The sequence below is a fragment of the Mycobacterium sp. Soil_C_30 genome (assembly GCF_057656995.1).
Map to the genome: position 1 here is coordinate 57672 of NZ_JBDGJH010000026.1, position 42216 is coordinate 99887.

Annotated in this window: 38 protein-coding genes and 1 pseudogene (1 of these 39 cut by a window edge); 29 read left to right on the forward strand and 10 right to left on the reverse strand. The window is 65.6% G+C overall.

The window, feature by feature from the left end; genetic code table 11:
- Positions 1–130, forward strand: the end of a protein-coding gene (locus AC3A6P_RS31695; protein WP_487696347.1) for a GMC family oxidoreductase. Its footprint begins 1469 nt before the window's first position; 130 of the gene's 1599 nt are visible here — the last part of the coding sequence; the start codon falls outside the window, past its left edge; the stop codon is at positions 128–130.
- Positions 131–158: 28 nt separating this feature from the next.
- Here AC3A6P_RS31695 and AC3A6P_RS31700 read toward each other — a convergent pair whose 3' ends face one another.
- Positions 159–1136 carry a LysR family transcriptional regulator gene (locus AC3A6P_RS31700; protein WP_487696348.1) on the reverse strand — a complete coding sequence of 326 codons (978 nt, stop codon included), beginning with the start codon at positions 1134–1136 and terminating at the stop codon, positions 159–161.
- A gap of 172 nt (positions 1137–1308) precedes the next feature.
- On the opposite strand from AC3A6P_RS31700, the gene AC3A6P_RS31705 reads away from it, so the two are divergent.
- The 10 genes from AC3A6P_RS31705 (at position 1309) to AC3A6P_RS31750 (ending at position 13278) form a co-directional block, all read left to right on the forward strand.
- On the forward strand, positions 1309–1500 hold the full coding sequence (locus AC3A6P_RS31705; protein WP_487696349.1) for a ferredoxin: 192 nt from the start codon (positions 1309–1311) through the stop codon (positions 1498–1500).
- Positions 1497–2738 (forward strand): NAD(P)/FAD-dependent oxidoreductase, encoded by a 1242-nt coding sequence (locus AC3A6P_RS31710; protein ID WP_487696350.1) that lies wholly within the window; start codon positions 1497–1499, stop codon positions 2736–2738. The genes AC3A6P_RS31705 and AC3A6P_RS31710 overlap by 4 nt, the downstream gene beginning before the upstream one ends.
- A complete protein-coding gene (locus AC3A6P_RS31715; protein ID WP_487696351.1) occupies positions 2735–3949 on the forward strand; it encodes a cytochrome P450 in 1215 nt (404 codons plus the stop codon). The genes AC3A6P_RS31710 and AC3A6P_RS31715 overlap by 4 nt, the downstream gene beginning before the upstream one ends.
- Before the next feature lie 108 nt (positions 3950–4057).
- Positions 4058–5473, forward strand: coding sequence for a purine-cytosine permease family protein (locus AC3A6P_RS31720; protein ID WP_487696352.1), 1416 nt, complete (start codon positions 4058–4060; stop codon positions 5471–5473).
- Between the two features lie 90 nt (positions 5474–5563).
- Positions 5564–6475, forward strand: coding sequence for a LysR family transcriptional regulator (locus AC3A6P_RS31725; RefSeq protein WP_487696353.1), 912 nt, complete (start codon positions 5564–5566; stop codon positions 6473–6475).
- A gap of 312 nt (positions 6476–6787) precedes the next feature.
- Positions 6788–8188 (forward strand): NtaA/DmoA family FMN-dependent monooxygenase, encoded by a 1401-nt coding sequence (locus AC3A6P_RS31730; protein ID WP_487696354.1) that lies wholly within the window; start codon positions 6788–6790, stop codon positions 8186–8188.
- Positions 8185–9393: an acyl-CoA dehydrogenase family protein gene (locus AC3A6P_RS31735; protein WP_487696355.1), complete on the forward strand. Its 1209-nt coding sequence runs from the start codon at positions 8185–8187 to the stop codon at positions 9391–9393. The genes AC3A6P_RS31730 and AC3A6P_RS31735 overlap by 4 nt, the downstream gene beginning before the upstream one ends.
- 24 nt (positions 9394–9417) lie before the next feature.
- Positions 9418–10686, forward strand: a complete 1269-nt coding sequence (locus tag AC3A6P_RS31740) for a sugar ABC transporter substrate-binding protein (protein ID WP_487696356.1) — start codon at positions 9418–9420, stop codon at positions 10684–10686.
- On the forward strand, positions 10686–12248 hold the full coding sequence (locus AC3A6P_RS31745; RefSeq protein ID WP_487696357.1) for a sugar ABC transporter ATP-binding protein: 1563 nt from the start codon (positions 10686–10688) through the stop codon (positions 12246–12248). The genes AC3A6P_RS31740 and AC3A6P_RS31745 overlap by 1 nt, the downstream gene beginning before the upstream one ends.
- Positions 12249–12264: 16 nt before the next feature.
- A complete protein-coding gene (locus tag AC3A6P_RS31750) occupies positions 12265–13278 on the forward strand; it encodes an ABC transporter permease (protein WP_487696358.1) in 1014 nt (337 codons plus the stop codon).
- Between the two features lie 1113 nt (positions 13279–14391).
- Here the strand turns inward: AC3A6P_RS31750 and AC3A6P_RS31755 are convergent.
- Complete coding sequence (locus AC3A6P_RS31755; RefSeq protein ID WP_487696359.1) at positions 14392–15831, reverse strand: PucR family transcriptional regulator; 1440 nt, start codon at positions 15829–15831, stop codon at positions 14392–14394.
- Positions 15832–15883: 52 nt separating this feature from the next.
- Here AC3A6P_RS31755 and AC3A6P_RS31760 point away from each other — a divergent pair, with 52 nt between their 5' ends.
- The 11 genes from AC3A6P_RS31760 (at position 15884) to AC3A6P_RS31810 (ending at position 26683) form a co-directional block, all read left to right on the forward strand.
- Positions 15884–16876 (forward strand): isopenicillin N synthase family dioxygenase, encoded by a 993-nt coding sequence (locus AC3A6P_RS31760; RefSeq protein ID WP_487696360.1) that lies wholly within the window; start codon positions 15884–15886, stop codon positions 16874–16876.
- 183 nt (positions 16877–17059) lie between these two features.
- Positions 17060–18055 carry an isopenicillin N synthase family dioxygenase gene (locus tag AC3A6P_RS31765; protein ID WP_487696361.1) on the forward strand — a complete coding sequence of 332 codons (996 nt, stop codon included), beginning with the start codon at positions 17060–17062 and terminating at the stop codon, positions 18053–18055.
- Positions 18055–18327: a 2Fe-2S iron-sulfur cluster-binding protein gene (locus AC3A6P_RS31770; RefSeq protein ID WP_487696362.1), complete on the forward strand. Its 273-nt coding sequence runs from the start codon at positions 18055–18057 to the stop codon at positions 18325–18327. Before AC3A6P_RS31765 ends, AC3A6P_RS31770 begins: the two co-directional genes overlap by 1 nt.
- A gap of 22 nt (positions 18328–18349) precedes the next feature.
- Positions 18350–18748, forward strand: a complete 399-nt coding sequence (locus tag AC3A6P_RS31775) for a VOC family protein (protein ID WP_487696363.1) — start codon at positions 18350–18352, stop codon at positions 18746–18748.
- Positions 18749–18803: 55 nt separating this feature from the next.
- The gene (locus AC3A6P_RS31780; RefSeq protein WP_487696364.1) at positions 18804–20102 is read left to right on the forward strand and encodes a uracil-xanthine permease family protein; all 1299 of its coding nucleotides are present in this window, start codon (positions 18804–18806) and stop codon (positions 20100–20102) included.
- Between the two features lie 34 nt (positions 20103–20136).
- Positions 20137–21558, forward strand: a complete 1422-nt coding sequence (gene hydA, locus AC3A6P_RS31785) for a dihydropyrimidinase (protein WP_487696365.1) — start codon at positions 20137–20139, stop codon at positions 21556–21558.
- 11 nt (positions 21559–21569) lie between these two features.
- Positions 21570–22589: a TIGR03842 family LLM class F420-dependent oxidoreductase gene (locus AC3A6P_RS31790; protein WP_487696366.1), complete on the forward strand. Its 1020-nt coding sequence runs from the start codon at positions 21570–21572 to the stop codon at positions 22587–22589.
- 23 nt (positions 22590–22612) lie between these two features.
- Positions 22613–23905 carry a M20 family metallo-hydrolase gene (locus tag AC3A6P_RS31795; protein WP_487696367.1) on the forward strand — a complete coding sequence of 431 codons (1293 nt, stop codon included), beginning with the start codon at positions 22613–22615 and terminating at the stop codon, positions 23903–23905.
- Positions 23902–24048 (forward strand): SDR family oxidoreductase, encoded by a 147-nt coding sequence (locus tag AC3A6P_RS31800; protein ID WP_487696368.1) that lies wholly within the window; start codon positions 23902–23904, stop codon positions 24046–24048. The genes AC3A6P_RS31795 and AC3A6P_RS31800 overlap by 4 nt, the downstream gene beginning before the upstream one ends.
- A 307-nt stretch (positions 24049–24355) precedes the next feature.
- Positions 24356–25384, forward strand: coding sequence for an oxygenase MpaB family protein (locus AC3A6P_RS31805; protein ID WP_487696369.1), 1029 nt, complete (start codon positions 24356–24358; stop codon positions 25382–25384).
- 42 nt (positions 25385–25426) lie between these two features.
- Positions 25427–26683, forward strand: a complete 1257-nt coding sequence (locus tag AC3A6P_RS31810; RefSeq protein WP_487696370.1) for an acyl-CoA dehydrogenase family protein — start codon at positions 25427–25429, stop codon at positions 26681–26683.
- 7 nt (positions 26684–26690) lie between these two features.
- Here the strand turns inward: AC3A6P_RS31810 and AC3A6P_RS31815 are convergent, their stop codons facing one another.
- The 5 genes from AC3A6P_RS31815 to infC form a co-directional block, all read right to left on the reverse strand.
- A complete protein-coding gene (locus AC3A6P_RS31815; RefSeq protein ID WP_487696371.1) occupies positions 26691–27467 on the reverse strand; it encodes an SDR family NAD(P)-dependent oxidoreductase in 777 nt (258 codons plus the stop codon).
- Between the two features lie 108 nt (positions 27468–27575).
- Positions 27576–28343: a TrmH family RNA methyltransferase gene (locus AC3A6P_RS31820; protein WP_487696387.1), complete on the reverse strand. Its 768-nt coding sequence runs from the start codon at positions 28341–28343 to the stop codon at positions 27576–27578.
- Positions 28340–28729, reverse strand: coding sequence for a 50S ribosomal protein L20 (rplT, locus tag AC3A6P_RS31825; RefSeq protein WP_487696372.1), 390 nt, complete (start codon positions 28727–28729; stop codon positions 28340–28342). The genes AC3A6P_RS31820 and rplT overlap by 4 nt, the downstream gene beginning before the upstream one ends.
- Positions 28730–28782: 53 nt before the next feature.
- Positions 28783–28977: a 50S ribosomal protein L35 gene (gene rpmI / locus AC3A6P_RS31830; protein ID WP_487696373.1), complete on the reverse strand. Its 195-nt coding sequence runs from the start codon at positions 28975–28977 to the stop codon at positions 28783–28785.
- A gap of 13 nt (positions 28978–28990) precedes the next feature.
- Positions 28991–29602 (reverse strand): translation initiation factor IF-3, encoded by a 612-nt coding sequence (gene infC / locus AC3A6P_RS31835; RefSeq protein WP_487696388.1) that lies wholly within the window; start codon positions 29600–29602, stop codon positions 28991–28993.
- 257 nt (positions 29603–29859) lie between these two features.
- Between infC and AC3A6P_RS31840 the strand changes: the two genes are divergently transcribed.
- The 5 genes from AC3A6P_RS31840 to AC3A6P_RS31860 all read left to right on the forward strand — a co-directional run bounded on the left by AC3A6P_RS31840 (position 29860) and on the right by AC3A6P_RS31860 (position 36522).
- Positions 29860–30210 carry a DUF1844 domain-containing protein gene (locus AC3A6P_RS31840; protein WP_487696374.1) on the forward strand — a complete coding sequence of 117 codons (351 nt, stop codon included), beginning with the start codon at positions 29860–29862 and terminating at the stop codon, positions 30208–30210.
- A gap of 70 nt (positions 30211–30280) precedes the next feature.
- Positions 30281–33589 (forward strand): bifunctional lysylphosphatidylglycerol synthetase/lysine--tRNA ligase LysX, encoded by a 3309-nt coding sequence (lysX, locus tag AC3A6P_RS31845; protein WP_487696375.1) that lies wholly within the window; start codon positions 30281–30283, stop codon positions 33587–33589.
- A gap of 52 nt (positions 33590–33641) precedes the next feature.
- Positions 33642–34982 carry an alpha/beta hydrolase gene (locus tag AC3A6P_RS31850; RefSeq protein WP_487696376.1) on the forward strand — a complete coding sequence of 447 codons (1341 nt, stop codon included), beginning with the start codon at positions 33642–33644 and terminating at the stop codon, positions 34980–34982.
- A gap of 50 nt (positions 34983–35032) precedes the next feature.
- Positions 35033–35335 (forward strand): PspA/IM30 family protein, encoded by a 303-nt coding sequence (locus tag AC3A6P_RS31855; protein ID WP_487696377.1) that lies wholly within the window; start codon positions 35033–35035, stop codon positions 35333–35335.
- Positions 35332–36522, forward strand: coding sequence for a winged helix DNA-binding domain-containing protein (locus tag AC3A6P_RS31860; RefSeq protein ID WP_487696389.1), 1191 nt, complete (start codon positions 35332–35334; stop codon positions 36520–36522). Before AC3A6P_RS31855 ends, AC3A6P_RS31860 begins: the two co-directional genes overlap by 4 nt.
- Here AC3A6P_RS31860 and uvrA read toward each other — a convergent pair.
- Entirely contained in the window at positions 36512–39424 is a 2913-nt protein-coding gene (gene uvrA, locus AC3A6P_RS31865; RefSeq protein ID WP_487696378.1) for an excinuclease ABC subunit UvrA, read from the reverse strand. The two genes, AC3A6P_RS31860 and uvrA, sit on opposite strands and share 11 nt — an antisense overlap.
- A 143-nt stretch (positions 39425–39567) precedes the next feature.
- On the opposite strand from uvrA, the gene AC3A6P_RS31870 reads away from it, so the two are divergent.
- Complete coding sequence (locus AC3A6P_RS31870) at positions 39568–40245, forward strand: MBL fold metallo-hydrolase (RefSeq protein ID WP_487696379.1); 678 nt, start codon at positions 39568–39570, stop codon at positions 40243–40245.
- Between the two features lie 6 nt (positions 40246–40251).
- Here the strand turns inward: AC3A6P_RS31870 and AC3A6P_RS31875 are convergent, their stop codons facing one another.
- Positions 40252–40698 (reverse strand): universal stress protein, encoded by a 447-nt coding sequence (locus AC3A6P_RS31875; RefSeq protein WP_487696380.1) that lies wholly within the window; start codon positions 40696–40698, stop codon positions 40252–40254.
- A 406-nt stretch (positions 40699–41104) separates the two neighbouring features.
- Here AC3A6P_RS31875 and AC3A6P_RS31880 point away from each other — a divergent pair, with 406 nt between their 5' ends.
- Positions 41105–41497, forward strand: coding sequence for a phage holin family protein (locus tag AC3A6P_RS31880; protein WP_487696381.1), 393 nt, complete (start codon positions 41105–41107; stop codon positions 41495–41497).
- A gap of 26 nt (positions 41498–41523) precedes the next feature.
- On the opposite strand, the pseudogene AC3A6P_RS31885 reads toward AC3A6P_RS31880, so the two are convergent.
- Positions 41524–42216 (reverse strand): annotated as a pseudogene (locus tag AC3A6P_RS31885) (hypothetical protein); the annotation flags it as partial.

A 42216-nucleotide genomic window follows, 5' to 3' on the forward strand; every position in this document is an offset into this window, starting at 1 on the left:
CGACCTACGGGTGGTCGACGCGTCGGTGTTTCCCACGCTGACGGCCAACAATCCGATGGTGACGGTGATGGTGGTCGCCGAGCACGCGGTGGCACTCATCGCCGCAGACCACGGTCGACCGTTGGCCTGACCAGCCACCCAAAGGTGACATCTCCGGGTCATCGCCATGTCTGAACCACAGCGCGGGCGGTCTCGGCGAACGCACTGACCTTGCGGTGAGAACGCGTCTCCGGGTGCGTCGCCAGCACGACATCCAGGCTCGGTGGATCACCGGAAAGCGGCCGCACGCAAAGCTTTCCGCCGTCATAGGTGACATCGAACACCGGCCGTTGGTTGAGCAGTGCATAACCGTGTCCGCGCGCCACCATTGCTCGTACCGCCTCGAAGCTGTCCAGTTCGTAGGTGATGCGCGGGCGCAGCCCGCGAGAGGCGAAGGCATCCAGGAAGTACTCACGGCTCAGTGGCATGTCGAGCAGCACCATGGGCTCGTCGGCAAGGTCCTCCAAGTGCACCGTGTCGGCCCGTGCCAGGCGGTGGTGCTCCGGCAGAGCCACGTGCAGGGGAGCAACCAGCAGGACTTCCTGCCGCAGTGACGGGTCGAGGCCGAGATCGTAGGTCAGCGCGACGTCGACCCGCCGCGTCATCAACGCATCGCTGACCTCCCCGCCGGTCATCTCGCTGATCTTGGGCCGCAGTCCGGGGTGGTTAGCGTGCAGGCGGGCAATGAGTTCGGGAAGCAGGAACGGGGCCAGCGTGCGGAAACAGGCCGCGTGCAGTTCGCCCCGAATCTTCTCCGGACTCGCCGCATCGATGGCGTCGCCGACCATCGCAAGTATTGCCCGGGCCCGCACCAGGAAGTCGGCGCCGGCTCGGGTCGGCCGCAGCGGTTTGGATCGCTGGCGCACGAAGAGCTCCACGCCCAGCGCTCGTTCGAGCGATCGAATGGACATCGACACCGCCGATTGCGCAACAAAGGCTTCCCGCGCCGCCACCGTCATACTTCCCGTGTCCGCCACCAGGACGACGTAGCGCAGTTGGGTCAGGGTGACATTCGCGGCATCCTGCAATCCCGCGTCCAAGATGGGCGAATCCCCCGATGTGACGTGCGCTGCAGTGGAGTCTGGGTTTGTTGACATGTCGTTTACTTCCGATCCTTCGCCGCGGCAGCGCATTACGCGCGGATTTCGTCGCAATGAGCATTACGTTGCATCAGTTTTGTTGATTCACCCGTGCAGTTTCCGATGGTTGCACAGCTCATCCTCAACAAAAAAGATCATTCTCAGTTCAGTCGAGGCACAGAGGAGTCACATGCACGTCGTAGTCGACCGGGTCACATGCAGGGGCTACGGCAATTGCCTGATGAACGCCGAGGACTACTTCGATCTCGATGACGACGACGTGGTCGTCGCGCTCAAGGACTCGGTCGCCGCACAGGACGTCACCCGGGTCACCGCTGCCGTCGAGAGCTGCCCGGTGGCCGCACTCAAGGTGATGCCGTGACGCAACGGGTGGTCGTGGTCGGTGCATCGGTTGCCGGTGTGGCATTCGTGCGCAGTATGCGCCACTTCGGCTGGTCCGGTGACATCGTGATGATCAGCGATGAGGGTGAGCTGCCCTACGATCGTCCGCCGCTGTCCAAAGCGATCTTGGCCGGTACCCAGGACGGGGCCGATATCCGTCTCCTCACCGACACCGACGTGGCCGATCTCGGGATCGACCTCCGGCTCGGTGTTTCGGCAGCAGGGCTTGACCTTTCCGGCCACGAGGTGCTCACCACCGCCGGGCCGGTCTCCTACCAACACCTGGTGATCGCGACCGGAGTGCGCGCACGACCGGCCCCCGGCCCGTCCGTCGTCACGTCCCTGCGCACGATGCGCGACGCCGACCTGATCCGACAGGCGCTGCGGCGGCACCACGATTTGTTGCTCCTCGGAGCAGGTTTCATCGGTCTGGAGGTAGCCGCCGCGGCCGTGCAGGCCGGAGCCCGCGTCTGCGTCGTCGAACGCGAACACAGGATCCTGGCACGATCGTGCAACCCGGCTGTCGCGGCACGCATCGAGACGCTTCACCGAGACCGCGGCGTCCGATTCATCACCGGCCGCGGTGTCCAGGCTGTCACGGGTCGCGAAGGCGCGTACGTCGTCCGACTCGACGACGGCAGTGAACTACACAGCCCGCTGGTGGTCGCCGGCATGGGCAGCGTCCCGAACACCGAGTGGCTCAGTGATTCTGGACTGCTCCTGGACAACGGGGTGCTCTGCGACGAAGTCGGTCACGCAGTGGGAGGCGGATCACGCATCCACGCTATCGGCGACGTCTCGGCGTGGCGTCAGCCCTACGGCCGGAGAGTCGAACACTGGACCACCGCGGTCGAACAGGCGCGAGCAGTTGCGGCGCGCCTGGCCGGTGTCATCCCGCCCGCCGTCGACCCCGTGTCCTTCGTATGGAGCGACCAGTACGACTGGCGGCTGCAGTTCGTCGGGGACGCGGGCGGCGACGCCGACTGCACCATCGTCGATTCTGCTCGCCGCGCTGATTCGTTCGTCGGGCTCTACCACCGGGACGGCACGGTGATCGGGGCTGCCAGCGTCAATTGGGCCAAGGCCACCAATCAGATCCGCAGACATCTGGCGGCAGGCCTTTCGCTTGCCGACGCCGTGGAGCTGATCACGCCGACGCCCCCGGTGCGCGCATCGATTGACCACCAAACTCTTACCTACCAGGGAGCTTCCTCATGACAAGCCTGACAGATCCCACCGTTCGCGCCATCACCGATGTCAACCCCGGTGTCACCCTTGCCGATCTGGAAGACGACCCCAATCCCATCTACCGCCGGCTCCGGGACGAGTACCCGGTGGCCTACGTGCCGGATAGCCGCCTGGTCATCCTGACCACCTGGGATCTGTGTGAGCAGGCCGGCCGTGACGTGTCCCGGCTGGCGGCCGCGCAACAACCGTTCAGTACGTCCTACGGCGTGCCCAACATCCTCAGCATGGACGGGCCCGAGCACAGCAAACTGCGCGACGCCATCAGCCCGCCTTTCCGGCCGCGGGCGGTCAAGGCCAGGCACGACGAGCTGTTCCGCGCCGTGGCCAGGAACTGGATCGAGGCTGTCCGCGATCGAGGCCAGGCCGACCTGGCCACCGACGTCCTCGAACCGATCAGCCTCGATGTGATCGGCGCGCTACTCGGTCTCGACGACATCGACCAGGCCACCCGGAAACGGTGGTTCAACACCTTCGGCGCCTATCTGGTGGACACCGGGCGCGATCCCGAGGTGGCCGCCAGGGGCGAGGCGATGAAGGTCGAACTGCGGCAGTACCTGGAACTGCGCGTCCAGGCGATGTCGGACCAGTCTGAGCGCAATGCGCTGTGGCATCTGTTCCACAGCGGGCTCGAACCCGGACAGCGCCGCACTATCGACGAGGTGATCGCCACTGTCGCGGTGTTGATCGTCGGTGGCTTCCAGGAGCCGGGCCACGCCATCGCGGCAAGCCTGCTCGGCATCCTGCCCAATCCCGACTACCGCACCCGAATGGCGGCAGATCCAGAAGCGTGGGCCCAGAAAGCCTTCGAGGAAGGCCTGCGCTGGCTGCCCCCCTTCAGCGTCGTCGAACGCGACGTGGTCGAAGACGTGATCTACGGTGACGTCCTGATTCCGGCGGGAATGAGCGTCGGCATCGTCATGGGCGCTGCCAACCGCGACCCCAAACGGTGGGATCACCCAGACGAATTCGATCTCGACCGGCCACGCCAGAACCACATGACGTTCGGCTACGGGGCCCACTTCTGCGTCGGGCACACCGTGGCCCGCGGCCTCGGACAAGTGGTGCTGGAAGAGCTCTTCCGAGAGCTACCCAACCTCCGTCCCGACCCCGACCGACCAGCGCGGGTGCAGGGCTGGAAGTCCCGCGGCCCGGTGTCGCTGCCAGCGGTGTGGGACGTCTGATCCGGCCACCTTTGTCCGCCTAGCGCGGAATCCGGAGCACCAGGCGCCCGACCCGGGCGCTCTGTTCGTCATGCCATCAACCAGTTTCAGAACCCGTAAGGAGGACCAATGATTGAACAACCCGCCGATCAGCGCACCACCGCCGATCAGCACGTGCCGGAGTCGGTCGCTGCGATCGAGTATCGCACCGTGGACCGCATCCCCGAGTCCGAGCGCCACGGCCGGATGCGGGACCTGTTCACCATCTGGTTCGGTTCCAATCTGATGTTGCTGACCGTGGCTACCGGGGCGCTGGCCACCGCGGTCTACGGGCTGTCGATCTGGCCTGCGCTGGCGGCCCTGGTGCTGGGCAACGTGGTCGGCGGAGTGGTGATGGCGCTGCATGCGGCACAAGGACCATCGATGGGCGTGCCCCAGATGCTGCAGTCAAAGGCCCAATTCGGCTCACTCGGCAGCCTGGTGGTGGTTCTCCTGGTGCTCCCCATCTACTCCGGGTTCTTCGCGTCCAATCTGGTACTCGGCGGCGCCTCGTTGTCCTATGTCGTTCCCGCGATCGGACCCAACACAAGCATCGTCATCATGACCCTGCTCAGTCTGGTCGTCGTCGTAGTCGGTTATCGGTTGATCCACAGCTTCAGTCGCGTGATGACCGTGCTGTCCGGTCTGGCGCTGCTGTTCGCCTTTGTCTGGCTCTTCGGTGTGAACGGGTTGCCCGCTGACGCCCTGTCGGGCGGCGCCTTCGGGTGGGTGGGCTTCACGAGCACCGTCTCCCTTGCGGCACTCTGGCAGATCGCTTACGCCCCTTATGTTTCCGACTACACGCGGTACATGCCGACCGCCACCGGAACCAAGCCGGCGTTCTGGGGCACATTCCTCGGTTGCGTCCTCGGCTCACTGCTGCCGATGATCCTGGGGGCCATCCTGGGACTGGCCTTCCCCGACTTGGACACCGTCTCGGCGGTCATCCAGGCCACCACAGGGATCGCTGCGCCGATCGTCGTGGCGCTGGGAATAGGAATCGCCTGCACCAACGCGATGAATCTGTACTGCGGATCGCTGGCCCTGCTGACCGCCGGCAACACGGTGTGGACGCAATGGCGCCCGCACGCCACGAGCCGGGTCTGGGCGGCGGTACTCCTGGGCGGCTTCTCCTGTGTCCTGGCCATCGTCGGCAAGGACGCCTTCCTGGCGAACTATTCGAACTTCCTGCTGCTGCTGATGTGCATCCTGATTCCCTGGACTGCAGTAAATTTGGTGGACTACTACGCCATCAGGCACGGAAACTACGACATCGATTCGCTGTTCGCCGCCGACGGCGGGATCTACGGTCGGGTCAACAGCAACGCCGTCCTCTGCTACGTGGTCGGCATCCTGGTCCAGATCCCGTTCCTGTCCAACGCACTGTTCACCGGGCCCGTGGCCAAAGCGATTCAGGGCGTGGACATCTCATGGATCGTCGGCCTTGCTGTGGTCTGCCCGCTGTACTACTTTCAGGCACGTCGCAGCCGCGCGCACACGGCCTGAGACAACGGCCAACCCTGCCGCAGCACGGAACCCCCAAGCCACCGAGCCCGCGGCCGCATAAGATCTGTTCGTGGATGCGGAGGGCTCACGGTGGCGGACTACACACTTCGACAGCTGGAGTACTTCGTCGCGGTTGCCGAAGCCGGTAGCGTGACACAGGCCGCATCCGCGGTCCATCTGTCCCAGTCTGCGATGTCAGCCGCCTTGGCCGATCTCGAAAAGGGGCTGTCGGTGCAGTTGCTGGTGCGCCACCACGCCAAAGGCATCAGCCTCACCCCGGCGGGCAAAGAGCTGTTGGTTGCCAGCCGACAGCTGCTCGCCTCAGCAGCAGACCTCCGCACCATCGCACATGACCTGGGCACCTCGTTGAACGGTTCACTGTCGATGGGTTGCTTCGAGGTGGTGGCGCCCTATCTGCTTCCGGAGCTCATGTCCGTGGCAGCAGAAAAGCTACCTCGCCTCCACGTGCACACCAGCGAGGTCGACCTCGCGGATCTGGCCGAAGGGGTGGCCGACGGGACGTTCGAACTCGGCATCGGCTACGACCTCGTCGACGACCCCCGCCTGAAGCGCTGGCCGTTGTTCACGTTGCCGCCCTACGTTCTCGTGGGAGGTACACACCGGTTGGCCAAGCGGAAGAAAATAAGCCTGGTCGATCTGGCTGATGAACCCATGGTGTTGTTGGACCTGCCCCATAGTCGCGATTACTTCCAGAGCGTCTTCGCCGCCGCGGGCGTGGTACCGAATGTGCGGTACCGCTCGACAACCGTGGAGACGTGCCGCGCACTGGTGGGCCGAGGCCTTGCGTACACGATTCTGAACCTTCGCGCCGCCGTCCCCACAGCACTGGACGGACACCCTGTGGTCGCCATTCCGATCAGCAACGACGTCCCTAGCCTGACTGTGGTCCTGCTTCATGCTGTGGCTGCGCGGCTGACCCGGCGCGCCAGCGTCGTTGCCGAGTTGTGCCGTGATCTGTTCGGTGACTCACGACCGCGGTGATGAACCTACCGTCTCCCAAGTATTGAGCGATCGCCTCGGCTGCCATGGACGTCGATCTCCACGAGTGCAGCGGCTGGTCGCGACCCGGCGTTCGATAAGGACTGTTGACAACGCTGCACCTCGGACAGCAACTTTCATTGAAGCGATCGACTTCGAACGGTGGCGCAGATCACGTGACAAACGTGCGTGAAATTTAACTCTGGGAAAGTTAAATACTTGCATTCCCGTGCGATAAAGCTCGATTTTGATGCTGAAATGCGGTGTCCTACAGTCAATTTCGAGGTCATGATCCCGATGTGCAAGGAGTTAAGAGTGTCCGGTAGGCCGCCGATCTACAACGGGTTTCTTCACCTGACTCCGAACCACCACAGCCACGGGTACTGGCGTACCCCCGAAGGGCAGGTCCAGTACGGGTACAAGGACCTCCAGCCCTACGTCGATGTGGTGAAGACGCTCGAGCGCGGCAAGCTCGACACGCTGTTCATCGCTGATGTGGTCGGTGTCTACGACCTGGATTATGTCGGCAACAACGGAACAGTCCGGGCCGGTTCGCAGTTCCCCGAGAACGACCCCGCAGCCCTGGTGTCAGTGCTCGGGTACGTGACCGAACATCTCGGAATAGCACTGACCAGCAACATAATCCAAGACCACCCGTTCTCCTTCGCCCGGAAGCTGTCCACGCTCGACCACTACACCAACGGACGGGTGGCGTGGAACATCGTCACGTCGTATCTATCCAACGGGTTCCGCAACTTCGGCTACGACGACATCATCAGCCACGACCAACGGTATGCCTGGGCCCAGGAGTACGTCGACGTCACCTTCAAGCTCTGGGAACACTCCTGGGACGACGGCGCTGTGGTCCAGGATCCATCGACGGGCGTCTACTTCGAACCCACCAAAATTCACACTATCGACCACGCGGGCGAACGGTACCGCGTGCAGGGGCCGCACCTCGTCGAACCGTCACCGCAGCGGACGCCCGTGCTTTTCCAGGCCGGAAACTCGGCTGCCGGAGCCGAATTCGCAGTCCTCAACGCCGAAGTCACGTTCCTGCCGTCCATGACGCCCGACAGTGCACGCAAAGACGTCGAGGCGCTCGCGCAGCGTGCCCGTGCGGCCGGGCGCGATCCGAAAACGCTCAAATCGCTGGTGCAGCTGTCGACAGTGATCGGCTCCACCGAGGAGGAGGCCCGCCGCAAGCAGCAGTACCTCCGGGACAACATCGACTTCGGTGGCCTTGTCGGCTTCTACAGCGGCGGCTCTGGCATCGACTTCACCTCGATCGACCCCGAGACCCCGCTGTCCGAACTCAAGGAGCGGATCGAACTCGGTGACCACGTGCGCTCCATCTTCCGCGCCGCGGTCGAAGCCGATTACGGGCGTGGCCGGGACCTGAGCTGGCGCGAATACCTGATCGACCACGCGCTGCTGCCCGGCAAATTCGCCGGTACCCCCGAACAGATAGCGGACCTGGTGCAGGAATGGGTGGACGCGGGGGTCGACGGTTTCAACGTCGTGCCGATCACCAGCCTCGGGTGGTGGGACGAATGGGTTGACCACGTGGTACCGGTCCTACAAAAGCGGGGGCTCGCCCAAACCGAGTACGCCCCGGGCACCCTGCGCCAAAAGCTCTTCGGTAACGGTGACCGGCTGCCGGAAAACCACCACGGCCGCCGACTGACGCTTGCGCAGTCAGCAGGTGCCCGGTGAGTGCACATGCGTTCACCGAAAAGTTCGCCGACATCGCCGCCTCGGCGGCCACGCGCGACGACGAGCGGCTGCTGCCCGTCGACGAGCTCAGCGACCTGGGCCGCGCCGGCCTTGGCGCGCTGCGGGTGCCCACCGAGTTCGGCGGAGGAGGCCGCAGCGTCGTCGATCTGACCGAGATCCTGATCGACCTCGCGGCAGCGGACTCCAACCTGGTCCAGGCACTGCGCTCGCATTTCATCTTCACCGACGCCCTGGCGGCCGCGGCGCCATCACCCGCACGGGACCGGTGGTTGCACCGCATCGGCGACGGGGTGCTGCTTGGTGGCGCCCACACCGAACGCCACAGCGCCAACACCGACCGGTTCGCCACCACGCTCACCACCGATACCGAGGGCCGCTCCCTGCTCAACGGCGTCAAGTTCTACAGCACCGGGTCGCTGTTCGCGGAGTGGATCGTGACCAACGCCGAAAGCGCTGACGGATTGGTGACCGTGCTGGTCAACCGACACGCCCCCGGAGTCACCCTGGTCGATGACTGGGACGGGTTCGGGCAAAAGCTCACCGCCAGCGGCACCAGCCGATTCGAGAACGTCGTCGTCGACCCCGACGAGCAGCTGCCGGCACTGGACATCGGAAGCTACGGAACATCTTTCGCCCAACAGCTGCACCTGATCGCCCTGGCCGGGATCGCCCGTGCCGCCCACGACGAGACCGTCGGGTACGTCCGTGGCCGGGAACGGTACTTCGCCCAAGGCACCGGCCGCCAGCCACGGTTCGACCCGCTGGTCCAGGAGATCATCGGTGAACTCAGCGCAGCGGCGTACCTGGCCGCCACCCTGGTTCGCGACGTGGCACGCGCCCTCGACCGGCTGGCAACACAGATCTCGGCCGGAGGCGCAACCGGTGACCTCGAAGATCACGTGGAAGTGTTGGTGTACCGGGCCCAGGTCCTGATCATCAAAGCTGTGCTGGACGCGACCACCCGGTTGTTCGACGTCGGTGGCGCTTCGGCGCTGAGCACCTCGAAACGATGGGACCGGTTCTGGCGCAACGCCAGAACGCTGTCCAGCCACAACCCAGTTTCGTATCGGCTCGCCTCGATCGGCGACTTCGAGCTCAACGGCACCTCTCCCTTTCGGGCGTGGTTCAGCGGAGTCGATCTGCGCGACCGTGTCACCCCTGTGGCCGCTGACCCGCGGCCCTGACGATTCATCACGAAGGAACATCTCATGAAAAGAACACCAACCAGCAAGCTGTTGGCCGCCGGCGCCGCGGCACTTTCGGCCATCACGCTCGCTGCCTGCTCATCGGGCACCACAGCGGATTACGGTGAGACCAAAGGTGACACCAGCGTGAAACTGGCCGTCGTGGTGGCCAACTCGAACCCGTGGAACACCGAGTACGGCGAATCCTTCAAAGCCGCCGCCGAACAGCTCGGCGCCACCGACGTCCGGGTGCTCAACTCCAACGGTGACGCGCAGAAGCAAAGCGAGCAGATCGACTCCCTGCTGAACGCGGGTTACAAGGGCATCGGCCTCAACATCCATTCCCCGAACTCCGCCGAGCTGTCTCGCCGATTCGCCCAGCACAACGCGTATTTCGCCAACATCTTCCAGAACGAAGAGTGGAAGACGGTCTGGGATATCCCCGAGCAGCGCCAAGTGTCCTACGTCTCGCCCAACTACTACCAATCCGCGGTGGAGGCTACCGAGACGCTCGCCGAAGCGCTCGACGGCAAAGACACCGAACTGATCGCCCTTGCCGGAAACCAGAGCCCCTTCACGATTTCCAACCAGGCGTACCTGGGACTGACCGACACGCTCAAGAAGCACCCCAACATCAAACTGGTGGGCAACGTCGACACCGAGTGGACCGCCGAGACCGGCCAGCGCAAGGTCGCAGACCTGTTGGCCAGCAACCCGAATGCGTCGGCGTTCTTCGCCACCGACGCCGCCGACGTCGAAGGTGCCGTCGCCGCGATCCGCGCCATCGGCAAGGAACCAGGCAAAGACGTGTTGATCGTCTCCGCACACTCAGCGGGTGTCGTACCCCAGTACGTCCAGCAGGGGCTGGTGCTCACCGCCGCGGCCATGCCGGGGAGCTGGACCGGGTACCAGCAAGCCGCCCAGCTGTTCGACGCACTCAACGGAAAGTTCCCCGGTGAAGGTTTGCGTCAGCTCGAGCTGACCTTGCCGCTGATCACCAAGGACAACGCCACTGACTTCCTGACCCGCTACAGCAGGCCCGTGGGCGAGCAGCTCAGCGCCCGCAAGATCTCGCAGGTGTATTCCGGTGACAACTGGGACCTGCAGGCCATTTACACACCGATCACCGACCTGCCCCACCTGTGGCCCATCTCCAGCCCGCCCAGAGGCTATGCCGAGAACCCCACCTTCGTCGAGCTCCGTGACTCAGGTGAACTCGAGAAGGCCGAACAGACGCTGGCCAGCCACGACAAGATCAATCCCTTCGATCCCGATCCGGATCTGAACAGCTGATGACTCCTCTGGCCCCAACCGACCTCGCCCGGGTGGAATTGAGCGGACTCACCAAGGTCTTCTCCGGCGTGACCGTGCTCGACGACGTCACCGCCACCCTGCACCAAGGGGAGATTGTCGGGCTGGTGGGAGAGAACGGTGCCGGCAAGAGCACCCTTCTCAACATCTTGTCCGGGGTGTTTCCCGCTTCGCGTGGCGACGTGATCATCAACGGCGCGGCCGTGACGGTTCCGAACTACCGCGCTGCCAACCAACTCGGTCTGTTCCGCGTCTACCAGGACATCGCGCTCGTCGAGTCGTTGACCGTGGAAGAGAACCTGCTGCTGGGCTGGGAGCAGCAGATCGGCGGCCGGCTGGGGCTCATCGATCGCCGGCAACGCCACGACATCGCTGTCCGGGCATTGGAAACCCTGGAGCTGCCCGCACGGTTGGCCGCGGCCACCGTGTCGGGGTTGTCGGTCAGCGTGAAGCAGAGTCTCAGTTTCGCGAAGGTGCTCGCCGCCATCGACCTGCTGCAGGTCGACAGACCGGTGATCTTCCTGGACGAACCGACCACCAGCTTGGACAAGCAAAGTGAGACCAGGTTCCTCGCCGTGGTCAGAGACCTCGCCGACCGCGGTGCCACGGTCGTCTTCGTCTCGCATCTGCTCGAGGAAGTCCTCGCGCTCACCGACCGGGTGCTCGTCCTCAAAGACGGCCAACTGGTGGCCGAGCGCCCGACCGACGGCCTGACCGAGGAAGACCTCCACCGCCTCATGGTGGGCCGGGTGCGCTCGGAGGTGTACTACCGCGAGAACCTCCAAGGCGAGTTCGCCGGACAAGCCCAGGGGCCTGTGCCGGCTTTCGAGATCCGCGACATGTCCCTGCGACCGGATCGGGAGCCCATCGAAATCGACCTCGCGGCAGGTGAAATCGTGGGGCTGGCCGGGCTCGAAGGGTCAGGCAAGAACGAGATCGGGGCGCTGGTGGCCGGGGTCACGAGATCGCAGCACGCGGTGACCCTCGACGGTGCGCCGATCCGCTACGGTTCGGTGCGCCAGGCAGTGCAGGCCGGAATCGTCTACCTGCCACAGGACCGCGCCACCTCGAGTTTGTTCGCCGAGAAGAGTCTGTTGTTCAACCTGGTGATCGGCTCGCTGCACGACCTCTACGGACGTCGGTGGGGCACCGTGAAACAGCGGCTCGCCGCCGAACGCTCCCGCCGCCTACTCACCGAATACGCGGTGAAGACAACAGGATTGGCGCAACCCATCGGCGAGCTGTCGGGCGGCAACCAGCAGAAGGTCATCATCGCGCGGTGGCTGCACCGCAAACCCAGACTCATCGTGCTCGACTCACCCACCCAGGGCGTCGACACCGGATCGCGTGAATCCATCTACGAAGCCATCCGCGCCGCCGCCGCGCAAGGCAGCGCGGTTCTGCTGATCAGCGACGACCTGCCCGAATTGATCGGGCTCTCCGACCGCGTGCTCGTAGTCAAGGATTCGCAGATCGCGGCCACCATCGCGTGCCCGGTCGGCGCCAAGCCGCAAGAAGACGACGTCGTCCCGTACATGTTCTGAAGGGAACCGCACTGTTATGACCATCACCGACACAAACCCACCCGAACAGACCCCCACCGAAGAACGCACCACCGCGAGCCGGGGACTCGGGGTGCAGTTGCTCGTCCGCATTCTGCCGCCCCTGGTGCTGGTCGCCCTGGTGGTGTACTTCAGTATTGCCCGCGACACCTTCTTCACCGTGCAGAACTTCGTGTCCATGGGCAGCTCGGCCGGTTACCTGCTCGCCGGTGCGCTGGGCCTGACGTTGGTGGTCCTGGCGGGAAGCATCGATCTTTCGGTGGGTGCGACGGTGCTGCTGACGGCCGCAGTGGTGGCCATCGCGAATCGTGAACTGGGGGACGTCTTCTGGGTGTCGGTGGCGTTGACGTTCGCCGTGGGCCTGGTGGTCGGTGCCATCAACGGGGCGCTGACGGTACTGGGGCGGCTGCCGTCGTTCATCGTGACACTGGGAACGTTGTCGGTGTTCACCGGTCTGGCCCTCACCCTACTCAAGGGGCAATCCGTCTCGTTCTTCGCGCCAAGTCTCCTTGCTCTGGTCAACACCCAGATCGTCCCCGGTGTCACCGGAACCTTCCTGATCGGGGTTGCACTGTTTGCGCTCAGCTGGTTCCTCACCCGCAAAACACGCTTCGGCCTCTACGTGTACGCCATTGGGGCGAACGAGAAGGCCGCCCACCTGGCCGGCGTCAACGCCCGGTCGCTGCGCTTCTGGCTGTTCGTGATGTCGGCGGTGTTCGCCGCCGTGTCCGGTCTGCTGGTGGTCTCCGGGCTGCAGGCCGGAGGGCCGACGCTGGGCACGTCGTTCATGCTCGACGCCATCGCTGCGGTAGCCGTCGGAGGTACCTCGCTGTGGGGTGGCAGCGGCGGCGTGGAACGAACGCTCGTCGGCGTCCTCATCCTGGTCGTTCTCTCCAGCGGGTTGAATCAGCTCGGCGTCCCGGATTTCACCCAGACCATGATCAAAGGCGCGGTGGTGGTGATCGCAGCCACCCTCACCATCGTGGGTCGGCGCGAACAGATAGTGAAGTGACCACTAAGTGATGGCGCAGTATTCAATGTCGGCTCTCGTGTTCAAATGGCTCCAGCTACCGACATGGTGTTTCGTCGCGTGACACGCGCGTTGACTTGTCCGCAGGCAGCCGTAGTGAAGGCCGGGCAACCGCACGGACCCATGGTGACAGCGCCGCATTCAGGCGTCGTCCTGGGAAACCCACAGCCGCAGGCGTTTTCGGATGTTGAGGCATCAGCTGGTACGCGCAGCAGGGTAGGCTCGCGAAACGTCGGTCGTGTGAAAACAATCGAACCCACGCGGTACTGGATCGTCACGGTCGCCGCCACGGGGTGGTCGCCTTTCCCTCGCGGGCGTTCACCGGCATCCGGGAACTAGTGCCGCGTTGGTCTGTGGCTCGCTGCTTTGGACTGCACGCAGTCGAGCCACGGAAGTTGACGATTCTCACTTGAATGCCCAATTGGGCATCGCCTGGATATTCAGATGAGAATTGGCCATTTAACTCGAGAAGCCACAGCAACAACAACGAACCGGTCACCGACCGCTAATAATATGTAGTTTCTCATTTTCGATGTCCACCGACGATCCTCTGACCAGCACAGGTCGACGGCGTCTCACGTCGTGTCCACCCGACTTTGTCTCACGTCCGTGTCCCAAATTCGGGACTGTTGTCCGGACGCGGGTCCCGTAGGATTAACCGGGCCCTCGACCGTCGTCACGAGAACTCTTAGCAAGCCGCCATCGGCAACGTGGATGATGAGGTGCGCGCGGGTCCGCATGAGCCCAAAGCTACGAGCGGGTATGTCGTCGATGACAGCGCGGCCAAGGGCAGCGGCCTTGATCACTATGAGAGATCGCGTCTAGTAATTAGATAAGATTGTGCACAGCAACAGGTTTCGCCCGTGTGGCATGTAGTGCGCCTGTCCGTGTTGTCGCTAGCCGCGTCCGATCATCGCGAACCATCGCTCGAACTGGCGAAGGCTATCCGTGGATCAGGATCGGGAGTGCCATTCGGCATCACTCGGAAGATCCAATAAGTGTCTTCTTGCGCTGAGGAGTACGCAAACTGGTGTGTCACAGCACTCTTCGGAGGCCATCGACCAGCATCGCGGTTCTCGATGCGCGGGCGACCCGTCAGCTGTCAGTGTGACTGTCGAGAGAGAATGCAGCCAGCGCGACGAAGACAGTCAGTCTCCGCTCGGGGTCACTCAGGATCGGACCCGTCACGGATTCGATACGAGAGATTTTGCTGCGCAGCGTGTTCGGATGGACGAACAGTCGGCGCGCAGATTCGGCCACGTTACAGTCAGTGGCGCGAAGCGTCCGCAATACCCGGCGTTGTTCCAGGCTCTCACTGCCGGCCCCGGCGATGGACCCCAGTGTCTCGGCGACGAAAGTCCGGCGTGCATGTTCGGGTAACTGGTACAGCAACGCCAACACCCCGAGGTCCCGGTATCTGGTGAGCCGGTTGATCGCCCCGATCGACCGGCCGACAGCCACTGCCCGCTGCGCCTGCCGGAACGAACTGGGATAGCCCCGCGGTTCATCGACCTCGGCCCCGACACCGACCGCGACGGGTGCTTTGACCGCACGGCTGAGCGCACGCTGGAAGGACTCCAGGTCAACGGAGGCTCCGATCAGCACAACGGCCAGTCCACTCTTGACCAGGGTTATCGCGGTGGGGTCGAATCGTGTTGCCACCGGCGCGATGTCGTCACGCAGCCGCGCCAGGCCACCCATGTCGATGGGGACGTTGAACGGTTCCACCGCCAAGAAGACCACAGATTTGTCGCTGAACAGGGACAACCGCCTGCTGCGGCGCACTGCTTGCTCACGTTCGGCCAGATCGTCGCCGAGGATCAACTTCAACGACCGGGTGGCTTCCACTGCCCGGTCGTCACCATCTGACTCCGCAGTCCTGGTGTGCATCGACAACACCGGGCGCACGGCGTCGATCAGGCGCCGTTCCTGTTCCCCCAGTGGGGTCGCCCGATCGACCTCGAGCGCGGTCCGCGGGCCCACCCGGATGACGTCGTCGGATGCGGTGCCCCGCAGCGCCCGAAGACAGCATCGAGCCCCGAGAGCCGTACCGAGCATTTCCAGAATGGCCGCCAGGTCATCGGCGACCGCCAAGACCCGCGCTGCGAACTCGCCGAGATCCGGGAGCGCCGCGTCTGGTTGCTGCGGGGTGCAGAGAGAGCGCACGGCCGCCGCGACATCGGCCGAGCCGTCGCGATCCCACAGCACAGCGACGTTGGCCCGCTCGGCGAGTTCCATCGCAGCGGGCGGAGGGTTGACCGGCCGGCTGGGCGACACCACCACCGCCGCGGGCCGGGCCGCGAGCACCTCGGTCAGTAGCAGCGTGAGATCCGGAAAGGGGCCGCCGGCGCGGGCGGACTCCCAGCGCAGGTGCACCAGTTCGGTCGCTGTCCACGGTCCCGCAGCACCATCTGCCACACCGCTCACCACAGCGTCGGTCGTCGCCTGACTCGTCACCACCGGTAGCACCAGTACCGCCGCGACGTCTGCGACGGTGACGGTCTCAGCGCTGCGCATCGCCGTTTGCAGAGGCATCCGCCATCCTCTTGGACGTCACGACCGGCACCACATGATGCACAGTAGTCGGATGACCACAGTGCCGCCGATCGACTTCACACAGGCATGCGGACCTGCCCGCGCCGACCGGCTCCGCCAGTTCGAACTGCTGGACACCGCCCTGTCCACGGTGGGCTATGCGCGCCTCGACGCGCACGGGTTGACGCCGTCGGCCACATCCGCCCTTTTCGACGTCACGAAGGCGTTCTTCGACCGGCCCGACTGCGAAAAGGCCGAGGTCGCACAACCCAGCCCGGAACAGGTCAGGGGCTGGTCCGGGGTGGGTTCGGAGGGTATCGCGTACTCGTTGGACGAGGAGTCGCACGGCGATCTCAAGGAGAAGATGGACATCGGCCCGATCGGGGCGCCGGTCCTCGGCCAAGCCGGTGCCGCCGAGATGGCATTTCCCAATCTGTGGCCGACGCAGCCTGTCGAATTCAGGGCAGAATGGGAGCAGCACTACCGGCGGATGCAGCGCATCGGCGCCGGTCTGCTGGCGTTGACCGCTGAGGGTTTCGGCATGCCGCGCAACCACTTCGAGTCGATGTTCGATCGCGAGATGAGCATGCTGCGCGCCCTGCACTATCCACCGCAGTTGGAGACGCCGTTTCCCTACCAGTACCGCGCGGGCACCCACACCGACTACGGTGCGTTCACCATCGTGTGTGCGGAGTCCACGGCCGGCGGCCTGCAGGTCTTCGACCGGGACGGCGAGTGGCTCGACGTCACCACAGCGCCGACCAGCCTCGTGGTTCTGGTCGGAGACCTGCTCGCCGAATGGACCGACAATCGCTGGTCGGCAACCGTTCATCGCACCGCCAACCCGCCGCGTTCGGTGGCGTTCGGGGGCACCAGGATGGCCTTTGCCTACTACCAGCATCCCAATTACGACGCCGTTGTCGAGGCGTTGCCGACCTTGCGCGGATCCGACACCGGACTTCGGCAGGAGTTGATCGCGGGGCTGCACCTGCGCGAGAAGTACGTACGGCAGACCACGTTCGGTCGGACTGCGCCACACCACTGACCCGCGGTAACGAACACACCACTCAGCATTTCCCCGGCGTTAGGGATTGTTTCCACGACGTTTCCACTGTGACCGGCGTACACCATTGGACGCGACAACCGGTGGCTTCGGCATCTTCATCTCGAATCCATTCGGGGACAGACTCATTCGAGACCGATCCCCGAACGAGTGTGAGGACTTGCCGTGTCCGTAGTTCCGATCATCGACATCTCCGCCCTGACCGACGGTGACGACGACGCCAAGAGACGCGTCGGAGAGGCCCTCGACCATGCCGGTCGCGAGATCGGCTTCTTCCAAGTGGTCAACCACGGCATCCCCGATCACCTGATCTCGGAGATGTACCGGGTGTCGGATGAGTTCTTCGCCCTCGACGCCGACGAGAAGCGCCGGGTGCGTCAGCCCAGCCCGGACGCCGTCCGGGGATACTCCTCGATCGGCGAGCAGGCGTTCTCCTACAGCGAGGATGTCGAACAACCCCGTGACCTTCACGAGAAGTTCGACATCGGCCCGGTTGACGTGGACAGTGCCGATCCCTACTTCGCGCCTGAGAACGCCGGTCCGCACTTCCTGCCCAACCAGTGGCCCGCCCGCCCGGAGAACATGGAGCAGATCTGGACCGACTACTTCCGTGAGATGAACGCTCTGGCCCGGCGCCTGATGAGCGGGTTCGCACGCGGTCTCGATCTGGATCCCGACTTCTTCGACGGGGCCATCGACAAAGACATCAGCATGTTGCGGGCCATCAACTACCCGCACATGGACACCGCCCCGCTGCCCGGCCAGATGCGCGCCGGCGCCCACACCGATTACGGCAGCCTGACCATCGTGCGCCAGGAAGAGGCGCCGGGCGGGCTCGAGGTGTTCACCCAGGACGGCGACTGGGAACCGGTGCCGGTGGTGCCCGGCGCCCTGGTGGTCAACATCGGCGACCTGATGGCGCAGTGGACCAACGATCTGTGGATCTCGACGCGGCACCGGGTACGGCCGCCCCGCCCGGACTCCACCGGCAACACCCGGCGGATGAGCCTGGTCTTCTTCCATCAGCCCAACTACGACGCGGTGGTCGAATGCCTGCCGAGCTGCCTGGCTCCGGGGACCGAACCGAAATACCCACCCATCACCTCCGGTGACCATCTGACGCAGAAGTTCGAGAAGACCATCTCGTTCGCGGCCGGCTGATGCCCGAGGCTTTCGAGATCGAGTTGCGTTCCACCGGTGAGGTTCTCACTGTCACTGCCGACCGGACCGCGCTGCAGGTCCTGCAGCAGCGGATATCGGGCATCGACTCGAACTGCCTGCGCGGCGAGTGCGGAGCCTGTGTGCAGACCCTGCTGGCGGGTGAGCCACTGCACCTCGACACGGTGCTCTCGGCGCGGGCGAAGGCTGCAGGTAAACGTTTCATCCCGTGCGTCAGCAGAGCCGCAGGCGGCCGCCTGGTACTCGATCTGTGACCACACCCGAACAAGGACAACCATGCCCGATATCCATCTGTCATTCGCCAGCGTCATCACCGACGACATCGTGGGGCTCAGCGATTTCTACCGCGCCGTGTTCGACCTCGCCGAAGTGGTCGAGTTGCGCTCCGAACACTTCCGCGGCCTGCGTCTCGGTGAGACCATCCTGGGCTTCAGTTCTCCCCATGCCTACGAGCTGTTGAATGTCGACCCGCCTGAATCACTTTTTGGGACAAAGCAGTTCCTGACCTTCGAAGTGGACAGCGACAAACAGGTCGACCTCATGACCCAGGCGGCGGTGGCCGAGGGGGCCCGCTGCGTCAAGGAACCGGCGCGGACGTATTACGGCGCGTGGCAGTCGGTCCTGGCCGACCCCGCCGGAAACGTGTTCCGGCTCAATCATCTCGAGCTCGACTGAGCTTGGACTTCGACAGCGACGTCGACACCAGACCGACCCAGCAAGGAGAAACCACATGTCGATGTTTCGTTGGCAACCCACCGACGGCAGCGGCGTCGTCGCACCGCATCAGAGACTGTCGTGGCCGGGCACCATCGGCATCGGCCTGCAACACGTGGTGGCCATGTTCGGTGCCACCTTCCTGGTGCCAGTTCTGACCGGTTTCCCACCGGCGACGACGCTGTTGTTCTCCGGGATCGGCACCATCCTGTTCCTGGTCATCACCCGCAATCGGCTGCCCAGTTATCTGGGATCGAGCTTTGCGATCATCGCACCGGTGACGGCGGCATCGGCCTCCGACGGCCCGGCGGGCGCACTGGGCGGCATCATCACTGTCGGGGTGCTCGTCATGATCGTCGGCGCGGTGGTGCACGTCGCCGGCATCGGCTGGATCGAACGCCTGATGCCGCCGGTGAGCACCGGAGCCATCGTGGCCCTGGTCGGATTCAACCTCGCACCGACGGCGAAGACGAACTTCGAGCAGGCCCCGGTCACCGCCTTCATCGTGCTGACGCTGATGGTGCTCTCGCTCGTGCTGTTCCGCGGCCTGCTGGGGCGCCTTGCCGTGTTCACCGCGGTGGTGGTGGGCTATGTCGTCGCACTGCTGCGTGGCGAGGTCGACACCTCGGCCATCGGTGACGCCGCATGGATCGGCCTGCCGGAGTTCACCGCGCCGAGTTTCCACCTGTCGGTCCTTCCGATGTTCATCCCCGTCGTGCTGGTCCTCGTCGTCGAGAACATCGGCCACGTCAAGTCCATCAGCGCGATGACCGGCATCGACAACGACAAGTACATGGGGCGCGCCCTGTTCGCCGACGGCCTGGCCACCACGGTCGCCGGCAGCGGCGGCGGATCGGCGACGACCACCTACGCGGAGAACATCGGGGTGATGGCCGCGACCAAGGTGTACTCGACGGCCGCCTACTGGGTGGCGGGGGTGGCCGCCCTGCTGCTGGGGCTCTGCCCGAAGGTCGGCGCAGCCATCGCATCGATCCCGCCGGGAGTGCTGGGCGGCGCGACGGTGGTGCTGTACGGGCTGGTCGGCATCCTCGGTGTGCACATCTGGGTGCTGAACAAGGTCGACTTCTCCCAACCCATCAACCAGATCACCGCAGCGGTGCCGCTGGTGATCGGCATCGCCGACTTCACCTGGGATATCGGCACTCTGAGCTTCGGTGGAATAGCGCTCGGGGCCATCGCCGCGGTCGTGGTGTATCACGTCATGCGCGCCATCGGCACGTGGCGACAGACCGTGGAACCGGTCGATCGTTCCGAGCCGGACCCCAGACACGAACACACCGCGCCCGTCGGCTGAACCCCCGCACTCGATTCTCATCAGAGGGAGACACATGGCGACCACGCTGATCCACGGCGGCACGGTCATTTCGGCCACCGGCCGCCAACAATTGGACGTCCTGATCGACGGCGAGACCATTGCGGCCCTGATCCAGCCGGGGTCCAGTCCCTTTGGACCGGGGCTGGCGCAGAACGTCGACCACATCGTCGATGCGACAGGTAAATACGTTATTCCGGGTGGGGTGGATGCCCATACCCACATGGAGATGCCGTTCGGCGGGACCACAGCGTCGGACACCTTCGAGACCGGCACGTTCGCTGCGGCCATGGGCGGCACCACCACCATCGTCGACTTCGCCATCCAGACCCCGGGGACCGCCGTCCTCGACACCCTGGCGCAGTGGCACGAGAAGGCGGCGGGTAACTGTGCCATCGACTACGGCTTTCATCAGATCATCGGTGACGTCAATGCCGACTCGCTGTCCGCGATCGGGGAACTGATCACCGAAGGCGTCAGCAGCGTCAAGCTGTTCATGGCCTATCCCGGGGTCTACTACTCCACCGACGGCCAGATCCTGCGAGCCATGCAGCGCTGTGCCGAGGTGGGTGCCTTGATGATGATGCACGCCGAAAACGGCATCGCCATCGATGAATTGGTGGCTCAACATCTGGAGCGCGGCGAGACCTCACCCTACTATCACGGGGTCTCCCGCCCCTGGCAGCTCGAAGAGGAGGCCACGCACCGGGCCATCATGCTCGCCGATGTCACGGGCGTGCCGCTGTACGTGGTGCACGTGTCCGCCAAACAGGCCCTGGAGCAGATCGCGACCGCCCGCGGCAGGGGGGCCAACGTGTTCGCCGAGACCTGCCCGCAGTACCTCTACCTGTCGCTGGAGGAGCAGTTGGGCGCACCCGGATTCGAGGGCGCCAAGTGGGTGTGCTCGACGCCGCTACGGTCCCGCGCCGAGGGGCATCAGGACGAGTTGTGGCGTTTCATCCGCACCGGTGACGTCGCCGGTGTGGCCACCGACCACTGCCCGTTCTGTATGAAGGGCCAGAAGGAAATGGGCTTGGGCGACTTTTCCAAGATCCCCAACGGTATCGGGGGCGTCGAACACCGGATGAACCTGATGTACCAGGGTGTGGTCGACGGTCGAATGAGCCTCGAACGGTGGGTGCAGGTTTGCAGTACCGAGCCGGCCCGGATGTTCGGCATGTACCCGCGCAAAGGGGTGATCAGTCCGGGAGCCGACGCCGACGTCGTGGTCTACGACCCCCACGCCCGTACCGAGATAGGGCTGGGTGCAACACATCACATGAACATGGACTATTCCGCCTGGGAGGGGTTCAGCATCGATGGCGGTATCGCCATGGTGTTCTCCCGCGGGAAGCGGATCGTTGTTGACGGAACCTACCTGGGTAGTCGTACTGACGGCCGGTTCGTCCGCCGCGGCTTGAGCCAGAACCTGATCTAGAAAGGCCGGACATGGATTTCGGTGTCGTCCTGCAGTGCAATCCGCCCGCGTCGCGGATCGTCGAGTTGGCGGTAGCGGCGGAGAACCGTGGGTTCAGTCATGTCTGGACCTTCGACTCCCACATCCTGTGGCAGGAACCCTACGTGATCTACAGCCAGATCCTGTCCGCCACCAGGACGGTGACCGTCGGCCCGATGGTCACCAACCCGCTGACCCGGGACAATTCCGTCACCGCCTCCACCTACGCGACGCTGAACTCGATGTTCGGCAACCGGACGGTGTGCGGTATCGGACGCGGGGACTCGGCGGTGCGGGTCACCTCGGGCAAGCCGTGCTCGGTCGCCGATCTCGGAGCCGCCGTGGAGGTGATCCGGGAACTCGGTAACGGCCGCAGTGTCGAGATCAACGGCACCACTGTGCAGCTCCCGTGGGCGCGTCGGTCCGAGCTGGAGGTCTACGGAGCCGGTTACGGCCCTCGGGTGCTGGACCTGATCGGCCGGCAGACCGACGGGGTGATCCTCCAGATCGCAGATCCGACGATTGTCGAATGGATGGTCGGGCGGGTGAAACGAGCAGCAGAGGCCGCCGGCCGCGATCCGGCCGCGGTGAAGGTCGTCGTCGCCGCGCCCGCCTACATCGGCACCGACCTTGCCCATCAACGGGATCAGTGCAGATGGTTCGGGGGCATGGTGGGCAACCACGTCGCCGACCTTGTGTCCCGCTACGGGGGCGACGGAGCCGGGGTGCCACGCGCGCTCACCGACTACATCGAGCACCGATCCGGGTATGACTACAACCAGCACGGCAAGGCGGGCAACACCCACGCTCAGTTCGTTCCCGACGAGATCGTCGACCGCTTCTGCCTGCTGGGCACACCCGACCAGCACGTGTCCCGGTTGCAGGAACTCAGCGATCTCGGTGTCGACCAGTTCGCCGGCTATCTGCAGCACGACGGCATCGATGCGACACTGGCGGCTTACGGCGACCACGTGATACCGGCACTGCAGCCTCAGTTGTCGGCGCGCCTGTGACCACGAATTCGAATCGGAGCACCATGACCACCGTACGAGTACCCCCGAATCCCGTTGCTGACCAACAGTTCCTCGATGACTTCGCCACCATGTCCGGATTCGGCGCCACGCCGGCTGGCGGTGTCGAACGTCAGGCCGCCACCGCCGCTGACGGCCAGGCCCGGGAATGGCTGGCACAGTGGTTGTCCACCAAAGGGTTTCGGGTCGACTATGACCGGATAGGCAACCAGTTCGGTCTGTGTGAGTTCACGCCGGGCGCCCCGTACGTGTTGGTGGGCTCGCATCTGGACAGTCAGCCACGGGGTGGTCGATACGACGGCGCCTACGGTGTGCTGGCCGGCGCGCACGCGGTCGACCGGTTACTGCGTCACTACACCGAACAGCCTGGTGGCGCACGGGTGAATCTCGCGGTGGTGAACTGGTTCAACGAGGAAGGCTCGCGGTTCAAACCGTCGATGCAGGGCAGCGGTGTGTTCACCGGGAAGATCGACCTCGACGCGGCGCTGTCCACCGCCGACTCCGCCGGGGTCACTGTGCGGGATGCCTTGGATGACCTCGGAATGCGAGGCGAGACCGATGTTTTCGAGGTGGGTGCGCACCACTCCCCCGGCGGGCTGAGCGTATGTGGTTATGCCGAGATCCACATCGAACAGGGCCGTGAACTCGACAAGGCCGGCATCCAACTCGGTGTCGTGCCGGCCACCTGGGCGGCCAACAAGTACGAGATCGCCGTGGTCGGCGCACAAGCACACACTGGTGCAACGGCTATCGCCGACCGACAGGACGCGCTCCTGGGGGCCGCGAAGATCGTGGTGGCACTGCGGGACATCGCCGACCAGCACGGCGAACAGTTGCACACCTCCTGCGGTCAGCTGACGGTGTACCCGAACTCACCGGTGGTGGTGGCTCGCGAGGTGCACATGCACCTGGACCTGAGATCGCCTGACGACGAATTGCTCTCTGCCGCCGACGAACAGCTGCGGCGGGCGTGCGCCGAGATCGAGGTGGCCGCCGACGTGCGCATCGAACGCCGCTTCGCCCACACCTGGAAGGGGCACACCTATCAGCCCGAGGGGGTGGCGCTGGCCGAAGGTGCCATCGACGATCTGGGCCTGAGCCGCATGCAGGTCCTGACCCGGGCCGGACACGACTCGACCAACATGAAGGACCTGGTGCCCACGGTCATGCTGTTCATCCCCAGTGTGGACGGCGTGTCGCATGCGGAAGCCGAGTACACCCATGATGGCGACCTGACGGCCGGGGTCGACGTGCTCACCGAGGTGGTGGCGCGGATGGCTGAGGGCCTGCGACCGTGAAATCCGGTCAGAAGCCGTTGGCGCCGGCCATGTTCGACCAACCGCTCGAGGTGGGCAGAATTGTGTCATTTCTCCTGAGCGACCGCGCCGCCATCATCCGGGGGCAATCCATCAACGTCGACGGCGGCGCCACACCCTACTGATCCGCTCCGGTTCAGACTGCGACGCGTAACCGATGACGATTAGAACTGCGACGACTAGCTCAATTATCTTCCGGACGACCTGCTGACCGTATATTTTGCGGATTACCGAGAACACCGTTAGAGGTGCCGTCTCAACTTCGCGTCCCAAGGGACACGAGTGGGACATTGAATTTGAGACTGGACATCGGGTTTGAGAACCTACATATTTTCATCATCATAACGGCACAGCCGGCAAACTTCGAGAACCATGGACAACCACGGTTGTCATCACTACCGTTGGGTACTCCTGGCAAGGACGGGAGGCGCAATGGACGAGCAGACCCCGGCCGATCCACTCGGCCCGGACTCATTGACCTGGAAGTACTTCGGCGACCTGCGCACGGGGCTGCTGGGCGTGTGGATCGGCGCGGTCCAGAACATGTATCCCCAACTCGGCGCCGGCGTCGAAGACCACTCGATTCTGCTGCGTGAACCGCTGCAACGAGTCGCGCGCTCGGTCTACCCGATCATGGGCGTCGTCTACGACGGTGACCGCGCCGGCCACACCGGTCGGCAGATCAAGAACTTCCACACCACGATCAAGGGTGTGGACACCCATGGGCGCCGCTACCACGCATTGAACCCCGAGACGTTCTATTGGGCGCACGCCACCTTCTTCATGTTGATCATCAAGGTCGCCGAGTATTTCTGCGGCGGGCTGACCGAGGCCGAGAAACGCCAACTGTTCGACGAGCACGTCCAGTGGTACCGCCAGTACGGCATGAGCATGCGGCCGGTACCGCAAACCTGGGAAGAGTTCTGCGAATACTGGGAGCGCACCTGCCGCGACGAGCTGGAGATCAACCGGGCGACCTTGGACATCTTCAGCATCCGAATCCCGAAGCCCAAATTCGTCTTGATGCCGACACCGTTGTGGGACCAGATGTTCCGGCCGATGATCGCCGGCCAGCGGTGGATCGCGGCAGGCTTGTTCGACCCGGCGCTGCGGGAGAAGGCCGGCATGCGGTGGACACCCGGTGACGAGGTGTTGCTGAGGTTGTTCGGCAAGGCCGTGGAGATCGCCTTCCTGGCAGTGCCCGACGAGATCCGCCTGCACCCGCGGGCTTTGGCCGCCTACCGGCGCGCCTCGGGGCAGGTCGCCGCCGACGCTCCGCTGGTCGAGGCGCCGTTCTTCATGGGTCCGCCACGTGACCGTAAGGGCATGCCGATGCACTATGTACCGAAGCGCAAGGCGCCGCTGCCCCTGGCTCTGGCCGAGCGGGCCGGCTCCCTGGTGCACACCACGTTTTCCCTTGCCGGATTCCGGCCCGCCCGCGGGCGGCGTTCGGCAGCATGATCTGACCGACTACACAACACAACCGAATCGAGAGAATCGCCAATGATCGAGTGGTCCGACGTTGACCTCGCGGTGCGTGACGCCGTGCGCCAGTTCGTAGACAAAGAGATCCGCCCCCACGTCGACGCGCTCGAGAGCGGCGAGATGGAGCCGTACCCGATCATCCGGAAATTGTTCTCCTCGTTTGGGATCGATGTGATGGCGCGTGAAGCGTTGGAGAAGCGCCTGGCCAGGCTGCGCGACGGCGGTGAGTCGAAGTCCGGTGGCGGCGGCGGGATGTTCGGCGGCGAGCAGGGCGGGATGGGCTTCGTCGTGATCAGCGAACTGTGCCGGGTGTCGATGGGCGTCGTCACCGGGATGGGTGTCAGCCTGGGCCTGACGGTGCCGACCATCCAGAGCCGCGGCACCCTGGCGCAGCAGGAACGCTGGCTGCCCGAACTGGTGACCTACGAGAAGGTGGGCGCCTGGGCCATCACCGAACCGGATTCGGGCTCCGACGCCTTCGGCGGCATGAAGTCCTATGTGGTGCGCGACGGCGACGACTACATCCTCAACGGCCAGAAGACCTTCATCACCAACGGCCCCGACGCCGACGTCGTGGTGGTGTACGCCAAGCTGGACGAAGGTAGATCCGACATCTCCGCCCCAACAAGTCCCAGAGATCGCAAGGTCCTGACCTTCGTGCTCGACAAAGGTATGGAGGGTTTCGTCCAGTCGAAACCCTTCCGCAAGATGGGAATTCACTCCTCCCGCACGGGCGAACTGTTCTTCAACAACGTCCGGCTCGGCCGCGACCGGCTGTTGGGCGAGACCGAGGGCGCCTCCGGCAGTGTCGATCAGGGGCGCGAGAGCGCGCGCTCCAGTTTCTCCGCCGAACGCATCGGTGTGGCGGCGATGGCGCTCGGGGTCATCGAGGAATGCCTGCGGCTGTCGGTGGACTACGCGCGGACCCGCACCCTGTGGGGCAAGGAGATCGGCCAGTTCCAGCTCATCCAGCTGAAGCTCGCCAATATGGAAGTGGCCCGGATGAACGTGCGCAACATGCTGTTCCGCGTCATCGAGGCCGCCCAGACCGGGACGGCCATCTCCCTGGCCGAGGCGTCGGCGATCAAGTACTACTGTTCGCAGGCTGCCACCGATGTGGCGATGGAAGCGGTGCAGCTGTTCGGTGGCAACGGCTACATGACCGAGTACCGGGTGGAGCAACTGGCCCGGGACGCCAAGTCGTTGATGATCTACGCCGGCAGCAACGAAGTGCAGATCACGCACGTCGCCAAGGGGCTGCTGCGGGGAGAATGACAGGCGCTCACGGCGCCACCACCACGGGAGTGCCGACCAGCCATCCGCCATCGACAGCGATGATCTCGCCGACGATGTGATCGGACAGGCTGGAGGCGAGGAACAGCACGGTGTCGGCGATCTGCGCCGCGGTCGCCCACCGTCCGTTCGGTGTCTGCCCTTCGAGTGCACGCCTGATGGGCGCATCGTAGAGCGAGGTCATATCGGTCTCGACAAATCCGGGAGCGACGGCGTTGACGTTGATTCCTGCTGTGGCGTAATCGATTCCGGCCTGCCGGGTCAGATTCACCAACGCTGCCTTGGAGGCGCAGTACGCGGCGAATCCCGGGTTGGCACGCAGTCCGCTGATCGAGGTGACGTTGACGATCTTGCCGCCCCGTCCGGCCGCCACCATCGCCGTGATGGCCGAGCGCATGCAGAAGAACGTTCCGTCGACGTTGACCGCGAACTGGTCACGCCAGATCTCATCGCTGGTCTCGGTGACCGACCCGGCGTGCAGCACCCCGGCGTTGTTGACCAGGATGTCGATGCCGTAACTGTTTGCGACACTGTCAAAGAGCTCGGTGACGGCAGCCGAGTCGGCGACGTCGAGCGGGTGTGACTCGGCCGACCCACCGCGGGCCCGGATCAGTCCGGAGGTCGATTCCTCGGCGCTGCGCAGGTGATCACTGCGGTCGGCGACGATCACGCGGGCTCCGTGCTCGGCGAGCGTGAACGCAACCGCCCGGCCGATGCCGCGCGAGCCGCCGGTCACCACCGCAGTCTTGTTGGCGAGATCGATCACCGAATTCTCCTCATCCCGACGCAGGCCTCTTGACCCGAACCCTGGTTCTGAACCATTTCTGGTCCTGCCATCAGCCGGTTAAGGATGTGTAAAGAAAGGACGCGTCCGTCAGGCTCGGTGCGCTGCCGCGCTCTGATACAGGCAAATAGCCGCGGCCGCAGCCACATTGAGGCTTTCTGCTCCCCCGGCCATCGGAATCGTGACACGGACGTCGGCCGCCGCAGCGACCTCAGCGGACAGTCCGTGCGCTTCGGATCCGAACAGCCACGCGGTGGGCACCTTCAGATCGACGTCATCCAGCGACATCTCGCCGTCCAGCGTCGAGGCCATGACCACCAGTTCGGCGTAACCCAGCGCAGAGATCAACGCCAGCGTGTCGGGCGCCTCGATCACCGGCACCGAGAAGATGCTGCCGGCCGAAGACCGCAGGCATTTTGCGTTGTACGGGTCGACGCTGTTGCCGGCCAGGATGAAAGCGTCGGCACCCATGGCGTCGGCCAGCCGGATCAGGGTGCCCGCATTACCGGGATCAGACGTGTCCACGCCCACCGCCACCAGGCGCGGCGAGGCCAGCACATCGGCGAGTGACACCTCGGGGGTCCGGCACACCGCCACCAGACCGACGGGGGTCACGGTGTCCGACAGCGCTTTTGCCGCGCGTTCGGTGACCAGTTGGATCTCCACCCCGGCCAGAAGCGAGTCGAAGCGAGCTGCAGCGTCCTCGGTCACGAAGACCTCACTGACAAGACCGCGCCGCAACGCTGCCTCGACGAGGTTGGGACCTTCGGCGAGAAAGCGTGCGGCGCGGCGACGTCCGGAGGCTTTCTGCAGCTTCAGCGCTGCAGCGACCCGGTTGGAGCGCTCGGTGAGCGTCAGGCAGCCTCTCCGGCGGGCGCGTTGACATCCTCGGGCAGAGCAGCCTTTGCGACCTCGACCAGCGCGGTGAACGCGGCCGGATCGCTGATCGCGATCTCCGACAGGTTCTTGCGATCCACCTCGACACCGGCGAGCTTGAGGCCCTGGATCAGCCGGTTGTAGGTGATGTCGTTGGCGCGGGCGGCGGCGTTGATACGCGAGATCCACAGCTTGCGGAACTCACCCTTGCGGGCCCGGCGGTCGCGGTAGGCATAGGTCAATGAGTGCAGCTGCTGCTCTTTGGCCTTGCGGTAGAGCCGGGACCGCTGTCCGCGGTAGCCCTTCGACGCCTTGAGGACTGAGCGCCGCTTCTTCTGGGCGTTGACTGCGCGCTTCACGCGTGCCATGGGGGTGTTCCTGTTCTTTGTCTACGTTCGGTCAGAAAGTTCGGGTGGCTGGATCAGCCGTTGAGCATCGCGTTGATGCGCTTGTTGTCCGTGGTGGCGACAACGGTACGGCCGTCGAGACGACGAGTGCGCTTGGTGGCCTTGTGCTCGAGCAAGTGGCGGCGGTTGGCCTTCTGCCGAACGATCTTGCCGGTACCGGTGCGACGAAAACGCTTCGACGCGCCGCTGTGGGTCTTGGCCTTGGGCATGTGGTCCTCAGTTCTACTGGGTGGTGTCTGGGTTTTCGGTGGGCTGTGCGTCCGCGCCGCCGGAGCGTTGCGCCGGAGTGTCAGCGTCATGAGCCGCCTTGGCACGAGTCTTCGCGCCGCGGTGCGGGGCCAGCACCATCGTCATATTGCGGCCGTCCTGCTTGGCGGACGTCTCGACGAAGCCGTATTCGGCCACGTCGGCGCCCAGCCGCTGCAACAGTCGGAAGCCCAGTTCGGGCCGGGACTGCTCACGTCCGCGGAACATGATCGTCACCTTGACCTTCGACCCCGCCTCGAGGAAGCGGACGACGTGACCCTTCTTGGTCTGGTAGTCGTGGTCGTCGATCTTGGGGCGCAGCTTCTGTTCCTTGACGACGGTCTGCTGCTGGTTCTTGCGAGACTCGCGCTCCTTCAGAGCCGTCTCGTACTTGAACTTGCCGTAGTCCATGATCTTGCAGACCGGAGGTCTGGCATTCGGAGCTACTTCGACAAGGTCGAGATCGGCATCCGCGGCGACGCGGAGTGCATCTTCGATGCGCACGATGCCCACCTGCTCCCCACCGGGGCCGATCAAACGGACTTCAGGTACGCGGATACGCTCGTTGATGCGGGTCTCAGTGCTGATGGGGCCTCCCTGGTTTGTTCCACTGTGTCGGACCGCGTAACAGCTGGAACACCACGTCATCAGCAAAAAAGCCCTGCATGTAGCAGGGCCCAAAGCCGACCGGTCGCGGGACGAACCGCCTGCGTGAAACGCAGAACCTGGCATCCTGGGATGCCGGTGACCGGACCGTTGAACCTGTTCGGCCAACGGTGGGAGTGGGACTCCACTTGCTGTCCCTGGCGTGAGCCGGGACGGTCGCACGTGCCACTCTATCAGGCATGACCGAGGATCCCAGAATCGAGCAAGATCAAATACGCGAACTTGCCGAAGTACCCGCCGTCGAGGTGATCACCAGGTCAGCGGTGATGTTGATGAGTGCGGCCGCCGAGAAGCTCGGCCTGTCGCATCCCGACCCCGACGACAGCCCCTTCCGTGACCTCGACGAGGCGCGTCGTCTCATCACCGCGCTGGCCGGACTGGTGACCGCCTCCGTCGAGTACCTCGGCCCGCACGCCGGCCCGATCCGCGACGGGCTCAAGAGTCTGCAGCTGGCGTTCCGCGAAGCCAGCGCCGCGCCCGACGAGCCGGGCAAGGGTCCGGGCGAGAAGTACACCGGACCCGTCTGGTAGCCCGCCGGTCACGGGCAGCTCGAGGGTTTCTCCACGATATTTTCTACGCCAGCGAATATCCTCCCGGCCTATGACCCTCGTCGACCGCACGGTGCACCGCTTCGACTCCCGCTTCCGCTGGGTTCCCGCGGCAGCCGGGTGGACCGTCGGCGTCATCGCCACGTTGTCGCTGGTGGCCAGCGTGTCACCGCTGGTGCGGTCGATCATCCGCGTCCCCCGCGAGTTCGTCGACGACTACATCTTCAACTTCCCCGACACCAGCTTCGCGTGGGCGTTCGTGCTGGCGCTGCTGGCGGCGGCGCTGGCGGCACGCAAACGCATCGCCTGGTGGATCCTGGTGCTGTACATGGTGGCCGCGATCGTCGTGAACATCGGCGACCTGGTCCAGGGCGAGGAACCGCTGAGCGAGGAGTTCGGCGAAGTCATCGGCCTGGTCTTTCACCTCGCCGCGATCGCCTTCCTGGTGATGGCCCACAAGCAGTTCTGGGCCCGGGTACGCCGGGCGGCGCTGTTCAAAGCCGCCGCGACGCTTCTGGTGGGGATGGCCCTGGGCATCCTGGTGGGCTGGGGCCTGCTGGAACTGTTCCCCGGGACGCTGGAGCGCGACTACCGCTTGGCGTACTCCATCAACCGGGTGGTCGCCTTCGCCGGCGTCGACGGCGGCGCGTTCGACGGGCAGCACCCGCACGTCGTCGTCAACGCCCTGCTCGGCCTGTTCGGTGCACTGGCGTTGATGGTGGCCGCAGTCGTGCTGTTCCGCTCCCAGCAGGCAGACAACGCCCTCACCGGTGAAGACGAGTCGGCGATCCGCGGGCTGCTGGAGGTCTACGGCAAGAACGACTCCCTGGGGTACTTCGCCACCCGCCGCGACAAGTCGGTGGTCTTCTCCGCTGATGGGCGCGCCGCGATCACCTACCGGGTGGAGGTCGGCGTCTGCCTGGCCAGCGGTGACCCCGTCGGCGATCCACGGGCGTGGCCGAACGCGATCGAGGCGTGGCTGCAGCTGTGTGAGACCTACGGCTGGGCGCCCGGTGTGATGGGCGCCAGTGCGGCGGCCGCCGAAGCATTCCGCGAGGCCGGACTGCACGCGCTGGAACTCGGCGACGAGGCCATCCTGTACCCGGACCGGTTCAAGCTCTCCGGCCCGGACATGAAGCCCGTGCGCCAGGCCGTCACCCGGGCCCGCCGCGCCGGGTTGACCGTCCGGATCCGGCGCCACCGCGAGCTGTCGGCCGCGGAGATGACCACCGCGATCGAGCGGGCCGACGCCTGGCGCGACACCGAGACCGAGCGGGGTTTCTCGATGGCGCTGGGTCGCCTCGGAGACCCGGCCGACGCGGACTGCCTGCTGGTGGAAGCGGTCGGGGGTGCCCCCGGGCAAGAAGAAGTGGTGGCCATGCTCTCGCTGGTGCCGTGGGGCACCAACGGGGTGTCGCTGGACCTGATGCGACGCTCGCGCCAGTCCCCCAACGGCACCGTCGAGCTGATGGTCAGCGAGCTGTGCCTGCAGGGTGAGGCGCTGGGTATCACCCGGATCTCGCTGAACTTCGCGATGTTCCGGTCGGCGTTCGAAGAGGGCGCGCAGCTTGGTGCGGGTCCGGTGGCCAGGTTGTGGCGCGCACTGCTGGTGTTCTTCTCGCGCTGGTGGCAGCTGGAGACCCTGTACCGCTCCAACATGAAATACCAACCGGACTGGGTGCCGCGGTTCGCCTGCTACGAGGACGCCCGCCTGGCGCCGCGCGTCGGGGTGGCCTCGGTGATCGCCGAAGGCTTCCTGGTGCTGCCGTTCAGCCGGCGCAACAAGCAGCACACCGGCCAGCATTCGTCGGTGCCCGAGGCACTGGTCAGGACCGGCGCCCTGCACGAGGACGGCAGCACACCCGACGCCGCGGCGCTACCCGCCGACTCGACGCAGGAAACCGGAACCCCGCGGCTGCCCGAACAGGTCCGAGTCCGGATGGCGAAGCTGAAGTGGTTGCAGGACAACGGCGTCGACGCCTACCCCGTCGGGCAGGCACCCAGCCACACCGTGGCCGAGGCGCTCGAGTCGGCCGACGGCCCCGACGTCACCGTGGCCGGGCGGATCCTGCGGATACGCGACTACGGCGGGGTGTTGTTCGCCCAGCTGCGCGACTGGTCGGGGGAAACTCAAGTGCTGCTGGACAATTCGAGGCTCAGCACCGCCGAGTTCACCGCCGCGATCGACCTCGGCGACCTGGTGGAGGTCAGCGGCGTGGTGGGCGCCAGCTTGAACGGCACCCGCTCGGTCCTGGTGCAGCGGTGGCGGCTGATCGGCAAGTGCCTTCGGCCGCTGCCGGACAAGTGGAAAGGCCTGACCGACCAGGAAGCGCGGGTGCGGGCCCGCTACGTCGACCTGGCCATCAACACCGAAGCCCGGGATCTGATCCGGGCCCGCAGCCAGGTGTTGCACGCGATCCGGGAGACGTTGTTCGCCAAGGGTTTCCTCGAGGTCGAGACGCCCATCCTGCAGCAGATCCACGGCGGGGCCAATGCGCGGCCGTTCACCACCCACATCAACGCCTACGACCTGGACCTGTATCTGCGCATCGCCCCCGAGCTCTACCTCAAACGTCTGTGTGTGGGCGGGGTGGAGCGCGTTTTCGAGCTGGGCCGGGCGTTCCGCAACGAGGGTGTGGACTTCAGCCACAACCCCGAGTTCACCCTGCTGGAGGCCTACCAGGCCCACGCCGACTACCGGGTCTGGATCGACGGCTGCCGTGAGCTGATCCAGAACGCGGCCGAGGCCGCCAACGGCGCGCACGTGATCCTGCGACCCAGATCCGACGGCAGCCTGGAACCTGTCGACATCTCCGGGCAGTGGGCGGTCAAGACAGTGCACGACGCGGTGTCGGAGGCCCTGGGTGAGCACGTCGACGTCGACACCGATGTCCCGGCGCTGCGCAAGCTCTGCGACGCTGCCGGCATCCCCTATCAAACCCATTGGGACGCAGGTGCGGTGGTGCTGGAGATGTACGAGCACCTGGTGGAGGACCGCACCGAGGCGCCGACCTTCTACACCGATTTCCCGGCCTCGGTATCGCCGTTGACACGGCCGCACCGCAGCAAGCCCGGCGTCGCCGAACGGTGGGACCTGGTGGCCTGGGGTGTGGAGCTGGGCACCGCTTACAGCGAACTCACCGATCCCGTACTGCAACGCCGGCGACTGCATGAGCAGTCGATGCTGGCCGCCGGCGGCGATCCCGAGGCGATGGAGCTCGACGAGGACTTCCTGCAGGCCCTCGAGTACGCGATGCCGCCGACGGGTGGTCTGGGAATGGGTGTGGACCGGATCGTCATGTTGATCACCGGGCGCAGCATCCGCGAGACGCTGCCGTTCCCGTTGGCCAAACCGCGCTAGGTCACATACAGCCACCTCGCAGCGATCGGTAAGAAACGCGAGCCACCATGGGGTGGTGCCGATTTCGCTGCTGCACGGTGTGGTGCCGTTCGCGACGCAGGCGGTTGCCGCCTCGGCCGTGGCGGCGGCCGTCGGCTGGCGTACGCGCCGCTGGCGTCGGCTGTTCCTGCCCTGGTGTGTGCTCGTCGGTGCCGCACTGACGGGTTGGCTCTACTGGTTCATCGGCGACGAAGGCTGGGGCGGCACTCCCCCACCGGGCGGATTGTGGGCGTGGGTGGGGTTGACCGGTGTGGCGGCCAGCGTGCTGGCACTCGGGTGGCGCAGCGCCGGACGCCTGCGACGCGCGGTGTCCGTGCTGGCGGTGCCACTGTGTGTGCTCAGTGCGGCGCTCAGCGTGAACCTCTGGGTGGGTTACGTCCCGGACGTGCAGGCCGGCTGGAATCAGCTCACCGCGGGTCCGCTGCCCGATCAGATCGACCAATCCGGCGTGAGCGAACTGGTGGCGAACACCGCGCGCCAGCACCGGTTGCCGGCCAAGGGCAGCATCGTGGAGATCAACACCCCCGGCGACGCGTCGCACTTCGCGCACCGCCACGAGTTCGTCTACCTACCGCCGGCCTGGTTCGCCACCAGCCCGCCTCCGGCACTGCCCGTGGTGCTGATGATCGGCGGCGAGTTCAACACACCGGCGGACTGGTTGCGGGCCGGCAACGCGATCACCACCCTTGATGCTTACGCCGCCGCCCATCACGGCACCACACCCGTGTTCGTGTTCGTCGACGCGGTGGGCACCTTCCACAACGACACCGAATGCGTCAACGGCCCGCGCGGAAACGCCGCCGACCACATCACCAAAGATGTTGCCCCGTACGTCCTCTCGCACTTCGGGGTGAGTACCGACCGGGCGCAGTGGGGGGTGGCGGGGTGGTCGATGGGCGGAACCTGCGCCGTCGACCTCGCGGCGATGCATCCCGACCGGTTCAGCGTCTTCGAGGACATCGCCGGCGACCTGGCCCCGAACGCGGGGACCCCGGGACAGACCCTCGCCCGGCTCTACGGCGGCAATGCTGCGGCCCAGGCGAGCTTCGATCCGGTGACGGTGCTGACCCGCCACGGGCCCTATGTCGACGAGACGGGCATGTTCGTCAGCGGGATGGCGCAATTCGGTCAGGCCAGCCAAGCCGCCGCGGCCCAAGAGCTCTGCGCGACAGGCCGGACCGTGGCCGTCGACTGCACGGTGGTGACCCAGGCCGGCAATCACGACTGGCCCTTCGCCGCGGCGGCCTTCGCCCAGGCGCTGCCGTGGCTGGCCGGCGCGGTCCACACGCCGGAGGCCGCCCCGAATCCGTCACGAGGGACCGCCGCGACCGACGCGTCATACCGATCGCCCTGACACAACAAAGAGCCTCGTACGCTGACCGATCTCGGCGGTACCGTGAAGTCATGCCGGACAAGCCAGACGAGGAGCTCGAGAACGTCATCGACGCCGAGGTGGTGCCCACCCCTGAGCCCAGCTTCGCGCCCGTCCCGCCGGAGGACCCGGGCTACACCCCCGGCGGTGTGCCCACCTTCGAGTCGGTCCGCGAGAAGATCGAGACCCGGTTCGGTACCGCCCTCGGCTCCGCCGAACTGGACGCCGAGACCCCTGAGGGCCGCAGCGTCGAAGAGCAGTACGAGGCGCGGCAACGTGCGGCTGCGGAACGCCTGGCGCAGATCCGCGCCCAGATGAAGTCCGAAGACCGCTGAGGACGTTCACCGCGGCCGAGCGACGGGCTCGGCTGGCGCACCGGCATTTCCTTGCCGACCCGGATTCGATGCTGCCGATACCGGAGATGACGGCGGCACTGATCGGCTGGCACGCCACCGACCCGACCACGCCCTACCTGTCCTTGTGGGCCCGCCGGCCGGGTTTCACCGTCGACGCCCTGGACGCCGAGATGTACCAGCACCGTTCGTTGGTCAAACAACTGGCGATGCGGCGGACGTTGTGGCTGATCCCCTCGCCCGATCTGGCCATGGTCCTGCCCGGCGCGAGCGACCGGGTGGCCGCCAACGAACGCCGCCGGCTCATCGCCGATATCGAGACCGCGGGCGTGGCACCCGACGGCGCGCGGTGGCTGGAGGCGGCGTCGGCGGCGGTGCTGACGTACCTCGAGGAGCACGGCGAGGCCAGCACCACTGAACTGCGCACCGCCCTGCCCGAGCTGACCGGCACCTATGATCCGGCGCCCGGAAAGACCTGGGGCGGAATCGGTCACGTCGCGCCGCGGGTCATGACGGTGCTGTCGGTCAGCGGCGCCATCGTGCGGGGTCCCAACGACGGGTCGTGGGTGACCTCGCGTCCACGCTGGGTCGACGCCCAGAACTGGGTCGGGACGATCGAGCGGTTACCGGCCGAGCAGGCGCGCGCTGAAATGGTGCGCTGCTGGCTTCGGGCGTTCGGGCCGGCCGGCCTCACCGATCTCAAATGGTGGTTCGGCAGCACCCTGACCGCCAGCCGGGCCGCACTCGCCGCCATCGGTGCGGTGGAAGTGGACCTGGAGGGTTCTCCCGGGTACGCCCTGGCCGATGACCTGGAACCGGTGAGCACACCGGACCCGTGGGTGGCGCTGCTACCCAGCCTCGATGTCACCACCATGGGCTGGGTGGAGCGCGACTGGTATCTGGGCCCGCACCGCAGTCAGGTGTTCGACACCAACGGCAACGCCGGGCCCACCGTCTGGTGCAACGGCCGGGTCATCGGCGCCTGGAACCAGGACACCAGCGGCCGGGTGCAGGTGCAGCTGCTCGAAGACCCGGGAGCCAAGGCCCGAAAAGCGTTGGACCGCAAGGCTGCCGAACTGACCGACTGGCTGGGCGGCACGAAGGTCAGTCCGCGGTTCCCGTCGCCGCTGTCCAAATCGATCGCGTCGACGACGCTTCCTACGCGCTGACCTTGCGCTTGCGCGGCGCCCGCTTCGGTGCCGGCTTGGCCGCCGGTGCGTCGAGCACCTCACGCAGGAACTTGCCCGTGTAGCTCTCCGGCACCGCCGCAACATCTTCCGGTGACCCCTGGGCCACCACCGTTCCGCCGCCGGACCCACCTTCGGGGCCCATGTCGACGATCCAGTCCGAGGTCTTGATGACGTCGAGGTTGTGCTCGATCACGATCACCGAGTTGCCCTTGTCGACCAGCCCGTTGATCACCTTGAGCAGCTTGCGGATGTCCTCGAAATGCAGGCCGGTGGTGGGCTCGTCGAGGATGTACACGGTGCGCCCGGTGGAGCGCTTCTGCAGTTCGGCGGCCAACTTGACGCGCTGCGCCTCACCACCGGAGAGGGTGGGCGCGGGCTGGCCCAGCCGGACGTACCCGAGGCCGACGTCGACCAGCGTCTTGAGGTAGCGGTGGATCGAGCTGATGGGCTCGAAGAACTCCGTGGCCTCCTCGATGGGCATGTCGAGCACCTCGGAGATGGTCTTGCCCTTGTAGTGCACCTCGAGGGTCTCGCGGTTGTACCGGGCGCCCTGACACACCTCGCACGGCACGTACACGTCGGGCAGGAAGTTCATCTCGATCTTGATGGTGCCGTCACCCGAACACGCTTCGCAGCGGCCACCCTTGACGTTGAACGAGAACCGGCCGGGCTGGTAACCGCGGACCTTGGCCTCGGTGGTGGCGGCGAACAGCGTGCGGATCTTGTCGAACACGCCGGTGTAGGTGGCGGGGTTGGACCGCGGCGTGCGACCGATCGGCGACTGGTCGACGCGCACCAGTTTGTCGAGCTGATCGAGTCCGTTGATCCGGATGTGCCGGCCCGGCACCTGGCGGGCGCCATTGAGCTTGTTGGCCAGCACCGTGGCCAGGATGTCGTTGACCAGGGTCGACTTACCCGAACCGGACACCCCCGTCACCGAGGTGAGCACGCCCAGCGGGAACGCGACGTCGATCTCCTTGAGATTGTGTTCGCGCGCGCCGACAACCGTCAGCTGACGCTTGGGGTCGACCGGGCGGCGAATCGCCGGCACCTCGATGCTCTCCTTGCCGGAGAGATAGGCACCGGTGATCGACTTGGGATTCTTCAACAGCTCGGCGTAGGTACCGCTGTGCACGACGGTGCCGCCGTGTTCGCCGGCCGCCGGACCGATGTCGACCACCCAGTCGGCGTGGGCGATGGTGTCCTCGTCGTGTTCGACGACGATCAAGGTGTTGCCGAGGTCGCGCAGCCGCGTCAGGGTTTCGATCAACCTGCGGTTGTCACGCTGATGCAGGCCGATGGAAGGTTCGTCGAGGACGTACAGCACCCCGGCCAGACCCGAACCGATCTGGGTGGCCAGCCGGATCCGTTGCGCTTCGCCACCGGAGAGCGTGCCCGCGGCCCGCTCCAGCGACAGGTAGTCCAGCCCGACGTCGAGCAGGAAGCCCAACCGGGACTGCACCTCTTTGAGCACCTGTCCCGCGATCGCGGCCTCACGCGGGCCGAGGGTGAGCGCGTTCAGGAAGTCCGAGCAGTCCGCGACGGACAGCGCGCACACCTCGGCGATGGACTTGCCGCCCCAGTCTCCCGCCGACAGGGTGACCGCCAGGATCTCGGGCTTGAGGCGGGTGCCGTTGCACTCCGGGCACGGCACGTCACGCATGAACCCGTCGTAGCGTTCCTTCATCTGCTCGGAGTCGGTCTGCTCCATCCGGCGCTGCAGGAACGCCATGACGCCTTCGAAGTCGGCGTAGTAGGACCGGGTGCGTCCGTAGCGGTTCTTGTACCGGACATGTACCTGGTGATCGGAACCCTCCAGGATGGCTTTCCGCGCCTTGGCCGGCAGCTTCTTCCACGGTGTGTTGACGTCGAAGCCCATTTCGTCACCGAGGCCGGACATCATCCGGGTGAAGTACTCCGAGGTCTGACCCATGGACCACGGCGCCACCGCGCCCTCGGCCAGCGTGAGGTCGGGGTCCGGCACCACCAGTTCAGGATCGACTTCCTTGCGGATGCCCAGACCCGTGCACTCCGGGCAGGCGCCGTAGGGCGAGTTGAAGGAGAACGACCGCGGTTCCAGATCGTCGACGGCCAGGGCGTGACCGTTGGGGCAGGCCAGCTTCTCGGAGAAGCGCTGCTCGCGGTGCGGCGCGCCTTCTTCCTGGTCCACGAATTCGAGGACGACGATGCCGTCGGCGAGATTGAGCGCCGTCTCCACCGAGTCGGTGAGACGCTGTTTCGAGGAGGCCTTGACGGTGAGGCGGTCGACGACGACCTCGATATCGTGCTTTTCCTGCTTCTTCAGCTTGGGGGGATCGGTCAGCGGGTGCACCGTGCCGTCCACCCGGACGCGGCTGTAGCCCTGGGTGTTGAGCTTTTCGAAGAGGTCGACGAACTCGCCCTTGCGGGTGCGGACCACCGGGGCGAGCACCTGGAAGCGGGTGCCCTCCTCCATGGCGAGCACCTGGTCGACGATCTGCTGCGGGGTCTGCTTGGCGATCTTCTCGCCGCACACCGGGCAGTGCGGGCTGCCCGCGCGGGCGTAGAGCAGGCGCAGGTAGTCGTAGACCTCGGTGATGGTGCCGACGGTGGACCTGGGGTTGCGGTTGGTCGACTTCTGGTCGATGGACACCGCCGGGGACAGACCTTCGATGAAATCGACGTCGGGTTTGTCCATCTGCCCGAGGAACTGCCGGGCGTAGGCCGACAGCGACTCGACATAGCGGCGCTGGCCCTCGGCGAAGATGGTGTCGAAGGCCAGCGACGACTTACCCGATCCCGACAGCCCGGTGAAGACGATCAGGGAGTCACGCGGCAGGTCGAGGTCGATACTGCGCAGGTTGTGCTCGCGCGCACCCTTGACGATCAGGCGCTCAGCCACCCGGTACCTTTCAGCTGGTTTGTGCAGTTCTTGGAGCTAATCCAGTGGTCCGACGGACCGGCCACAGACGTTGCGTTCCATGCTAGGTCTCCCCACCGACAAGTTTTACTCCGCCGGTTTCCGGGGCCAGTAACGTGACCACCATGACCGTCATCGACGACACCTACACCGGCCATGTCGACCCCGGCTCCGGAGCACGCCGCACACTGCCCGCCGCATCGGTGGTCAAAGTGTCCGTGGGCCCCATGGACAACAACGCCTACCTCGTGACCTGTTCCCGCACCGGCGAGTCCCTACTCATCGACGCGGCCAACGATGCCGAGACACTGCTCGCGGTCATCGAAGAGCACGCGCCGAAACTGGTGCTGATCGTGACGACCCACCAGCATTTCGACCACTGGCAGGCGCTGCAGGCCGTGGCCGCTTCCACCGGTGTGCCCACCGCCGCCAGCGAGGTCGACGGCAAGGAGCTGCCGGTGCCGCCGAGCCGTGTGCTCGCCGACGGCGACACGATCGCCGTCGGCGACCTGTCCTTCGACGTCATCACCCTGCGTGGCCACACCCCCGGGTCGGTGGCGCTGGCCCTGTCCGGCGACGCCACCGGCGGGGTGACGCACCTGTTCACCGGGGACTGCCTGTTCCCGGGCGGTGTCGGCAAGACGTGGCAGCCCGGAGACTTCGAGACGCTGCTGGGTGATGTCACCACCAAGGTGTTCGACGTGTTCGACGACACGACCATCGTGTACCCGGGCCATGGTGACGACACCACGCTGGGCACCGAGCGCCCGCACCTCGGAGAGTGGCGCGAGCGCGGATACTGAGGCCGGCTATCCGGTGGTGTGGACGATCAGCACGTCGGTCTTGGAACGACGAGCCACATTGGCGGGCACCGATCCGAGCAGCCGGCCGGCGATCGTGCTCAGGCCGACGTTGCCGACCACCAGCAGATCAGCCTTGACCTCTTCGGCCAGCTCGACGAGCGCATCGACCGGCGCCCCGACGATGGGGCGCTCTTCGATGTTGGCGGCGCCGGCGGCCTTCGCGCGGTCCTTGGCCTCACGCAGGATCGCGTAGATGGGCGCATTGCCGGACAGTTTGTAGCCTTCGTCCTTGAGTACGTCGGCGCCGCGGGAGTCCTCGGCCGACGGGAAGTAGGCGGTCGCGATGATCACTCTCGCGTCCGGGTCCGAGGCGAGGGCACCCGCCCGGTCGACAGCACGCAACGACGAGTCCGAGCCGTCGGTGCCGACCACCACGGTTTTGTAGCCGCTCATCCATACCCTCCATGTAGTTCGATGACAACCGATTCGGTTACAACGCCACCCGAAACAGTAACCCGTTCCTGCTCACCGACGGGAGCATTTGGCCGACACATCGGCGCCGACCCGCGCCCGCTTTTCGCGCACGACCAGCACGAAAGCCACTGCACCAACCGTTTGGGTGAGCTTGCTGACACGTGAGCGGCGTCGCAGCCGCGACGTAGCCCGCGGCACAGTGAGATCGGCAGGGTGAGCCAGCAGGTGCCCCATGGCCATGTGTACCGGAGGTCACACCGCATGCTCGGGACATCCTGTCGCGCAACACAACTCATCTGACGGAGCGACTCGTCAGCGGTGACCCCGAAACTCGTTGTGAGCAACCGTCATCGCAGCCGGCCACCGGGCGTGCCAAGATCGCAGCATGACGACGTTCCTGGTTCGTTCCGCACTCACCGGTTTCGCGTTGTGGATCGTGACCCTGGTGGTCCCGGGAATCTACTTCGTCGGCGGCGACAGCACGGCGGCGCGGGTGGGCATCATCTTCGTGGTCGCGGTGATCTTCGGACTGGTCAACGCCATCATCAAACCCATCGTTCAGTTCATCGCCCTGCCCCTGTACATCCTGACGCTCGGCCTGATCCACATCGTCATCAATGCGCTGATGCTGTGGATCACGTCGCAGATCACCCGCAACACCACACACTGGGGCCTCGATGTGGACGATTTCTGGTGGACGGCGATCTGGGGCGCCATCGTGTTGTCGCTCGTCAGTTGGGTTCTGTCACTGCTGATCCCGGACGCCACCCGCAGCTAGGAGTAACTGCGGGTGGCGGCTCCGGGTCAGCCCCAGTCGTCGCGCCGGTCCGCCGGCGGCGTGCCCGGCAGGGTCACACCATCGGCGTCTGTGGCGGTCGCCGACCAGCTGGTGCCCTCACAGATGAAATCGGTGGGGTTCAGCGGGATGTTCTCGGGCAGCGGCACCGGCAGGCCCGGGATCTTCGGCAGATCCAGCCCCGGCTGCGGGAACAGGCTCGCGAGTCCGGAGGCGTCCGCGGCCGGAGCACCCAGGGTCGGCTGCGGGATCAGGCTCGTCACCCACGACGAGGTGGTGCCCAGCACCGGCAGCACGCCCGGGGGCATCTGCGACGCCTGATCGAACACCTGAGCGCCGGGGGTTCCCGGCGCCGGCGGCGTCGTCAACCCGAGATCGGTGGCCGCCGAGGCGCCGGGGACCGAACCCGTTGGGGGAGTGTTGATCTGGATACCGGTCGGCACGCTGGTACCCGGTCCGCCAGGACCCGGGGGGACCGCACCCGGTCCACCGGTCGGCACACCACCACCGGGCACACCCGGCCCCGGCGGAGTCACCCCCGGAACACCCGTCGGCACACCACCACCGGGCACACCCGGCCCCGGCGGAGTCACCCCCGGAACACCCGTCGGCACACCACCGCCCGGCACACCCGGCCCCGGCGGAGTCACCCCCGGAACACCCGTCGGCACACCACCACCGGGCACACCCGGCCCCGGCGG

Excerpts from the sequence above, each read along its gene's own strand:
- AC3A6P_RS31700 (WP_487696348.1), bottom strand. The coding sequence starts at position 1,136 with ATGTCAACAAACCCAGACTCCACTGCAGCGCACGTCACATCGGGGGAT.
- AC3A6P_RS31705 (WP_487696349.1), top strand. The coding sequence starts at position 1,309 with ATGCACGTCGTAGTCGACCGGGTCACATGCAGGGGCTACGGCAATTGC.
- AC3A6P_RS31715 (WP_487696351.1), top strand. The coding sequence starts at position 2,735 with ATGACAAGCCTGACAGATCCCACCGTTCGCGCCATCACCGATGTCAAC.
- AC3A6P_RS31720 (WP_487696352.1), top strand. The coding sequence starts at position 4,058 with ATGATTGAACAACCCGCCGATCAGCGCACCACCGCCGATCAGCACGTG.
- AC3A6P_RS31740 (WP_487696356.1), top strand. The coding sequence starts at position 9,418 with ATGAAAAGAACACCAACCAGCAAGCTGTTGGCCGCCGGCGCCGCGGCA.
- AC3A6P_RS31745 (WP_487696357.1), top strand. The coding sequence starts at position 10,686 with ATGACTCCTCTGGCCCCAACCGACCTCGCCCGGGTGGAATTGAGCGGA.
- AC3A6P_RS31750 (WP_487696358.1), top strand. The coding sequence starts at position 12,265 with ATGACCATCACCGACACAAACCCACCCGAACAGACCCCCACCGAAGAA.
- AC3A6P_RS31755 (WP_487696359.1), bottom strand. The coding sequence starts at position 15,831 with ATGCCTCTGCAAACGGCGATGCGCAGCGCTGAGACCGTCACCGTCGCA.
- AC3A6P_RS31760 (WP_487696360.1), top strand. The coding sequence starts at position 15,884 with ATGACCACAGTGCCGCCGATCGACTTCACACAGGCATGCGGACCTGCC.
- AC3A6P_RS31770 (WP_487696362.1), top strand. The coding sequence starts at position 18,055 with ATGCCCGAGGCTTTCGAGATCGAGTTGCGTTCCACCGGTGAGGTTCTC.
- AC3A6P_RS31775 (WP_487696363.1), top strand. The coding sequence starts at position 18,350 with ATGCCCGATATCCATCTGTCATTCGCCAGCGTCATCACCGACGACATC.
- AC3A6P_RS31780 (WP_487696364.1), top strand. The coding sequence starts at position 18,804 with ATGTCGATGTTTCGTTGGCAACCCACCGACGGCAGCGGCGTCGTCGCA.
- hydA (WP_487696365.1), top strand. The coding sequence starts at position 20,137 with ATGGCGACCACGCTGATCCACGGCGGCACGGTCATTTCGGCCACCGGC.
- AC3A6P_RS31790 (WP_487696366.1), top strand. The coding sequence starts at position 21,570 with ATGGATTTCGGTGTCGTCCTGCAGTGCAATCCGCCCGCGTCGCGGATC.
- AC3A6P_RS31795 (WP_487696367.1), top strand. The coding sequence starts at position 22,613 with ATGACCACCGTACGAGTACCCCCGAATCCCGTTGCTGACCAACAGTTC.
- AC3A6P_RS31805 (WP_487696369.1), top strand. The coding sequence starts at position 24,356 with ATGGACGAGCAGACCCCGGCCGATCCACTCGGCCCGGACTCATTGACC.
- AC3A6P_RS31810 (WP_487696370.1), top strand. The coding sequence starts at position 25,427 with ATGATCGAGTGGTCCGACGTTGACCTCGCGGTGCGTGACGCCGTGCGC.
- rplT (WP_487696372.1), bottom strand. The coding sequence starts at position 28,729 with ATGGCACGCGTGAAGCGCGCAGTCAACGCCCAGAAGAAGCGGCGCTCA.
- rpmI (WP_487696373.1), bottom strand. The coding sequence starts at position 28,977 with ATGCCCAAGGCCAAGACCCACAGCGGCGCGTCGAAGCGTTTTCGTCGC.
- AC3A6P_RS31840 (WP_487696374.1), top strand. The coding sequence starts at position 29,860 with ATGACCGAGGATCCCAGAATCGAGCAAGATCAAATACGCGAACTTGCC.
- lysX (WP_487696375.1), top strand. The coding sequence starts at position 30,281 with ATGACCCTCGTCGACCGCACGGTGCACCGCTTCGACTCCCGCTTCCGC.
- AC3A6P_RS31855 (WP_487696377.1), top strand. The coding sequence starts at position 35,033 with ATGCCGGACAAGCCAGACGAGGAGCTCGAGAACGTCATCGACGCCGAG.
- AC3A6P_RS31870 (WP_487696379.1), top strand. The coding sequence starts at position 39,568 with ATGACCGTCATCGACGACACCTACACCGGCCATGTCGACCCCGGCTCC.
- AC3A6P_RS31875 (WP_487696380.1), bottom strand. The coding sequence starts at position 40,698 with ATGAGCGGCTACAAAACCGTGGTGGTCGGCACCGACGGCTCGGACTCG.
- AC3A6P_RS31880 (WP_487696381.1), top strand. The coding sequence starts at position 41,105 with ATGACGACGTTCCTGGTTCGTTCCGCACTCACCGGTTTCGCGTTGTGG.